We start from the raw sequence: 57,671 nt of genomic DNA on the forward strand, positions 1-57,671 counted from the left end.
CGGTTCTGGCCGATCGGGTGGGGGTGGCGCACTTGATTGAAACGCACAAGACCATGAACGTCGCGTAAGGCGAGCTGCGTGGTACAAAGCCTCATTCGGCGTGAGCCGGGTGGGGCTTTTTTGTGGGTTCTGAAAACCGATGCAAATCACCTGTGGGAGCGGGCTTGCTCGCGAATGCGGTGGGTCAGCTATCCATCTGCTAACTGATACACCGCATTCGCGAGCAAGCCCGCTCCCACATTTTGACGGTATTTCAAGCTGGCTGAAGTGGTGGTCTGACAGATCCGCATAACCCATAAGCCAATAAATATCGACTTGCTGCGTAGGACATTTCTGAATGTTACCGGGCGCCCTAAATGTGTAACCCCACGCCCAAACCTGAGGCAAAGTGCTACGTTCGTGCCCCGAAAAGCCCCGTTTTAGACACCCTCAGAAATAAGATTAAACGCCAGACTTGCCGTGCTAGAAGGGTTTGCGAATAATAGGCCCGCAATTTGCAGCATCAACAGGTTTAATGTCTTTTGTCCTTGCATAAAAAGCAAAGGCTGTCAATGTGCTGGAACCGCTTTCTCAGTGCTTCTGTAAATTGTTGTCGCATTGAGGAAATATCGACTTCCGGCCTGTCGTTAGAATGCCGATCACTCGCTCGTCGTCTCGAGTATTAATTCGGGGCAGGACGCAGCACCGCTATTCGGTTTCACTGAAGTCGCATCGTGGGCCACGGCTCATACTGCTTTTTGCCCTATACCGATGGAGTCCCAAGATGAAGAAACTTGTGCTGTTGGGCGCCCTGGCGCTGTCCGTGCTGTCCATGCAGGCTTTCGCTGATGAGAAGCCCCTGAAGATTGGCATCGAAGCGGCTTACCCGCCGTTTGCCTCGAAGGCGCCGGATGGCAGCATCGTCGGTTTTGACTACGACATCGGCAACGCCCTGTGCGCAGAGATGAAGGTCAAGTGCACCTGGGTCGAGCAAGAGTTCGACGGCCTGATCCCTGCGCTCAAAGTGCGCAAGATCGACGCGATCCTGTCGTCGATGTCGATCACTGAAGACCGCAAAAAATCCGTGGACTTCACCACCCGTTACTACCTGACCCCTGCGCGTCTGGTGATGAAGGAAGGCACCACGCTCAGCGCCAGCCTGGATGAATTGAAAGGCAAGAAGATCGGCGTGCAGCGCGGTTCGATCCATGACCGTTTCGCCAAGGAAGTCCTGGCGCCTAAGGGCGCCACCGTTGTTCCTTACAGCTCGCAGAACGAAATCTACCTGGACGTGGAAGCCGGTCGCCTTGATGGCACCGTGGCTGACGCTACCCTGCTGCAAGACGGCTTCTTGAAAACCCCAGCCGGCAAAGGCTATGCGTTTATCGGCCCAGCCTTTACCGACCCTAAATACTTCGGTGACGGCATCGGTATCGCTGTGCGTAAAGGCGACAAGGCCAATTTGGACAAGATCAACGCTGCTATTGCCGCGATCCGTGCCAACGGCGAATACAAGAAGATCCAAGACAAATACTTCGACTTTGATATTTACGGCGCTGACCCTAAGTAACTCGTCCTAGCTGTCTGTCCAGAATGGCGCAAGCAACAGAATTCCTGCGGTTTGCGCCATTTTTTCATCCCCCTTTTCGAGGACCTGAATCATGTTAAAAGGCTACGGGGCCGTCATCCTCGATGGCGCATGGTTGACGCTTCAGCTCGCCTTGTCGTCCATGGCCTTGGCCATTGTTCTGGGTCTGATCGGGGTCGCGTTACGCCTGTCGCCGGTGCGCTGGTTGGCCTGGCTGGGTGACTTGTACTCCACGGTGATCCGCGGGATCCCCGACCTGGTGCTGATCCTGCTGATTTTCTACGGCGGTCAGGACTTGCTCAACCGCGTCGCGCCGCTGCTCGGCTACGACGACTATATCGACTTGAACCCCTTGGCCGCCGGTATCGGCACCCTGGGTTTCATCTTTGGCGCCTACCTCTCGGAAACCTTCCGTGGCGCCTTCATGGCCATTCCCAAGGGCCAGGCCGAGGCCGGCCTTGCGTATGGCATGAGCAGTTTTCAGGTGTTCTTCCGGGTGATGGTGCCGCAGATGATTCGGCTGGCGATCCCTGGGTTTACCAACAACTGGCTGGTACTGACCAAGGCCACGGCGCTGATTTCGGTGGTGGGCCTGCAAGACATGATGTTTAAGGCCAAGCAGGCGGCAGATGCCACCCGCGAGCCTTTTACCTTCTTCCTCGCAGTGGCGGCGATGTACCTGGTGATCACCAGCGTGTCGTTGTTGGCCCTGCGCTATCTTGAGAAGCGCTACTCGGTAGGCGTAAGGGCGGCTGATCTATGATCTTCGACTACAACGTCATCTGGGACGCCATGCCGCTGTACCTTGGCGGCTTGGCAACCACCCTGAAATTGCTCGCCATCTCGCTGTTCTTCGGCCTGCTCGCCGCCTTGCCCCTGGGCTTGATGCGGGTGTCCAAGCAGCCGGTGGTCAATGGCGTGGCCTGGCTCTACACCTACGTGATTCGCGGCACGCCGATGCTGGTGCAGCTGTTTTTGATCTACTACGGCCTGGCGCAATTTGAAGCCGTACGCGAAAGCTTCGTGTGGCCGCTGCTGTCCAGCGCCACGTTCTGCGCGTGCCTGGCCTTTGCGATCAACACCAGCGCCTACACCGCCGAGATCATTGCCGGTAGCCTCAAGGCCACGCCAAACGGTGAGATCGAAGCGGCCAAGGCCATGGGCATGTCGCGTTACAAGCTGTACCGCCGCATCCTGTTGCCGTCGGCCCTGCGCCGCGCGTTGCCGCAGTACAGCAACGAAGTGATCATGATGTTGCAGACCACCAGTCTGGCGTCCATCGTCACCTTGATCGACATTACCGGTGCCGCGCGCACGGTGAATGCTCAGTTCTACCTGCCGTTCGAAGCCTATATCACCGCCGGTGTGTTCTACCTGTGCCTGACCTTTATCCTGGTACGCCTGTTCAAGTTGGCCGAGCGCCGCTGGCTGAGCTACCTGGCGCCACGGAAGCACTGATATGGAACGTATCGATCACCGTTTGCCCTGGGGGCACCTGGGCAGCGAGCGCCAACTGAGCGTGTTTCGTTTCGGCAGCGGCGAGCGCAAGGCCTACATCCAGGCCAGCCTGCACGCTGATGAATTACCCGGCATGCGCGCGGCCTGGGAGCTGAAAAAGCGTCTCACCGAACTGGAACAGCAAGGTGCGCTCAATGGCGTGATCGAGTTGGTGCCGGTGGCTAACCCGATGGGCCTTGGCCAACTGCTGCAAGGCAGTCACCAAGGCCGTTTCGAAGTTGGCAGCGGCAAGAATTTCAACCGCGATTTCGTCGAGTTGAGCGCGCCGGTTGCCGCGCTGCTCCAAGGCAAGCTGGGCGATGACCCGCACGCCAATGTGCGCATGATCCGCCAGGCCATGAGCGATGCGCTCAATGCATTGCCCGAGCCAAGCAGCCAGTTGCAAGGCATGCAGCGGGTTCTACTGAGCCACGCCTGCAGCGCAGATATCGTCCTCGACCTGCATTGCGACGCCGAAGCGGCGCTGCACATGTACGCACTGCCCCAGCACTGGCCGCAGTGGCGTTCGCTGTCGGCGCATTTGAACGTGAAAGTCGGCCTGCTGGCGGAAGACTCCGGCGGCAGCTCGTTTGACGAGGCCTGTTCGCTGCCGTGGTTGCGCCTGTCCCGGGCGTTCCCTGAGGCGCAGATTCCGTTGGCGTGCCTGGCGACGACCCTGGAACTGGGTGGCCAGGCCGACACCGGCCGCGATGAGGCGATCTTCCACGCCGAAGGCATCCTCGCGTTCCTGGCCGAGCAAGGGTTGATCACAGGCGAATGGCCCGCGCCGCCGTACGAACCCTGCGAAGGCTTGCCCTTCGAAGGCACTGAATTGTTGTTCGCCCCCCATGCCGGCGTGATCAGTTACCTGCGTAAAGCCGGAGACTGGGTGCAGACCGGCGAGCCGATTTTTGAAGTGATTGACCCTCTGGAAGACCGCGTAAGTATCATCTGCGCGGGCACCTCGGGGGTGTTGTTTGCCGTTGAACGGCTACGTTATGCCCAAGCGGGTTTCTGGCTGGCCAAGGTGGCGGGGCGCGAAGCGCTGCGTCACGGGCGCTTGCTCAACGACTGACCACCTGTTTTTGTGAGAACCGACCGCATGTACAAACTTGAAGTCCAAGACCTGCATAAACGCTATGGCAGTCATGAAGTGCTCAAAGGTGTGTCCCTGGCCGCCGCGGCCGGTGATGTGATCAGCATCATCGGTTCCAGTGGTTCGGGCAAAAGTACCTTTTTGCGCTGCATCAACCTGCTCGAGCAACCCCACGCCGGCAAGATTCTGCTCAATAACGAAGAGCTGAAACTGGTGGCCAATAAGGACGGCGCCATGAAGGCCGCCGACCCCAAGCAACTGCAACGCATGCGTTCGCGCCTGTCGATGGTGTTCCAGCATTTCAACCTGTGGTCGCACATGACCGCGCTGGAAAACGTGATGGAAGCGCCGGTGCACGTGCTGGGTATGTCGAAAAAAGACGCGCGTGAAAAAGCCGAGCACTATTTGGCCAAAGTCGGCGTGGGCCATCGCAAGGATGCGTTCCCGGGCCACATGTCCGGCGGTGAGCAGCAGCGCGTGGCGATTGCCCGCGCCCTGGCGATGGAGCCTGAGGTGATGCTGTTCGACGAACCGACCTCGGCGCTCGACCCGGAGCTGGTTGGCGAAGTGCTCAAAGTGATGCAGGACCTGGCCCAGGAAGGCCGCACCATGGTGGTGGTCACCCACGAAATGGGCTTCGCCCGTGAAGTGTCCAACCAACTGGTGTTTTTGCACAAGGGCATCGTTGAAGAGCGCGGCAACCCGCGTGAAGTGCTGGTGAACCCGCAGTCCGAACGGTTGCAGCAGTTCCTGTCCGGCAGTTTGAAATAAGTACCTGTGGGAGGGCGCAAGCCCCCTCCCACATTGGATCTTCATCGTTTTGAGATTTGTGTTGGTTTACGGGCTAGCATTGGCCCTTGTCTTCATTACTGTTACTCGCTTCGGATAGCCCTCCATGACCGCCCACAAAATTGGTTTCCTGATTTGGCCCAGCACAAAAGCACTGACGCTTGCGCTGGCTGAGGAGGCCTTGCGCGTTGCTCAGCGGGTGCATCCGGACGTGGTCTACGAGTTGTCGTTCCTGCTTGCCGAGCCTGCCACCGACGGCGCTTGGCAATTGCCGGGCGAACCATGGGCCGGCAAGCTCGAAGGTTTCCAGAAACTGTTTCTGCTGGCGGATGAACCGCCCACGGTGATCGCCTCCCAGCTGAGCACCGCGCTCAAGCAGTTGGTGCGCGCAGGGTGTGTGATCGGCGGTTTGTCGGCCGGTGTGTACCCGCTGGCTCAATTGGGCTTGCTCGACGGCTATCGCGCCGCCGTGCACTGGCGCTGGCAGGACGATTTTGCCGAGCGTTTCCCCAAGGTGATCGCCACCAGCCATCTGTTTGACTGGGACCGTGATCGTCTGACCGCTTGCGGTGGCATGTCGGTACTCGACCTGTTGCTGGCGGTATTGGCGCGCGATCACGGCGCCGAACTGGCGGGTGCCGTCTCCGAAGAGCTGGTAGTGGAGCGCATCCGCGAAGGTGGCGAGCGCCAGCGTATTCCACTGCAAAACCGCCTGGGTTCCAGCCATCCCAAGCTGACCCAGGCGGTTTTGTTGATGGAAGCCAACATCGAAGAGCCGCTGACCACCGACGAAATCGCCCAGCACGTGTGCGTGTCACGACGACAGCTTGAACGAATATTCAAGCAATACCTCAATCGCGTCCCCAGCCAGTATTACCTTGAGCTACGCCTGAACAAGGCCCGCCAGATGCTCATGCAAACCAGCAAGTCGATCATCCAGATCGGTTTATCGTGTGGGTTCTCCTCGGGGCCGCACTTCTCCAGCGCCTACCGCAACTTCTTTGGCGCGACCCCGCGTGAAGACCGCAACCAGCGGCGCAGCAGCAGCCCGTTTGAACTGTCCTCGGTGCCTTCCGAGCGCGGCTGAGCCTGTTTACTCTTCCCCCTCTTCTTCGGACGCAGTGTCGTCGAACGTTGGCAGGGGCTGTCGAGCTTCGGGTACGCCAAAGTCCACGGCCGTGCGGCGGTAATAATGGCGCAGCTTGGCTATTGTCCCCGGCGAGAAGCGGTTGCCGCTGAAATTGAAGCCGTCAGCCATGTCAGCGTCTAATTCAAACAGGTCGTCAGGAAGCTCGGTTATTCGGTTGTTGCTCACGTTCAGTACCTCGAGCCGTGGCAGGTTGAACACGCCGATGGGGAGCTCGGTAAGGCCGGCGTTTTCGATCATCAAGGTCTCTAACCTGGACATTTTGCTGACGTCGGGGGAAATTCCCAGATCGGTGTTGTGACTCAGGTCCAAGGATTCAAGCGTGTGCAGGTCGCTCAGTTCTGCGGCGCTTTTTTGCGTCAACCGGATAGTGCTTTGCGTCAGGTTGAGCGCTTTGAGTTTCGGTAGCTTGAAGACGCCGGCGGGAATGTCTTGCAACGTATACCGGTGGATAAACAGGCTTTCCAGGTTGGGAAAGTGCTCGAGAAACCCCTCGGGGATCGATGTGGTGTCCGCGCCTATCAGTTCCAGCCTCGAAATAGGGTCGAAATCGACCCTCAGTACCGGCAAATCGCCGAGCAGCGGCACTGCTAATTTCAGTACGTGGAAGTTTTGCGTTGGCACCTGCCCCAAATCCAGGCTGGTTTCCCGTCGCCAGCCTTCCTCCAGCGATGCCTTGAATTGGTCACGAAGGTCTTGTTGGTGCGCGTGTGTCTCTTGGTCCATCGGCGCGCCCGTGAACGGGTGCTGTTCGGGTACGTTTACCGACCATTCTCCCAAGTCTGCTTGCAGGCTCTCGTAGTCTGTTTTTAAACGTACGAGTATTGCCATTGAGTCATCCAGGCCACCGGGTAGCCTGAAAATAAAGTTATTGGCCTTATCGAGGGTGTAGGTGGGATAGAACTCCTGAACCAGCCGACGTTCAGCAGGATGAGCGTCGGCGCCAAAGTGTTCACCGGTTCTCTGGCAATAGCTTTTGATTTGCTCCAGCGTGGCGCGTGAGAGTGGGTTGCCTGACAAATCAAAGGCTCTGGCGGTTTCACCGGGCAGGTTGAAGAGGTCGGCCGGTAGCCTGCTCAAGTAGTTGTGGCTGAGGTCGGCACTCGTCAACTGAGGGCGATTGACCAAGCCTTCGGGAAAGAGCGAAATCTGGGTTCGGCTCAGGTTCAGTGTCTGCAAGTTGGCCATGCGTCTGAGGTCAGGGGAGAGCGACAGTTGAGCGTTGTTAGCGAGGTCCAGGTTTCGAAGCCCGGTCAACGTGGCAAGGCTTGCCCGGTTTTGAGCGGTCAGGTTCAGGTTGCAATTGCGCATCGTCAGGCTGTTGAGATGGGCGAGTCCTATAACCTCTGGGGGGATGGTGTTGAGGGCAATATCGCTGATATCCAGCGTACGCAGGTTGGGGAAGTGAAGCAGAAAGTCGCCTGTGCCTCGGGTGGTGTGGTAGCCCGTCAGTTTCAGGTTGGAGATGTGAATGAAGCGCGTATTCAGTGTCGGGAGCTCGCCGTAGATGGAGTCGAGCTGCAATAGGCGGCCGTCTCTGAAGCCTGGGTCTACTGGGGTTTCATGACGCCAGGCGCGGATCAGTTGGTGCGTCCACATCCAGCGGCTGAGTTGCTGGTCTGCGAGGCTCGCGGGAGTGAGTGGTATTCGGGTGCCAAGAAGGGTTTGCGGGAGGTTGAGGCGCCAGGTCGACAGGTCGTTTTCGAACTGTAAAAACTCGTTCTTTATGGACTGAAGCGTGCGTAGGGGCGTGCCGGACTGCGTTCGCATGAAGTTGAGTACATTGCTCACTTGTGCCGGGTTCAGGCTTGGATAGAGGTCATGTAATAAATCAGCCTCCGGGCTGTTGCCGGGTGGGGCCGGCGCGGCGCCGTAGCCCTCCATGCCACCGGGCAGGCGCATCAGGTTCGGGTCGTAAAAAGGTTTGCGCACAGGATGTTCGGCCAGCAAGGTGCCAAGCGCTTCACGCGTCAGTGTGTGTTGACGCAAGGTTTGCCTCAGCAGCGGGCCTTGGCCGATATGAATGCCCAGTGCATCCCGCTCCGTGTCAGGCAGGGCCTGGAGGACGGCTGTGTAGAAGTCGGTTTCTCCAAGCAGCGTGCCCTTGTCGTCCTCGGGGATGTAATCGCCCTCGGCAGTGCGCACCAGGGTGCGTTTAATCGGTGCCTGGGGGCTGCCGATAGCATCTCGTACCTTGCCAGTACGGCTGAATTCGGTGACGACCAGACGCACCTGCGGCGACCATCCCGGCAGGTTTTCCAGCGAATGCAAGGCGAGCCGATGGGTGTCGCTGCTTTCCATGGCGTGCCTGTACAGCCCTTCATGGGCCCGGCTGATTCGCACTTCATGGGCGGCCCAGCGTGCGCGGTCAATCACCGGTGTGGGCACGCTACCTTGATCAATGTCCAGCAGCTCTTGACCGGTGGCGCTGCGTAATACTTCTTCGGCAGCGCTGGTTGGCAGACCCGGGGTGGCGTCGATGATTTTTTGCAGGCGTGCATTATCGGTTATTTCAGTTTTTCGATAGCGCGAGTCAAACATAGCGGCACGTTTGTCCTGGGCTTGGCGTGCCAAGCGTTTGCGCAATGTGGCGGTGCGCACGTGCATGGGGGGGAGGGGGCCACCGAGTTCTTCTTCGAGCAAGGTTTTGCGCTCTGACTCATCCAGGGTTTCCAGCAGGGTTTTCAGCAGGTCGCCATTACTCATCTGGGCTTCGTGTATTTGCGCCACGGCGGCGTTTTCATGGCCTCCATGCTCCCAGACCGTCTCCCCCTTTGCGTTGAGAAACCGCAAGGTCTTGGACGCGGGCCATAGCCCGGTCTGGCTCAGCAGCCACAGTTGGGTCTGGGGGTCGGCTTTTTGATAAACCAGGGGGGCATCACTGTTCATCTGGTCGATGAAGGCTTGTAACTGCTCATCGATCTTGATGCGCTTGAGTGTGTCGACCAGCAGGGGCGGGGGCGGCTGGTGGTCCATGTGCATTTTGCGCAGGGCGTCATCGTCAGTCCCGCTGATGCGCTGGGCGTGTTTAAGGCCCGCCTCACTGATGCTGTCGGCTGGCGGGCCGAGGCGGCGCAGCAGGGTGGTGTGATCCCACGTCAGCGGGCGATCCAGTGGCGTCAGCCAGGCACCTTTGCCATTGCTGATTATCGGCGCACGGTAGGCGTGCGCACGGGTGGGATGCGCAAGGTAGGCGTTGCCCGACTGTTGTTCGACGCAAAAATGCTGCCCATCGAGTAGCAGGATCTGTTTGTCTTCATGGGCATGCAATCCCTGCGGGTCGGGGCGAGACCCTGTGACCAGTTGAATGTCATGGGCGTAGGGCGCCAGATTTGGCTTCCAAAGCCGGGTTTTGCCGGTGGCGGTGACCGGCAGCAGCGAGTCAATAAAGTCCCACAGCTCCTTCGGGAGCGCCTCTCGCAGCAGGTTCTCGACAAGCGGTACGCCAACCACGAACATGCCCAGTTGCACGGCTTGTTCAAGGATGGACATCAGGTGCCCGAATGCCTGCTTCTTGAGCCCTTCGGCCCAGTCGATGATGCCTTCGAAAACGTCATCGAGCAGTTGATAGGCGGTATAGCCGAGCATCGCCAACCCTAACGGTGGAATGAAGGGGGCGGCGATGAACGCGGCGATCTCAAAAATAGTTTCACCGATTTTTTGCGCAATATCCCAGCGCCGCCAGCGTGCCTTGCTATCGGCGTCGGCGGTGGGTACGGCTGTCACCCGCCCATCATTGAGCAGTTTGTTGAGCTTGTTCTCATACAGATGCTCGTAGAGGTCGCCGGTGATTGTTGTCGCGTAAAATTGCAGGTTGGGTTTGGTCACCGGTTCATCGCGCCAGGTGGGGCGTGGGTCGCCAGCGACCGGCTCGTGCCACACCACCGCTGACAAGCGGTTGTTGAGGTCGGCGAAAAAGTAGCCTCGATGTTCATGGCTGACGAAACGGCTGAAAAACGCCTGGTAGTCGGTGCTGCGTAGCTTGTTGGCCAGGTCCTGCATGAACGCTATGCCGTTGGCGTAATGCTTGAGGGGGGACTGCGGGTCGCCAGGAATATAGGCCACCATCGGGACCGCGCTGCGGTGTAGCTCCAGGTCGGGGGCGAACAGCACGATACCGGTCAGTGGCGCGTTCATCAGGCTCAGGTCGTGGCTGCGTAGCGTCTTGCCGTCGAGCTCACCGGTAAAGCTCTTTAGAAAGTGGCTAAGTGTATAACCGTCCGGGCGCGTCACATCCTTTTTCAGCAGGGCCATCTGCAGGCTGGCTTGCGCCTCGGCTTTCAGGCTCTTGATGACTTTGTTACGCAGCTGAGCCTTGAGAACCGGGTTTTTGAAACCGAAAAAATGTTTCAGATAGCGTTGATATTGCTTGCCGATATCCAGCTTGCGGCACAGCCCAATGAATTGCGCGATGCTGATCTGGTCGCGCAGCTGGGGCAGTGTGTCGAACTTCATTGTGGCGGGCGATTGGATCATGAAGGTCGACTCTGCGGTGTACGCCGTTGTTTTGCTTTCATCTGCGTCGAAGTTGTGCAGTGCCGCCGCCACCAGCGACACGGTCCAGGCGTCGGCGCCCGTCTCGATGGGGAGCAGGGGCAAGGTCCTAAGGCTATACAGGCGCAAATAGGTGGTGCTGACATCGGACTCAACATCAAACTGCTTTTTGAGGGCTTGTTGCAGCAACGGGGCCGCAAATGCTTGCGGCGATTGGAGCGTCGCCAGGGCCGCATCGACCTGGTTTTGCGCCTCCCAACTCGTCTGCACTGCACGTTTGAGGGGCGAGTGTTGCAAGCGATCGGCCTCGCCATACCAATTGGCGAATTCAAGCGAGGTGCTTTTCAAGGCTAGGCGCTTGTCGCATGAGGCGTTTGCAAGCCATTTCGGAAGGTCGGTGTAGGGCCCGTCGGGCACTCTGCTTGCGGCGTCGGTAAGGCCTAGGTTGATCGGGGCTAATGTAAGTGTGTGCACGTGGCTGATCCTTCAGTGAGTGGCGTCACCGCCATCACAGCAAGCTTGAGGGTCGCAAAGGCCACAGATAGTTATGGGGCAAGGAAAATCAGCGGGCCGTGCCTCTGCCTCTCACGTGACGCACCGTTTACACTGCGCCATTGCGACGCAATATGTCGCATTGCCGTAAACCCGCGTAAAACCGGGGTTGGCGCTATAAGAAGTTGTCGCTTGGCGACAAGGTGGCGCTGAAAACTGTCCTTACAATCCCTGCATCGCCCGCCAGTTCCAGGCAGGCGTTCCTCTTCAGGAGACTCCGATGTCCGTTGAGCAAGCCCCGGTGCAACGTGCCGATTTCGACCAGGTCATGGTTCCCAACTACGCACCTGCCGCCTTTATCCCCGTGCGTGGCGCAGGTTCGCGCGTATGGGACCAGGCCGGCCGCGAGCTGATCGACTTTGCCGGCGGCATCGCGGTTAACGTACTGGGCCACGCCCACCCGGCGCTGGTCGGTGCACTGACCGAGCAGGCCAACAAGCTGTGGCACGTTTCCAACGTATTCACCAATGAGCCGGCCCTGCGCCTGGCGCATAAGCTGATCGACGCCACCTTTGCCGAGCGCGTGTTCTTCTGCAACTCCGGCGCCGAAGCCAACGAGGCCGCGTTCAAGCTGGCCCGCCGTGTGGCGTTCGACCGCTTTGGGACTGAGAAGTACGAGATCATCGCCGCGCTGAACAGCTTCCACGGCCGTACCCTGTTCACCGTTAACGTCGGTGGCCAGTCGAAGTACTCCGACGGTTTCGGGCCGAAAATCACGGGCATCACTCACGTGCCGTATAACGACCTGGAGGCGCTGAAAGCCGCCGTGTCGGACAAGACCTGCGCCGTGGTGCTGGAACCGGTCCAAGGCGAAGGCGGCGTGCTGCCGGCCGAACTGGCTTACCTGCAAGGTGCCCGCGAGCTGTGCGACGCCAACAATGCGCTGCTGGTGTTCGACGAAGTGCAAACGGGCATGGGCCGCAGCGGCCACCTGTTTGCCTACCAACACTACGGCGTGGTGCCGGACATCCTCACCAGCGCCAAGAGCCTGGGCGGCGGTTTCCCGATTGCCGCCATGCTCACCCGTGAAGACCTGGCCAAGCACTTGGTGGTCGGCACCCACGGCACCACCTACGGCGGTAACCCGCTGGCGTGCGCGGTGGCCGAAGCTGTCATTGACGTGATCAACACCCCTGAAGTGCTGGCTGGCGTGAACGCCAAGCACGACCTGTTCAAGGCGCGCCTGGAACAGATCGGCGAGAAGTACGGCATCTTTACCCAAGTGCGTGGCATGGGCCTGCTGATCGGTTGCGTGCTCAGCGATGCGTTCAAAGGCAAGGCCAAGGACGTGTTCAACGCGGCCGAGAAAGAAAACCTGATGATCCTGCAAGCCGGCCCCGACGTGGTGCGTTTCGCCCCGAGCCTGGTGGTGGAAGAAGCGGACATCCAGGAAGGCCTGGACCGTTTTGAACGTGCTGTGAAGACGTTGACGCAAGCCTGATACGCCGTTCGGTGCTCAATCGATTGGGCATCGAACCTAAATTTTTGTGCCGGGCCTCTTGATTGGAGCCGTGAAGATCCAATGTGGGAGCGGGCTTGCTCGCGAAAGCGGTGTGTCATTGAACATTTCAGGTGACTGAACCACCGCATTCGCGAGCAAGCCCGCTCCCACACTTGACCTTCGCGGGTTTCAAATTCGTGCCTGGCATTTTTTCCTGTGAGTTTTTCGAGTTAAGGAGTGACACCATGCTGGTGATGCGCCCCGCGCAAATGGCTGATCTGGGCGAGGTACAGCGTCTGGCTGCGGACAGCCCGATTGGTGTCACCTCCTTGCCGGATGATGTGGAACGCCTGCACGACAAGATCGCCGCCAGCGAAGCGTCCTTCGCGGCCGAGGTCAGTTTCAACGGTGAAGAAAGCTATTTCTTCGTGCTCGAAGACACTGAGACCGGCAAGCTCGCCGGCTGCTCGGCCATTGTGGCCTCGGCCGGTTACTCGGAGCCGTTCTACAGCTTTCGTAACGAAACCTTCGTGCACGCCTCCCGCGAGCTGAAGATCCACAACAAGATCCACGTGCTCTCCCAGTGCCACGACCTCACCGGCAACAGCCTGCTCACCAGTTTCTACGTGGAGCCTGCACTGGTCGGTTCGCCGTGGTCGGAACTCAACTCCCGTGGCCGCTTGCTGTTCGTCGCCAGCCACCCCGAGCGCTTTGCCGACTCGGTGGTGACCGAGATCGTCGGCTACAGCGACGAGAACGGGGACTCGCCGTTCTGGGACGCCATTGGCCGCAACTTCTTCGACCTCAACTACGCCGCCGCCGAGCGCCTGTGCGGGCTCAAAAGCCGCACGTTCCTCGCCGAGCTGATGCCGCATTACCCGATCTACGTGCCGCTGCTGCCGGACGAAGCCCAGGAAGCCATGGGCCAGGTGCACCCGCGTGCGCAGATCACCTTCGACATCCTGATGCGTGAAGGCTTTGAAACCGATCATTACATCGACATCTTCGACGGTGGCCCAACGCTGCACGCAAGGGTCTCGGGCATTCGCTCGATTGCCCAGAGCCGCGTGGTGCCGGTGAAGATCGGCGAGATGGTCAAGGGCGCCGGCCGTCAGTACCTGGTGAGCAACGCGCAGTTGCAGGACTACCGCGCCGTGATGCTGGACCTGGACTACGCGCCCGGCAAACCGGTGATCCTGGACCTGGCAACCGCTGAAGCCTTGGGTGTCGGTGAAGGCGCGAGTGTGCGCCTGGTCGCGGTTTAAATACGGCTGTTAAAAGAGAGTTTCGCGGGTGGCTGCAAGGCGGCCCGTTTGAGGAGATAGCATGATCGTTCGTCCCGTACGCAGCAGCGATTTACCGGCCCTGATTGATCTGGCGCGCAGCACCGGCACCGGCCTCACCACCTTGCCGGCCAACGAAGAGCGCTTGACCCACCGGGTCGGTTGGGCGGAAAAAACCTTTCGCGGCGAAGCCGGGCGCGGGGATGCCGACTACCTGTTCGTGCTGGAAAACGACGAAGGCCGTGTGGTGGGCATTTCCGCCATCGCCGGTGCCGTCGGCCTGCGTGAGCCTTGGTATAACTTCCGGGTCGGGCTGACCGTCAGCGCCTCTCAGGAGCTGAATATCTACCGCGAGATTCCGACGCTGTTTTTGGCCAACGACCTCACCGGCAATTCTGAATTGTGCTCGTTGTTCCTGCACGCCGATTACCGCAACGGCCTCAACGGCCGCATGCTGGCCAAGGCGCGCATGCTGTTTATCGCGGAATTCCCGCAGCTGTTCGGCAACAAGATCATTGCCGAGATGCGCGGCGTGTCCAACGAGGCCGGGCGTTCGCCGTTCTGGGAAAGCCTGGGCCGACACTTCTTCAAGATGGAGTTCAGCCAGGCCGACTACCTCACCGGCGTAGGCAACAAGGCGTTTATTGCCGAGCTGATGCCCAAGTTTCCGCTGTACAGCTGCTTCCTGTCTGAAGACGCGCGCCATGTAATCGGCAAGGTTCACCCGGACACCGAACCGGCGCTGAGCATGCTCAAGAGCGAAGGCTTCAGCTACCAGGGCTATGTCGATATTTTCGACGCCGGCCCGGCGGTGGAGTGTGAAACCAGCAAAATCCGTGCGGTGCGCGACAGCCAGTCACTGGTGCTTGCCATCGGCACGCCGGGGGACGACGCCACGCCGTTCCTGATTCATAACCGCAAGCGCGAGGAGTGCCGCATCACGGCCGCTCCGGCCCGGCTGGCGGCAGGCACCTTGGTGGTCGATCCGCAGACCGCCAAACGCCTGCAACTGGTGGTGGGTGATCAAGTGCGTGCTGTTGCGTTGTCTGCTGCTCGGGAGTCGAAATAATGAATTCGCTGTATATCGCAGGTAGCTGGCTGGCTGGCCAGGGTGAACTGTTTGAATCGCGCAACCCGGTCACCCAGCAGGTGCTGTGGGCCGGCAATGGCGCCACCGCCGAACAGGTCGAGTCCGCCGTGCAGGCTGCGCGCCAGGCGTTTCCCGGCTGGGCCCGGCGCCCGCTGGAAGAGCGCATCAGCGTGCTGGAAACCTTCGCCGCCACCTTGAAAAGCCGCGCCGATGAAATCGCCCGTTGCATCGGTGAAGAAACCGGCAAGCCGCTGTGGGAGTCGGCCACCGAAGTCACCAGCATGGCCAACAAGATCGCGATCTCGGTGCAGAGCTACCGCGAACGCACTGGCGAGAAGAGCGGCCCGCTGGGCGACGCCACGGCTGTATTGCGCCACAAACCCCACGGTGTGGTGGCGGTGTTCGGCCCTTACAACTTCCCGGGCCACTTGCCGAACGGGCATATCGTCCCGGCGTTGCTGGCGGGCAATACCGTGCTGTTCAAGCCGAGCGAGCTGACCCCTAAAGTCGCCGAGCTGACCGTGCAGTGCTGGGTCGAAGCCGGCTTGCCGGCGGGCGTGTTGAACCTGCTGCAAGGCGCGCGCGAAACCGGGATTGCGCTGGCCGCCAACCCGGGTATCGACGGGTTGTTCTTCACCGGTTCGAGCCGCACCGGCAACCACCTGCATCAACAGTTCTCCGGGCGGCCGGACAAGATCCTGGCCCTGGAAATGGGCGGCAACAACCCGTTGGTGGTCGACGAAGTGGCCGACGTCGATGCGGCGGTCTACACCATCATCCAGTCGGCGTTTATTTCTGCCGGCCAGCGTTGCACCTGTGCGCGGCGCCTGCTGGTGCCGGAAGGCGCCTGGGGCGATGCGTTGCTGGCGCGCCTGGTGGCGGTCAGCGCGACGATTGAAGTCGGCGCATTTGACCAACAGCCGGCGCCGTTCATGGGCTCGGTGATTTCCCTCGGCGCGGCCAAGGCCTTGATGGACGCCCAGCAATTGATGTTGGCCAATGGCGCCGTGGCGCTGTTGGAAATGACCCAGCCCCAGGATCAGGCCGCGTTGCTGACCCCAGGCATTATCGATGTGACCGGTGTGACCGAGCGCGAAGATCAAGAGCTGTTCGGCCCGCTGTTGCAGGTGATCCGCTACGCTGATTTCGCCGCGGCGATCACCGAGGCCAACAACACCCAGTACGGCTTGGCCGCGGGGTTGTTGTCGGATTCCGAAGCGCGCTACCAGCAGTTCTGGCTGGAAAGCCGTGCCGGTATCGTCAACTGGAACAAACAGCTGACCGGCGCCGCCAGCACCGCGCCGTTCGGTGGGGTAGGGGCCTCGGGCAACCATCGCGCCAGCGCTTATTACGCGGCGGATTATTGCGCGTACCCGGTGGCCTCGCTTGAGACCCCGAGCTTGGTGATTCCAGCAACGCTGACCCCAGGCATTACGCTGAAGTGAAGGTGACACTGATCTAATGTGGGAGCTGGCTTGCCTGCGATGGCAGCACCTCGGTCCAGCTGAAAGACCGAGTCGTCTGCATCGCAGGCAAGCCAGCGCCCACACTTGATCGGGTTACAGATAGAGATCTGCACTCGATGCCTATAAAACAGATGTTCGTGGAGCCTCGCCGATGAAATCCTATGAAGTCAATTTTGACGGTCTAGTGGGGCCGACCCATAACTACGGGGGGTTGTCCTACGGCAACGTCGCGTCCCAGAGCAATAGCCAGCAGTCTTCGAACCCGAAGGAAGCGGCGTTGCAGGGGCTGCAAAAAATGAAAGCGCTGATGGACATGGGCTTTGTGCAAGGCGTGCTGGCGCCGCAGGAACGTCCTGACGTAGCCGCCCTGCGCAATCTCGGCTTCAGCGGCAGCGATGCTCAGGTGATCCAGCAAGCCGCCAAGCAAGCCATGCCATTGCTGGTTGCCAGCTGCTCGGCGTCGAGCATGTGGGTGGCCAACGCCGCCACGGTCAGCCCAAGCGCCGATACGGCCGATGGCCGCGTGCATTTCACTGCCGCCAATCTCAACTGCAAATACCACCGCAGCATCGAGCACCCGACCACCAGCCGCGTGCTGGGGGCGATGTTTGCCGACCAGAAGCACTTTGCCCACCACGCCGCGTTGCCGGCAGTGGCGCAGTTCGGCGACGAAGGCGCGGCCAACCACACGCGTTTCTGCCGTGACTATGGCGAGGCCGGCGTCGAGTTCTTCGTGTTCGGCCGCAGTGCGTTCGACACCCGTTACCCGGCGCCGCAGAAATACCCGGCGCGCCAGACCCTTGAAGCGTCCCAGGCCGTTGCACGTCTGCACGGCCTGAAGGACGACGGCGTGGTCTACGCCCAGCAGAACCCGTCGGTGATCGATGCCGGCGTGTTCCACAACGACGTGATCGCCGTGGGCAACGGCGAGGTGCTGTTTTATCACGAGGACGCGTTCCTCAATACCGAGCAGATGTTGGGCGAGCTGCAAGGTAAGTTGGGCAAGTTGGGCGGCAACTTCCAGTCGGTGTGCGTACCACGCGCCCAGGTCAGTGTTGAGGACGCCGTGCGTTCCTACCTGTTCAACAGCCAGTTGCTGACCCGCGTTGACGGCTCAATGCTGCTGATCGTGCCGGAAGAGTGCCGCGCCAACGAGCGCGTCTGGCGCTACCTGCAAGGCCTGACGGCCTCCGGTGGGTTGATCCGCGAAGTGAAAGTCTTCGACCTTAAGCAAAGCATGCAGAACGGCGGTGGCCCAGCGTGCCTGCGTTTGCGCGTGGCCTTGAACGAAACCGAGCTGGCGGCAGTGAACCCAGGCGTTATCATGACCGCGCCGTTGTACGAAACGCTGACCCAATGGGTCGACAAGCACTACCGCGACAGCCTGCGTGAAACCGACCTGGCTGACCCGCAATTGCTGCTTGAGTGCCGGACGGCACTGGATGAACTGACGCAAATCCTTAAACTGGGCTCGGTCTATCCTTTCCAGATCAATTAATTCCGCACGGCTGAGAACTATTTATGACCACCGACACCCTGAAACTGATCCTTGAAGACACCGACGGCACCCAGTTGGAAACCTCCTGCACCCGCGTCGCCGTGGTGTGGCAGGGCAAAGAAATCTGGATCCAGCACGACGGCCGTGGCCAACTGCTGATCGGCGTGGACGTGGAAGAGGGCGACGCCGAATACGCCAACCTGCTGGTGCGCCCATTGGCCACCAACCTGATGAGCCTGCAACTGGAAATGGAACCGGCCGACGTTGAAGGTGATGACGACGATCACGTCCACGGCCCTGGCTGCAACCACTAAGGAAGCTGCTGATGCTCGCCCTCGGCAAACTGCTTGAACTGACCCTCGCCGGTCGCGAACCGGCGCAAAAAATTCAACTGACTGTCGACGGCGTGCAGATGCGCTGGCTCAGCGAGGGCGCGCTCGAAGTGCGCCCGCCTGAAGCGAAGGACAACGGCGGCGACCTGCTGCTGTCGTCCGGCATCCATGGCAACGAAACCGCGCCGATCGAACTGCTCGACCGCCTGTTGCATGGCATTGCCCGTGGGGAGATCAAACCCCGCCATCGAATTCTGTTCCTGTTCGGCAACCCGGAGGCCATGCGCCGCGGTGAGCGTTACCTCGAATTGGACGTCAACCGGCTGTTCAACGGCCGCCATGAACAAAACATCGGCCCGGAGGCCATGCGCGCCGCCGAGCTTGAGCAACTGGCCCGCACCTTCTTCAGCTTGCCTGGCCGTTCGCGTCTGCATTACGACCTGCATACCGCTATTCGGGGTTCGAAGATCGAGCAGTTCGCGCTTTACCCGTGGAAGGAAGGCCGCCAGCACTCACGCCACGAACTGGCGCGCTTGTGCGCCGCCGGCATGCAAGCGGTGCTGTTGCAGAATAAAACCTCGATCACCTTCACCGCGTTTACCTGCGAGCAGCTTGACGCCGAAGCCTTCACGCTGGAGCTGGGCAAGGCGCGGCCGTTCGGGCAGAACCAGGGGGTGAATGTTTCGCGCCTGGAAACCCGGCTCAAGCAGATCATTGAGGGCGCCGAGCCCGAGACCGAGAGCCTGGATGGCTTGCAGCTGTTCGCCGTGTCGCGCGAAGTGATCAAGCACAGTGATGCTTTCCTGCTGCACTTGCCGGCGGACGTGGAAAACTTTTCGGCATTGGAAAAGGGTTATCTGCTGGCCGAAGACGTGGCCAAGACCCGTTGGGTGATCGAGGAGGAGGGCGCACGCATCATCTTCCCCAACCCGAAGGTGAAAAATGGCTTGCGGGCAGGGATATTGATTGTGCCGACCACGGATGCTGGCCTGGCATAAATCTCAAGGCTTGGTCGGATCCAACTGTGGGGGCGGGCTTGTGTGGGAGCTGGCTTGCCTGCGATAGCATCACCGCGGTGTGACTGACACACCGAGGTGATGCTATCGCGGGCAAGCCCGACTCCCACACAAGCCCCTCCCACATTTGTTTTGCGGTGTTGCTTAAACCGCTACAGCGCGCGGTTCACTGCGACGGATAGCGCGGACCTTGTGCAGCGTATCGGCGCAGGTGCGTGCAGCTTCCTGGCCCTTGTGCACAAAGTGCTCGTAGAAGAACGTGGTGTGCTCGCTGCCGGCGTGGAAGTGATGCGGGGTCAGGGACACCGAGAACACCGGCACTTCAGTTTCCAGCTGCACCTGCATCAGGCCGCTGACCACCGATTGGGCGACGAATTCGTGGCGGTAGATGCCACCGTCCACCACCAGCGCGGCGGCAACGATACCGGCGTAACGGCCGGTCTTGGCCAGCAGCTTGGCGTGCAGGGGCAATTCAAAGGCGCCGCCGACTTCAAAGAAATCGATGTCCGATTCCTGGTAGCCCTGGGCGATCATTTCGGCGAGGAAGCCTTTACGCGATTGGTCGACAATATCCTTGTGCCAGCAGGCCTGGCTAAACGCGACACGTTCGCCGTGATGGTTTTTGCTTTTGCTGTCGATTGCGGTGGGTTGCATGTTCTGACTCCTGTTTAAGAAAAAAACAGGGCGTTATGAATCGAATGGGATTTAAGGGTACGAAGCGCTGCGTCATGCAAGCATGAACCCGGCGCGCGGCCCTTAGGTGCCAATCCCGTTCTCTCTTCATCCGGACTATGACCGTCGGCCCCGGGATCACACCGGGTCTGCTGACCTTGTCGCCGTCCTGCGTGAGCAGTTCGAGGCGCCAAGCGCTCGCGGGCTATGCCCATTGCGTGCAATTACCGCCGGTGGGGAATTGCACCCCGCCCTGAGAACGTTGCCGCCAGAACCCTGGCGGCGCAGAGTTTTTAACATGGTTTTTCAAAAACTGCACGATCGCCGCATCGATAACCTATATCGGTTTGTTTGGTGGGTATTCGATTGACGCTACGTGGGGCTTGATATTGCGTGGCTTTGCCCGCAGTAATCATTCATAAAAGGTACTTACCTAACCCGTTAGAGGCGCGTTTCATGTCTGTGATCGACCTGCGTAGCGACACCGTGACCCAACCCACCCCCGGCATGCTTGACGCGATGGCCAGTGCCGTCAGCGGCGACGATGTTTATGGCGAAGATCCCAGCGTTAATCGCCTGGAGGCCGAGTTGGCCGAGCGCCTGGGGTTCGAAGCAGCGTTGTTCGTGCCCACCGGCACCATGAGCAATCTGCTCGCGTTGATGGCTCACTGCGAGCGCGGCGAGGAATACATCGTCGGGCAGCAGGCTCACACTTACAAATATGAAGGCGGTGGCGCGGCCGTGCTCGGTTCGATCCAGCCGCAACCGCTGGAAGTGCAGGACGACGGTTCCCTTGACTTGGACCACGTGCTGGCGGCGATTAAACCCGATGACTTCCACTTCGCCCGCACCCGCTTGCTCGCGCTGGAAAACACCCTGCAGGGCAAAGTGCTGCCGCTGGAGTACTTGGTGAAGGCGCGTGCGTTTACGCGCGAGCATGGCCTGGCGTTGCATCTCGATGGTGCGCGTATTTATAACGCGGCGGTCAAGCTGGGCGTGGATGCGCGGGACATTGCCCAGCATTTCGATTCCGTATCGGTCTGCTTGTCCAAAGGCCTGGGCGCGCCGATTGGCTCGGTGTTGTGCGGCGCCACGGCATTGATCGCCAAGGCACGCCGCCTGCGCAAGATGGTCGGCGGCGGTATGCGCCAGGCCGGTTCGCTGGCGGCTGCGGGGCTGTATGCCTTGGATCACCAGGTACAGCGCCTGGCCGATGACCACGCCAACGCCCAGTGGCTGGGCGATGAACTGCGCCAGGCCGGTTACGCGGTAGAGCCGGTGCAGACCAACATGGTCTACGTGGATATCGGGGATCGGGCACAGGCCTTGAAGGCGTTTGCCGCCGAGCGCGGGATCACGTTGAGCGCTGCCTCGCGCCTGCGCATGGTTACTCACTTGGACGTCAGCCGGGCGCAGATCGAGCAAGTGCTGGCGACATTCGTCGAGTTTTCCCGAAAATGACAGTGCAGACCGTCTAATTGACTGTTTCTATCACATAAACACGCTGTACCACGGGCAAAGGGCCGATATAATGCGGCCCTTTGCCGTCGCTCCGTCTGATGACGTTTAGCACTGGCCTTTGGCCGCAGCCTCCGTGGAAGAACCTAATGAAAAGCGCAGAAATCCGTGAAGCCTTCCTTCGCTTCTTCGAAGAGCAAGGTCACACCCGTGTCGCCTCCAGCTCCTTGATCCCAGGCAATGACCCAACCCTGCTGTTCACTAACGCGGGGATGAACCAGTTCAAGGACTGCTTCCTGGGCCAGGAAAAGCGCGCCTACACCCGCGCCACCAGCAGCCAGAAGTGCGTCCGCGCCGGCGGCAAGAACAGTGACCTGGAAAACGTCGGTTACACCGCGCGCCACCACACCTTCTTCGAAATGCTGGGTAACTTCAGCTTCGGTGACTATTTCAAGAAAGATGCAATTACCTTCGCCTGGACCTTCCTCACCGGCGTGTTGAAGCTGCCCAAGGAAAAGCTCTGGGTCACCGTCTACGCGACGGACGACGAAGCGTATGACATCTGGACCAAAGAAATCGGCGTGCCCGTCGAGCGCATGATTCGCATCGGCGACAACAAGGGTGCGCCTTACGCGTCCGATAACTTCTGGACCATGGGCGATACCGGCCCGTGCGGCCCTTGCACCGAGATTTTCTACGATCACGGCGCCGACATCTGGGGCGGCCCACCCGGCTCGCCGGAAGAAGACGGCGACCGTTACATCGAAATCTGGAACAACGTGTTCATGCAGTTCAACCGCACCGCCGATGGCGTGTTGCATCCGCTGCCAGCCCCGTCGGTTGACACCGGCATGGGCCTGGAGCGGATCAGTGCGGTGATGCAGCACGTTCATTCCAACTACGAGATCGACCTGTTCACCAACCTGCTCAGCGCTTCGGCCGCCGCCATTGGTTGCGCCAACGACAACCAGTCTTCGCTCAAGGTTGTGTCGGACCACATCCGTTCGTGCGGCTTTCTGATCGCTGACGGTGTATTGCCGTCGAACGAAGGTCGCGGCTATGTGTTGCGCCGTATTATCCGTCGCGCCTGCCGTCACGGTAACAAGCTGGGCGCCACCGGTAGCTTCTTCTACAAAATCGTTGCCGCGCTGGTGGCCGAGATGGGCGATGCCTTCCCGGAACTCAAGCAGCAGCAGGCCAACATCGAGCGCGTGCTCAAGGCTGAAGAAGAGCAGTTCTCCAAGACCCTCGAACACGGCTTGAAGATTCTCGAGCAGGACCTGGCCGAGCTCAAAGGCAGCGTGGTGCCGGGTGACGTGGTGTTCAAGCTGTATGACACCTACGGTTTCCCGATGGACCTGACCGCCGACATCGCCCGCGAGCGCGAGTTGACCGTCGATGAGGCAGGTTTTGAGCGTGAGATGCAAGCCCAGCGTGTACGCGCCCGTTCCGCCAGCTCCTTTGGCTTGGACTACAACACCTTGGTCAAGGTGGATGTGGCCACACAGTTCACTGGCTATCAGGCCACCGTTGGCTCGGCCAAAATTGTTGCCATCTATAAAGACGGCAAATCGGTCGATGTGTTGAACGAGGGCGAAGAGGCGGTAGTGGTTCTGGACCAGACGCCGTTCTACGCCGAATCTGGTGGCCAGGTGGGTGACTGTGGCTTCTTGAGCTCGACGTCCGGTCGCTTTGAGGTGCGCGATACCACCAAGACCGGCGGTGCGTTCCTGCACCACGGCGTGTTGGTATTGGGCAACCTGACGGTCGGCGCGCCGGTAGACACTCAGGTCGATGCCGACGTGCGGCATGCAACTGCTTTGAACCATTCTGCCACTCACTTGCTGCACGCCGCGTTGCGTCAGGTATTGGGTGAGCACGTGCAGCAGAAGGGTTCGTTGGTCGACAGCCAGCGCCTGCGTTTTGACTTCAGCCACTTTGAAGCGATCAAGCCTGAGCAGATCAAGGCGCTGGAAGACATCGTCAACGCTGAGATTCGCAAGAACTCCCCGGTGGAAACCGAAGAAACCGATATTGAAACCGCCAAGAACAAAGGCGCCATGGCGCTGTTCGGCGAGAAGTACGGCGACGAAGTGCGTGTACTGAGCATGGGCGGCAGCTTCTCGGTGGAGCTGTGTGGTGGTATCCATGCCAACCGTACCGGCGACATTGGCCTGCTGAAAATCATCAGCGAAGGCGGTGTGGCCTCCGGTGTGCGTCGTATTGAAGCGGTCACCGGTGCTGCGGCCCTGGCCTACCTCAATGCGGCTGAAGAACAACTCAAGGAAGCGGCCGGCCTGGTCAAGGGCAGCCGCGACAATCTGATCGACAAACTGTCCGCCGTACTGGAGCGCAACCGTGCGCTGGAGAAACAGCTGGAGCAGTTGCAAGCCAAGGCTGCCAGCGCGGCAGGCGACGATTTGTCGGCTCAAGCACTGGACGTCAAGGGCGTAAAAGTCCTCGCGGTGCGCCTGGACGGTCAGGACGGCAAGGCGCTGTTGGCCTTGGTCGATCAGTTGAAGAACAAGCTCGGCCGCGCAGTGATCCTGCTCGGCGGTGTCCATGAGGAAAAGGTCGTTCTGGTTGCCGGTGTAACCAAAGACCTGACTGGCCAACTCAAGGCCGGTGATTTGATGAAGCAAGCCGCTGCGGCAGTGGGCGGGAAGGGCGGAGGTCGTCCGGACATGGCGCAAGGCGGTGGTGTAGACGCCGGAGCCCTGGACGCGGCGCTGGCCCTGACTGTGCCGTTTGTCGAGGCTGGCATTTAAGGCGCTGTTAATGAGCCCATGGTCTCTTCATGGGCTCGCTTAGGTGCTGGAAGATTTGTTTATTGGGCGCCCCTTTACGGGCTAAGGCGGCTTAGAAATGGCTTTGATCGTACAGAAATTCGGAGGCACCTCGGTCGGCTCTGTCGAAAGAATCGAGCAGGTCGCCGACAAGGTTAAGAAATTCCGCGATGCCGGAGACGACCTGGTGGTGGTGCTGTCGGCCATGAGCGGCGAGACCAATCGCCTGATCGATCTGGCCAAGGCAATCAGTGGTGACCAACAGCCGCTGCCGCGTGAGCTGGATGTGATTGTGTCCACCGGTGAGCAGGTGACCATCGCTTTGCTGGCCATGGCGTTGAATAAACGTGGTGTGCCGGCAGTGTCCTACACTGGCAGTCAGGTGCGCATTCTGACCGACAGCGCACATACCAAAGCGCGCATCCTGCAGATTGACGATCAGAAAATCCGTACTGATCTGAAAGCAGGCCGCGTGGTAGTTGTAGCGGGCTTCCAGGGTGTGGACGAGCACGGCAACATCACCACGCTCGGGCGTGGTGGTTCGGACACCACCGGCGTCGCGCTGGCGGCAGCTCTGAAGGCTGATGAATGCCAGATCTATACCGATGTGGACGGCGTGTACACCACCGACCCGCGTGTGGTGTCCGTGGCCCAGCGCCTGGACAAGATCACCTTTGAAGAGATGCTGGAAATGGCCAGCCTCGGTTCCAAGGTATTGCAGATCCGCGCGGTGGAGTTCGCCGGCAAGTACAACGTTCCGCTGCGCGTATTGCACAGCTTCAAAGAGGGGCCGGGCACCCTCATTACTATTGATGAAGAGGAATCCATGGAACAGCCGATCATTTCCGGCATCGCTTTCAACCGCGATGAAGCCAAGCTGACGATCCGTGGCGTGCCGGATACTCCGGGCGTGGCCTTCAAGATTCTCGGGCCTATCAGCGACGCGAATGTTGAGGTCGACATGATCGTGCAGAACGTTTCGCACGATAACACCACCGATTTCACCTTCACCGTGCACCGCAACGAGTACGATGCGGCTCACAAGATCCTGGAGAACACCGCGAGCCAGATTGGCGCCCGTGAAGTGATCGGCGATATCAAGATTGCCAAGGTGTCGATCGTGGGGGTGGGCATGCGTTCCCATGCCGGTGTTGCCAGCCGTATGTTCGGTGCCCTGGCCAAGGAAAGCATCAACATCCAGATGATCTCCACTTCGGAAATCAAAGTCTCGGTGGTCATCGAAGAGAAGTACCTGGAACTGGCTGTACGCTCACTGCATACCGCTTTTGAGCTGGACGCTCCGGCCCGACCGGGCGAGTGATGCAATGCCAGGAAGGCGCGGCTTACCGCGCCTTTCATTTTTTTGTCGAGTGCGTGTCTTTTTGGTGCGCTCGACAATACTTAGGCGGTAGGGCTATGACCTTTGGGTTGTAGGTCGAAGGCCTTTTTTTTGCAGACTGTTGTTCCTGAACTGAAATGCGTGAGGAGAAAGGTATGCTGATTCTGACTCGTCGTTGCGCAGAAAGCCTGATTATCGGTGATGGCGAAATCACCGTGACCGTGCTCGGCGTTAAAGGCAATCAAGTACGTATCGGGGTTAACGCTCCGAAAGAGGTAGCGGTTCACCGCGAGGAAATCTACCTGCGGATCAAGAAAGAGAAGGACGAAGAACCAAGCCTTTAATTTTTATCGTTTTTTATGTTTGCAAACGGGGATGAACGTGGTTAATATACGCCCCGTGTTGCGGAGAGCTGGCCGAGTGGCCGAAGGCGCTCCCCTGCTAAGGGAGTACACCTCAAAAGGGTGTCGGGGGTTCGAATCCCCCGTTCTCCGCCATTATTTGCTTAGTACGTTGCAATCTGGTTTTTTCGGTAAGTTGTTGAAATTACTCGAAAAAATAGCTTTACATAGAGATTGAACGGCCTATAATGCGCGGCAACAAATGCACTCGTAGCTCAGCTGGATAGAGTACTCGGCTACGAACCGAGCGGTCACAGGTTCGAATCCTGTCGAGTGCACCATTTAAGAGTCAGTTGCAGTGATGCGGGTGACTCGGCTTCAACCAGTTGTGATCTGGTCTAAAAACACAATATGCACTCGTAGCTCAGCTGGATAGAGTACTCGGCTACGAACCGAGCGGTCACAGGTTCGAATCCTGTCGAGTGCACCATACAAACAAAAAGCCCGCCCAGTGCGGGCTTTTTGCCGTCTGGGGTTTGGGTAGGCTTTCATCTTTTTCTCCTGCGCCATGTGTTTTCCCTTCAGCCTGCGTCGTCGCACTTCTAGATGCAGCCAATGCTTACCTTTGGCTCGCAAGCGCTTGTTCTTTCCAGTTTTTTAACGTTTAAAACGGACGCAAGGTGTATCATTGCGCCCGTCAGCCCCGCCGGGGCTTGTGGAATACCTCCATGGACTTACCCAGTAGTTGCTCAGTACCCCGTTTTTCCAATCATGAATTGACTGATTGATCCTTCCGGCGTGCCCCGCTGCTGGGAGTGGAGTTCGCCTATGACCGAAGTAGAAGTAAAGAAAACACAAGACAGCCTGCAGGATCGTTTGGCTCAAGTTATCGAGCTGCTGCAGCGTCAGCGCGTGGTCGAAGACCTTACGCACCGCCAGGAAGGTCCGCACCACGACCGCGTTGAAAACCTGGTTCACCGGCAAAACCTCGTCGAGTTGCAGCGCAAGCTCGATGACCTGCACTCCGCCGACGTCGCCTATATCCTCGAAGCCTTGCCGCTGGACGATCGACTGACCCTCTGGCAGCTGGTCAAGGCTGATCGCGACGGCGATATTCTCCTCGAAGTATCCGACTCGGTCCGTGAAACCCTGATCGCCGACATGGACGATCACGAGCTTCTGGCTGCGGCCAGGGAGATGGACGCCGACGAGCTGGCCGACCTTGCCCCTGAGCTGCCCCGCGATGTTGTCCATGAGCTGATGGAAGCTCTCGACAGCCAGCAACGCGAGCGCGTGCGCTCGGCGTTGTCCTACGACGAGGATCAGGTCGGTGCGTTGATGGACTTCGAGATGGTCACCATCCGCGAAGACGTCAGCCTGGAAGTGGTGCTGCGTTACCTGCGCCGCCTCAAAGAATTGCCCGGCCATACCGACAAATTGTTCGTGGTCGACTACGAAGGCATTCTTAAAGGCGTGCTGCCGATCAAGCGTCTGCTGGTGAATGATCCGGACAAGAAAGTTGCGGATCTGATGGCCAGCGATACCGTGAGTTTTCACCCGGATGAAGACGCCTATGAGGCTGCGCAGGCGTTTGAGCGTTATGACTTAATCTCCGCCCCGGTGGTCGACAAGAACGGTAAGCTGATCGGCCGTTTGACCATCGATGAAATGGTCGACTTGATTCGTGAAGAGAGTGAAACCGAAGTCCTCAACATGGCGGGTTTGCGTGAAGAGGAGGATATTTTTGCCTCGGTCTGGCGTTCTCTGCATAACCGTTGGGCTTGGCTGGCGGTCAATCTGATCACCGCCTTTATCGCCTCACGTGTGATCGGGCTGTTTGAGGGCTCTATCGAGAAACTGGTGGCCCTTGCGGCGCTGATGCCGATTGTGGCTGGTATCGGTGGCAACTCCGGTAATCAGACTATCACCATGATCGTGCGCGCAATGGCGCTGGATCAGGTGAGTACCGCCAACTCCTCGCGCCTGCTGCGCAAAGAATTGGCCGTGGGCTTGATCAACGGTTTGGTGTGGGGTGGCGTGATCGGTGTGGTGGCCTATTTGCTGTATGGCAGTTGGTCGCTGGGCGTCGTGATGACGGCCGCCATGACGCTCAACCTGCTATTGGCGGCACTGATGGGGGTGCTGATCCCCATGACCCTGGCGCGCCTTGGGCGTGACCCGGCAATGGGCGCCAGTGTGATGATCACCGCGATGACCGACAGTGGTGGGTTCTTTATCTTCCTGGGCCTGGCGACGATCTTCCTGCTCTGATCCCTTCCCGCGGGAGCAAATCTGCTCCCGCATTGCTTTTTCTACTCAAAGCTTTTTCTACTCAAATTCCAGGCAAAAAAAAGCCAGCACGTGGCTGGCTTGGGCTTTCAGTTGCAGATCAATTGGCTTCTGCGGCCGCCTCAACGTCGTGCGCAATAAGCGAGACGAGAGCATTTTGCTGGCGGTGGGATAGCTGACGAAAACGCTGCAGCAGTTCGCGTTCGTGCAGTGACAGCTCAGGGCTGTCCAGGCGCATGCTCAACTCTTCGCCCAACGCACCTTCCTGAATGAGGCTTTGTTCCAGGCGCGCGATGATTTCGGAGTTCATGCTGCGGTGATGATTGCGAGCCACCTCGGCAATGCGTTCCCGCATTCCGTCTGGCAGACGTACGACGAACTTGTCAGCCGTACGGCTGGAATAAATTGCCTGTTTCAATGGGCGCATATATTTAACCGGTTAGTTCAGGGGAGCGGTTTTTGGAATTGGCCGCAAGATGAGTGTTAAGACAAGGCTCACGACCAAAGTTCAACCCGAATTGCAAAGAGGTCGCATCATGCCTCAGATTTGACAGTTCCTTGGCGTCAATTCTGTGACAAATATTGAACTGCCTAAAGGCTTTATGCCAGCACTCATTTGCATTTTTGCGGACTGGTTTGAAAACTTTTCAACGAGTGATTCCGCGAGGGAACTTCTCGTAAGTCCAAGCCACGACAGGCTTTAAGGCCGCACATCCTATAGCAATATGGCCTTTTGCCCTTGCCTTTATGACTAAGGCTTAGACTAGTGGCAATTTGCCGATTTACTAGCGCAATGCGACATAAGGTAGGGGGGAGGTGACGCGAGGCGAGTGTTAGCGCAACACGGGATCAAATTTGATGCGGCGACCGACGATGAGCGTGAGAACCCACAAGCTTGCAAACACGCCGGTCGCAACGAGGGCCGTGGTTTCGCCGTCTTGCGAGGAGGTGCTCAGGCCAAATACACCGGCAACCAGGGTCAGGCACAGGAATAACCAAGCGGGCTTTGTCATGAATGGTTCCTTAGAAAACCCAATGTTCAGATGCAGGAGTAGCCTGGGTGTCCTGGGTCACACGAATCGGCGACTGAACAGTGGGGGTCATCACCGCTAACTGCGGGCGCTGTTGCAGGTGATGCGGCACTGGCTGGTTGATTTGGGCGACGTCGTCATGGGTCGATTGAAAGTGGAACGTAACCAGTGCGGCAAGGGCCACAGCGTTGAGGGTTAACAATAGGGCGCTGTTCATTTGTTGTTCTCCGCGTGGCTGGGCCGAAAGGTTGTGTATGATCAGTATTGCAGGTCTCGTGCCAATATTTTATCCCAATAAAAACAATGAGTTATATGTGATTCTGCGTGTTCATGCGTTGCAATTTGCAATGCTGGCATATTGGGGGAGTGCAAATTGCACGATGGCGCCAAGTCCCTGTCTTTACGGGTCGAAACCGCAATTGTCTGTACAAGGATCGGCCTACACTCAAAAAGCCAACGGACGACATGACAAAACCGACCTCGGCCGTTAACATGCACGCCGTCCGTCGCTGCGCGTTTGTCCCGATGGCTGTCATTTGTCCCAGTAGCTCAATTGGATAGAGCATCCCCCTCCTAAGGGGAAGGTTGGCCGTTCGAACCGGCCCTGGGACACCACATTCAACGCTTAAAAGCCCCGCTCAGATTGCTCTGGCGGGGCTTTTTTGTGGGTGCTCGTCAAACACCGGTCGAACCTTGCCGGCGATCGGCGTTCACAGCAGGTGCGCGATGTATTTATCGCCTTCTGTGTACCTTGCACGTGGGCAGGCAACGTCTGAGCTATTAAGCAAAATTATTCCCCGGATACCGACTTATCACCTGTCCGGACCCGGCAACCCCGGACTATCATGCCGATAGCCCTGTCACCCACTGCAAGGAGCCGCTCGGAACGCCGATGCGCCAGATCTGGAAATCTTTTCGAGCCCTTTATTTCGCCTCCTTGATGATGCTGATCGGCTCCGGCCTGCTCAGTACCTACCTTGCCTTGCGCCTGGCGGCCGACCATGTCGACAGCCTGTGGGTGGGTGCGCTGATGGCGGCCAACTACTTCGGCCTGGTGCTGGGCGGCAAGATCGGGCACCGCCTGATCGCCCGGGTCGGGCATATCCGCGCCTATGCCACCTGTGCCGGGATTGTCGGTGCGGCGGTATTGGGTCATGGCCTGATCGACTGGCTCCCGGCCTGGATTGTGCTGCGGATGATCGTAGGCTTGGGGATGATGTGCCAGTACATGGTCATCGAAAGCTGGCTCAATGAGCAGGCGGACGCCAAGCAGCGTGGCGTAGTGTTCAGCGGCTATATGATCGCGTCCTACCTCGGGCTGGTGTTGGGTCAGTTGATTCTGGTGATGCATCCCCAGCTTGGCCTTGAGCTGTTGATGCTGGTCGCACTGTGCTTTGCCCTGTGCCTGGTGCCGGTGGCCATGACTCGACGCATTCACCCGGCGCCCCTGCACCCTGCACCGATGGAACCGCGTTTCTTCATCAAGCGTGTGCCGCAGTCGTTAAGTACCGTCTTGGGCGCGGGCGTAATCGTGGGTTCGTTCTACGGTTTGGCACCGCTTTACGCCTCCCAGCAAGGCCTGACGACGGAGCAGGTCGGTTTGTTTATGGGTTGCTGCATTTTCGCCGGCTTGCTGGTGCAGTGGCCGTTGGGCTGGCTGTCGGATCGTTATGATCGGGCATTGCTGATTCGTTGCTTCGCCGGGTGCCTGGCCGTGGCGGCATTGCCGTTGGCGATCATGACGCGGGTGCCGTTGGAAGTGCTTTTTGTCGCGGGGTTTCTGTGTTCGTTGGTGCAGTTCTGCCTGTACCCATTGGCGGTGGCGTTTTCCAACGACCATGTGGAAGGTGATCGCCGTGTGTCACTGACCGCCATGTTGCTGGTGACTTACGGCATTGGCGCGAGTGCCGGGCCGCTGTTGGCGGGTGTGGCGATGAAGCTGTTCGGCAGCCATATGCTGTATGCCTTTTTCAGCCTGTGTGCAGTGATTCTGGTGTGGCGTATTCGGCCGAAGGCAGTGACCAACCTGCATCAGGTAGAAGATGCGCCGCTGCATCACGTGGCGATGCCCGACAGCATGTCCAGCTCGCCGTTGGTGGCGTGCCTTGACCCGCGAGTGGACGAGGCTGTGGTGCAAGAGCAAATGCAGACCGTTGTGCCAGAGCCTGAAGTCGATCCGCAACCACCGGAGGATGAGCCGGCTTTCGAGGGGCCGCCGCAGCCTCTGGGGCCTGACGAACATCCGCACGACTTGAGCAGGGCGCGCCCCTGAACGCAAAAAAACGGGCAGATCCATCAGGATCTGCCCGTTTTTTTGACGCGACCTTTAATGCTTAAAGGTCGTCGTCTTTGTCAAAGCGTCGCGCTTCACGCTGCAGTTGGTACACAAATCGTTCCACTTGACGCTGCACCAAGCCGCTCATGTTGTGGAAGCGTACACCGGCGAACGTGGTGTTGATCTTATCTTCGAAGTGCAGGTAACGCAGTTCGACAGAGGTGGTCATGCTGCCGAAGGGCAGGGCGGCGATAAAGCGGTCGTAGACCTGGCCCAATTGCAGGCGCTCGGAGATGTCGCCTTCAAAGCGAAGCTTGCAACCGGTGGCGGAGATATCCAGCAGTTTGCCGCTGACAGGCGCTTTGAGCTTTTCGCCGCCCAGCTCGATATTGACCAGTTGCGCGAGTTTCAACGCGGCGCGAAAGGCATTGCGGCGCTGATGGTAGACCACCTCGTCAGGCATGCTGCCAGTGTAGACGCGGTGGCCACCTTTTTCGCTGATGGTCAGCGTGCCGTTGCTTTCCCAGGCGACTCGCACGCCATCGTGAAAGCCTTCGATGCGAAAGGGCTCGCCATTTTCGAGGTAGCGCTCACCGTCACGCGGGATCATTTCGTCCAGGGCCAGCGTCTTGCTGTCCCGGTCAATGTCTACCAAGTAGCTTTGGAAGCGCTGGCTGCGCTCGTGGAACGTGATGATCAGCGGGTCATGGCTTTCTTGCAGCATGCGCAATGTGCTGGCGATTTCCAGGGGCGTGGTGAGCACCTTGGGTGGCTGCGGAGCATCTTCCGCATTAAGGGCGTTGAACACGGTTCTTCCATCTCCAGACAAAATACGACTACACGCAAGAACCGGCATTTTGCCAGTATGTGGCTCGCCTTGGATAGGGCGCGCTGTAAACCGGCGTCAGGCTTGGCTGCGGGTGCTTGGCTTGACCAGGCGTGAGGTGGAACCTTGGGCGTTGTACAGCGCCGGAGGCTCTCCGCCGTGAAGTATGCGTAACTGGTTGGCGGTCGTAGCCTGCTGCAACTGGATTGACTGACCGTTGAGCAGGTTGGCTTCCTGGCACTCGGCGAGTAATTGATTGAGGGCGGTGCTCTGCGACAGCAACTGATCACCCACCGAGGAGTGGCTGGCCAACTGCGCGAGGCCGTCGTGATCAGCTGGCAGGCCCAGGCTGATGAGGATCTCGCTGCGCTTTTTGCCATGCTGTTCCAGCAGCACGATCAGCGACTGTTTACGCGCCAGGATTTCTTCCAGCAAGCGCATGTCCCGGCCGTACAGGGCCAGGGACTCTTCTTTTAGCAGCTCGAGCAACTGTTGCGTCGGCGCCAGATCATCAATGATCAGTTGAAGCAAATGTTCGTCGTGGTGCATGGCTGGCCTTGGGGTTTAAGCGTCCAAAAGCCCTGCGCAGGCCTTTGCCTAGCGCTCGGCTTCGAAGTTAAGCAGCTTGCTGGCTACACGGTTGCTGTCGACTTTATAGCTGCCATCGGCGATAGCCTGTTTCAACTCGGCCACGCGGGCTTTGTTGACAACCGGTTGGTCGCGCAGCGAGTCAGTGACCTTCTGCAACTGTTGAGCCTCATTGCTCAGGTGTACGGATTCCCCGCTTTGGCTGGCGCCGGCCTGCTCTGCCTTCGCGGCAGGGGCTGGCTGGGCCTTGGCTTCTACGCTGTCCTTGGCACCGCTGGTACGCGTGTTGCCGGGCAACGCCGGGGTGTTATTCAAACGACTGAAATCGATGACCATGTTAAAAAAACCTCTGGGTATTTGGACGCTTGCCATGTTTTCGGCCATACCCGGACAAACTTTAGGCTCGATTGACAATAAACCTGCACGTGCGGACGTCTAGCGCACAGTGTAGGAAAAGCAGGCGTCCTATGCCAGTGAACTATAAAGCAACCTCAACTTGACCTGGCGCCGTCACTTGCGCCTTGATCACACGGTTGGAGTTGAGGTTTTTGACTCTGATCTGTTCGCTCATGCCGCCGTTGGACAGCGCTTCACCCGGCATCTTTACGCTCAACCCGCCACTGCTGGCGGAAATGACCACCTGATCGCCTTTGCGAATCACCTCGGCCTGCTCCAGATGGACCAGTGTGATGACTTGGTCAGTGACCATTGGTCGGGTAAGTCTCTGCCCAAGGGCCTGGTCGAGCGAGGTGAGGTAGCCCTGATTGATCAGGCTTATATCCCGCTCACGCATGGCCACGTCGTCGTAACCGATGATGCTGGTGCGTTTTAACGGTCGCGTCACCACCACCACATCGCGGAACAGTTTGACCTGCGCCGGTACGAATACGGTCCAGGGCGAAGCGCCTTCGCAGCGCACTTTTACCGTCACGCGGCCGATCGGCTGGGCAGGGCTTTCCAGGGTGGCTGTCAATTCCTTGTCGCACATTGGCATGCGCAAACGCGGGTCCAACTGGCTCACCTGAATTTCATAACGCCCAGGCGTCTGAGTGGTTGCCAGATAATCTTCTACAGTGAACTCAAGAAAGCCTTGGGTGACGCCGATAAGGAGATCAGGCAAGGTGACATTATCTGCACGGGCCGTGACGCCCGAGCCGAAGGCAAGCAATGCCAGGCAGACGCAGAGTAATCTGCGGTGCCGTGGAAGGTGTCGGGAAACTGTCGTTTTAAGGTTCATAAACCAATAAATAGCAAAGCTCGTGCCGTTTAGTGTTGGGTACGCTTCGTACCTCTAGGTTTTAGCGTAGGAGTCTGGGCATGGCAGGAGTAATGGATTCAGTAAACCAGCGCACACAGCTGGTAGGGCAGAATCGCCTGGAGTTGTTGCTTTTTCGTCTGGACGGCAAGCAGCTGTACGGCATCAATGTGTTTAAAGTGCGGGAGGTGCTGCAGTGCCCCAAGCTGACCATCATGCCCAAGTCCAGCCCGGTGGTTTGCGGCGTGGCCAACATCCGTGGCGCGACCATTCCGATTCTTGATTTGGCGCTGGCCACCAGTTCCGCTGGTTTGCAGGATCGCCAGAACCCATTTGTGATCATCACTGAGTACAACACCAAGACCCAGGGTTTCCTGGTGCGCTCGGTGGAACGTATCGTCAATATGAACTGGGAAGAGATCCATCCGCCGCCCAAGGGCACCGGGCGCGATCACTACCTCACGGCGGTGACGCGGGTCGATAACCAGTTGGTGGAGATCATCGACGTGGAGAAAATCCTCGCCGAGGTGGCGCCGACTTCGGAATCGATCTCGGTGGGTGTGGTGGACGCCGAAACCGCACACAAGGCGATCTCTCTGCGTGTGCTGACAGTGGACGACTCCTCGGTGGCGCGTAAACAGGTGAGCCGTTGCCTGCAAACCGTCGGCGTGGAAGTGGTGGCCCTCAATGATGGCCGTCAGGCCTTGGACTATCTGCGCAAGCTGGTCGATGAGGGCAAGAAGCCTGAAGAAGAATTCTTGATGATGATCTCCGACATTGAAATGCCGGAAATGGACGGTTACACGCTCACGGCCGAGATACGCAACGATCCACGCATGCAAAAATTGCATATCATCCTGCATACTTCGTTGTCGGGTGTATTCAATCAGGCAATGGTCAAGAAAGTCGGTGCTGATGACTTTTTGGCCAAATTCCGCCCTGATGACCTGGCATCCCGGGTAGTCGACCGGATCAAGGCAGCAGATCACGGCTAGGGGCTTTTTCCCTGGCGGACTTACGATTTTAGAGGCGGTATCAGTGTCTACAGGTAATTTGGATTTTGAACAGTTCCGGGTCTTCCTGGAAAAAGCCTGTGGCATATTGCTCGGTGAAAACAAGCAGTACCTGGTATCCAGCCGTCTCAACAAAATGATGGAGCAGCAGGGTATCAAGTCCCTGGGCGAGTTGGTGCAGCGGATCCAGACCCAGCCGCGCAGCGGGCTAAAGGAAATGGTGGTCGATGCCATGACCACCAACGAAACCTTATGGTTTCGAGATACCTACCCCTTTGAGGTGCTCAAGAGCAAAGTGCTGCCGGAGGCCATCAAGGCCAGCCCCGGTCAGCGCCTGCGTATCTGGTCGGCCGCTTGTTCGTCGGGGCAGGAACCGTACTCGATCTCGATGTCCATCGACGAGTTCGAACGCACGAACATGGGCCAGTTGAAGGCCGGGGCGCAAATTGTCGCCACGGACTTGTCCGGCACCATGCTCACCAACTGCAAGACCGGCGAGTACGACAGCCTGGCCTTGGGTCGTGGTTTGTCCCCGGAACGCCTGCAACGTTTCTTCGACCCGAAAGGGGCTGGGCGTTGGGCGGTAAAGGCGCCGATCAAGAGCCGAGTGGAGTTTCGCTCGTTCAACTTGCTCGACAGCTATGCCAGCCTGGGCAAGTTCGATATGGTGTTTTGCCGTAACGTACTGATTTACTTCTCCGCCGAAGTGAAGAAAGACATCCTGTTGCGTATCCATGGCACGCTCAAGCGCGGTGGTTACTTGTTCCTCGGTGCGTCCGAGGCGCTGAACGGTTTGCCGGATCATTATCAGATGGTGCAATGCAGCCCAGGTATCATTTACCAGGCCAAATGATCGGCTTCGAGCATAAAAAAAACGGGAGGCCCCGCAAGGCCTCCCGTTTTTTATGCGCGCAACGATTCGACGGCGCCGCGTCAGCTGTCGTCAGGGCCGGGGTGTCATGCGGATATTACCCAAGGACAGGCGGTGATTCCCGTTGGGTACCGTAGCGTTGAAAATACCTAGCCGCACATCGCCTGTGGTGGTGGCGGTAAACGTCCCGGTTCCGGTTTGCGGCTGGGCTTGAGTGATGTTTTGTACCGTGGCGCCGATTGGGGTGCCGTTCATCGTCAAGTACAGGGTCGAGCCATCGCTGGTGGCTGAGTTTCCCATCACGACAAAGCTGCAATCATACGTTCGCCCTGCGATCACAGGCACGGGGCGAGTGATGATGTGGGCGCTGGTGGCCCGGCTGTTGGGTACGTCAACGACTAAGCTTGAATTGGCCACGTGCAGCAAACCGCCCACATAAGGCCCTTGAGGTACCCATCCTTGGAATGTGCCATCGCTGAAGTCCCATACCGTAGTTGGGGTTGGCACGATGATGGGGAGCGAGTTGATGCGCACTCTTGAGGTCTCCGCGAAGTAGGGCTGGCTGTTACGCTCCATGTGCATCTGCAGAAACACAACGGTCCCTGCGCTGGCTTCAACAATGGGTTTAGCGATCAGGAGTTCGAGATTGGGGGCGTCTCGACCAATTTGAAAGCTTTGGTTGTGCCTGCCGCCGAGGACGGTGCTACTCAGGGTTAAAAAGATCATGTCCGCGCGTTCGACGGGGAAATCAAGTGTCACCCTGGCGACGTTGCCGACAATGAGGTTGGTGTTCAGGTTCGCGATGGGGGTCGCTGAATCTTGTTCGATGAATTTTGGCGCCGGGATGCTCAACATTTTAACCTCTGCATTACGCGTGGTGGGTGTCCTCCATAAGGCATTCGAGGTAGCACGCATCACAACTGTCAGAAATGACAGTGCAGACAAACGGTCTGCCACATTCAGCAGTCTCGGTTTCCTCCTTCCACCGTTTGCGCCCCTTGTAAAAGCGGCAACTACCATTGCCGCTTTACTGGCGCCACGCGGAACGCCGTTGCCGCTTTTCTGGCATTGCCGCCGGCAAACATCCCGCAAACCCTTGAATTACGGGGTTTGAGTGAATTGGCATGCGCCTTGCTATAACCCAGATACGAAAAGCAGGTCAGCCTAAAGGTTTCCGCCATGAGCATCAGCTTCGATAAAGCGCTCGGTATCCACGAACAAGCCCTGGGCTTCCGCGCCCAGCGTGCCGAAGTCCTGGCCAACAACATTGCCAACGCCGACACCCCGAACTACAAGGCTCGGGATTTGGACTTCTCCGCTGTGCTCGCCGCACAGCAAGACAAGACCAAAAATGGCACCTTCGCCTTGAACATGACCAACAGCCGTCATATCGAAGCGCAAGGCCTGGGCAATGGTGACGAGTCGCTGCTGTATCGCACGCCGATGCAGCCATCGATCGACCAGAACACCGTCGATGCCCAACTGGAGCAGTCGGCCTACGCCGAGAACTCGGTGAACTTTCAGGCCAGCTTCACCCTGCTCAACAGCAAATTCAAAGGGCTGATGTCAGCCCTGCGTGGAGAGTAAGCCATGTCCTTAGCCAGTGTTTTCAATATTGCCGGCAGTGGCATGAGCGCGCAGACCACGCGCCTGAACACCGTCGCCAGTAACATCGCCAACGCCGAGACCGTGTCGTCGAGCATTGACCAGACCTACCGCGCCCGTCACCCGGTGTTCGCCACCATGTTCCAAGGCGGCCAGAGCGGCGGCAGCGATTCGCTGTTCCAGAACCAGGATGCCGCAGGCCAAGGCGTGCAGGTGCTCGGCGTGGTCGAGGACCAGAGCAACCTGGAAGCGCGCTATGAGCCTAATCACCCCGCCGCGAACGAAAAGGGTTACGTCTACTACCCCAACGTCAACGTGGTCGAGGAGATGGCCGACATGATCTCCGCCAGCCGCTCGTTCCAGACCAACGCGGAAATGATGAACACCGCCAAAACCATGATGCAAAAGGTCCTGACCCTGGGTCAGTGATAAGGGGCGCCAAATAATGGCCATCGTTGATACGACTAACAACACGGCAGTCCAGGACCTTTTCAATTCCAAGGTCAAGACAGCGACGGATAACAACAGCATCAATAATGCCTCCAAAGCGGCGACGGGCAATCAGTCGCTGGGCAAGGACGCATTCCTGCAACTGCTGGTGACTCAGCTCAAAAACCAGAACCCGCTGTCGCCTCAGGACAACGGCGCGTTTGTGGCGCAACTGGCGCAGTTCAGCAGCCTGGAAGGCATCAACACCCTGAACGACTCGGTGAATGCGATCTCCAGCAACTTCAGCTCCTCGCAAGCGCTGCAGGCGTCATCGCTGGTAGGGCGTTCGATCATCACCCAGACCGATAAGGCCTCGGTGGATACCAGCAAGAGCATGACCGGCTCGGTGGCGGTGACGGCGGCGACGGGCAACGTCTCCGTGAAGATCACCGACAAAGACGGCAATGTAGTGCGCACCCTCGACATGGGCGCCCAGAGCGCCGGTAATTCCAGCTTTATCTGGGATGGCAAGAACGACAAGGGTGAGGTCGCGCCTGCCGGGACTTATACCTTTGCGGCCACCACCAAGAATGACAAGGGCGACTCGGTTGCCCTGGCAACGGCGTTGCCGGCAACCGTCACCAGCGTGACGTTGAGCAAGACCGGCGGCGAAATGCTGCTGAACCTCGCAGGCGGCATGGGCAGCGTCAAGCTGTCGCAAATTCAGACTATCGGTACATAGAGCCGGCTAAATACGGCAGAAGGAGAGAAACATGTCTTTTAACATCGGCCTTAGCGGCCTCTATGCGGCCAACAAACAACTGGACGTGACCGGCAACAACATCGCCAACGTCGCGACCACGGGCTTCAAATCCTCGCGTGCCGAATTCACGGATATCTATGCGGCGTCCAAGCTGGGCACCGGCCAGAACAGCATCGGCAACGGTGTGAACCTGGCGGCGGTATCCCAGCAGTTCACCCAGGGTGACGTAAACAACAGCGGCGGCATCCTGGACATGGCGATCCAGGGTGGTGGCTTCTTTGTCCAGAAGGGCAACGATGGTTCGCTGGAGTACACCCGTAGCGGTGCCTTCCGTGCCGACAAAGACGGCTACATCACCAACAATACCGGTACCTCGCGCCTGCAAGGTTACGCTGCGGACGAAAACGGCAAGATCAACAAGGGCGGCCTGACCGATCTGCAACTGAACCTGTCGAACCTGCCCCCGAAGGCCTCCACCAAAGTGGACTCCACCAGTAACCTGAACTCCTCGGAGCCGGTGATCGACCAAGTAGCTAAGCCGTTCAGTCCGACTGACACCAGCACCTTCACCACTCAGTACAGCACCACCTTGTACGACTCCCAAGGCAACGCGCACCCGATGGTGCAGTACTTGGTTAAAACAGATGGCAACAAGTGGAACGCCTATACCCTGATTGATGGTCGCAACCCAGATGGCAGCGCACCGACAGGCGCCACCGCGCCTGTGCCGTCTACGTTGACCTTTGATGGTTCTGGCAAGCTCACAAGTATTGTGGGCCCTGCGGTGTCCGGCACCACCCTGACTATTACCGGTTGGGTCCCAGGTACAGTGACTAACGGCGTGTGGACGAAAAACGGTGCGGATGCCAACCCTGCAGGGATCGCCATCAACATGGCCAGCATCACCCAGTACAACTCGGCCACCTACCGCAACCCGCCGACCACCGACGGTTATGCTACCGGCCAGATCACCGGCCTGAAAATCGATGGCAACGGCGTAATGTTCGCAACGTTCAGCAACCAGCAGAGCAAGGCTATTGGCCAGATCTCCCTGGCCAGCTTCAACAACGAACAGGGCCTGCAACCCGCTGGCGGCACTACCTGGAAAGAAACCTTCGCTTCGGGCCAGCCGGGCTTTGACGCCCCGCAATCCGGCACCTTGGGTTCGATCTTTGCCAACTCCTTGGAGAACTCCAACGTCAACCTGACCAACGAGCTGGTTGACCTGATCAAGGCCCAAAGCAACTATCAGGCGAACGCCAAGACTATATCCACCCAGAGCACCATCATGCAGACCATCATTCAGATGACCTGATGCGGTTGGCCTGACGCGCAAGCGCAACGAAAGCCCCTCGATCGAGGGGCTTTTTTTGCGTGCAATTTGGCATCGCGGAGTCTTCCCGCCGCCCACCCGATCAAGAGACGACATGCCTGTGTTGGAACCGACTACGCCGTTCCTTCCACATAGCTAGCAAACGGTGTTGGGCCTAATTACTACAAGGTGAAGTCGGTATGTGGAATTCGTCGATGGCCGGTAACGCGGCCGAGGGTGTGCGTGAGGTGGGTGCGGCTTGGGGAGCCGATCGTTCAGAAAACAAAGTGGATTACGCCGATACCAGCAAGGAGGCAGTCAGCGCGCTTCTCAAAGCACTTGATGAAGCTCAGAAAACCTCCAAGAACCAGACTGTGCAGCACCTGCGTGACAAGTTGAATGAAAAGAGAGCGGAGCTGGGAGACGAAAAGTTCAAGGCGATCCTGGAGCAGCTGTGGAAGGACGCTGCTCAAAATATACTCATGCTGTTGAAGGCCCTGTTTCCGGAGCTGTTTGCGAGTGAGCCATCTCCCACTCTCTCTCCACGGCCATCGCCGGGTGGTGGCGGTGGTGGGGGCGGCGGCGGCGGTAGGGTTAATCCGAGTGATTTTGGCTCAAGGGAGTCCATGAGTAACAAGCCTTTTACGGCGGGGGCTCGTTACACTGACTACAAGCCTGACAAGAGCAATCCCGGAAAAAAACCTGGCATGGGTAGAGAGGCCGGCAACATCTGGAGTGGTTTCAAGCAGGCGTCTGATGGTAATTGCGTCACTGTTTCGGCGATAAAAGCCGCAATGATGAAGTTCGGTCAAAAAGCCACCGATGTTTTCCGTGACGTTAGAGCGGCAGGTGACGGGTGGAACGTTCAAATGCGAGATGGGAAAACCTATCATTTGAGTCGAGGTGAATTGAAAGAGGCGGCAGAGCAGGCCCGGTTCGCGGGGGATGACCCAGCAATGATTACCGAGGCTAACTTCATGTACGCCGTCAGTGCCAAGCGGGCTCAAACGGATGGCAATAATAGAGGGGGCCGGGGTGAAAATGATCATAAAGCCCAAAATAGCTTTCAAGATGCATTGTTAAGCTTGAACGACGGCGAACATGATCACGAAGGGCTGGATCGTTTAGGGCTCAGCGGTCTGTACAGGCAGACTACGAGCGACGAGCTCGCCAGCGGCGCGTTAGGTATTGTGAACTACGGTCATCATTCAATGGCGGTGATTGGAGGGAGTATAGAGCTTTGGGGTGGCCGAGGTGGACGGCCTGGTAAGGAGGATAACGGGGAGGCGTACGCATTTATATAGTGTGACAGGCGGGCAGGAATAGGCGCTGCACTAAAGCAAAAAAGCCCGTTAACCTTCCGGTTAACGGGCTTTTCAGCAACCACTCAGCTTATTGACAAAAGCGTTATGTATAGGGGTGTATACATCAATTTTTCTCCCTAAACACAAGGGTTTTGCAGGTTTTCTGCCGCGCCTAAATCAAAAAACGTATACATTTACGCTTTTTTTCGCCCCGTGTAGCCGAGAATGTATACGAAAAAACGGCGCGTTTCAGCCATCGGATTTTTTTCTTCCCGAGTCATTTTATCTCGATTTTGGGGTGCAATTATTCTTTGTGGCAGACACTCCGTACGCTACTCAATCGCCTTGATGGTCGTAAGGATCCGTTTAAGTTTCTCCGGGTCGTCGAAGTAGGCCATATCATTGATCACCACGGTACGCACTTGGGGCACCGATGCGATTATGGTGCGTTCAATCTCATCAACGATTGGCATGATCAGAGGAAGGTCGATTAGAAATCTAGCCTTTAGCTGTGCATCGGTGCTGCATCCGGCATGCATACCTTCAAACAGTGCTAGACGTTTTTCCCTGTCGGGGTCGGGGTCGGGAAAACCGCTGTAATCACCTGCAAAGAAACGCCGGCTGCTCTCAATACACTCCTCCAGTATCGAATCCATCAAGGTTTGCTTGGTTAGCCCCATTTGAGGGTGCATATGCTTAAGCGAAGCACTAGGGCTCGCCTTGGACATAACACTAGGCTGAATTCGCTTGTTTAGATATTGGGCCACCACGTTCAGTGTGAACGGGAGTACCCGGCCGGTATGGACATAGGGCTCGGTAAGCTTCTCTAGCATTTCAGGAATGATGAGCGAGGCAGCGTAATCGTGAGCTTTGATGTCAAGAAAAAGGCGTACGTCAGATACCTTTTTTATCAGTTCCGAAAACCCTTCTTTACCCAGAAACTTAAAATAATTTTCCGAGTAGCCAAAAAGGTCGACATTACCTAAAGCTAACTGGAATTCCGGGGGAACCGAAGATAGGCGCTTGTACAGATCGTTCAGGTTTTGCCCCGTCAGAAATTTTATGCCAGATTCCTCCAGCTTCTGAGTAAGAATTGCCTCAAAGCTGGTGGCATCCAAGACGGGCAGCGTCCTGAAAAATTTCGACATCACGACTGGATAGCTAGCCAAGCTAAGATTCAGGTCAACGCCAGTAAACTGCTTCACCGTCAGCACCTCTAGTGCTCGTGCTACGTGCTCAAGTGACTGCTGCTCGTTATAGGCTTTGAACGTAGAGTATTTTTCCTTAAGCCCCTGAATTATCCTGAGTACATTGCCGGACTCAACTTCCTTTTTGCTTTCAATTTTGAACGATGAGAGCAGCGTGGCGGCGGGTTCGAAGTAACCGCCGCTAGTGTAAAGGTGATATTCGAACGCCCCAGGCGAAGGCATCAATTCTTCTTCAGAGATGGTAAACATCAAAAACTTTGTTATTTCCTCCATCACCTCTGGTCGCGACATCTTTTTCTGAAGCTTTTTGCATTGGATCAGCCCGGCCACATCGCCTTGGTGGTACAGAAGGCAATCCCTTCCACGCTCACCCACGCCCTTCATCAATACAACTTGGTCGAAGCTCGCATAGTCATTGCGCTGAATCCTTGCCTCTATCAGCGAGTACACCAACATCTCGAATTCACGATCCCCGAGTTCGTTCAGCGGCAACATCGCTAGTCCAGTGCCCACAGCATGTGGTTTGTAACCGTGGGCAACCTCGTCATTGATCTGGCTTTGAGATACTGAAATCATGCTCAATCCTCATGTGGGATACAGTCCCAATAGTCATCGATGCGTGACAATTAATAATGTCTTTTTCGACACGATCAGGAAGCATTACCAATCTGGGGATATATGGGGCTCACTGCCAATACCGATGTACAGTTGATTTGGCCAACCCTAGCGTGTGCGCGATCTCTGCCTGACTCATCCCCGAGGCTTTAAGCTCTCTGACTGCCGCAGCATTCTTGGAATTCCTAGGCTTGCCTGGAGGCCGCTTCTTCAATTCGTTGCCGACAAATTGGCTTCGAAAAAGCTCTTCTCCCCCCTCTGCTCTGAACAAAGCTAACTGAGCTTTGGCTCGCTCTATGGTGGCATCCGCAGGTTCGTCATTCTGGATGGATACGCAGAGGGCCAACAGGGCGACAGGATCGAACTGCAGAGAATTTGAAAGCTCAATCAGCTTTTCAAGCGTGATGCTGTGTCTTCCTTGCTCAAGGTTGCCGATACTGGATTTTGCAATGACATCTGCCAATTCCCCGTAGTCGACGTCTCGAATAGTCCGGATTGCTCTGATCGCCCCGGCAATCTCATTCTTGAGCGACATGATTTGTCCCAAAAGCGAGGATAAAGCCATAACGTCGGAGTTCCGATAAACCCATTCCGATGTTAGTATTGGAACTTCTGGGCGCTGCCTTCTTAGGGCAATGGCGCGTAGTCATAGCTTTCAGGCAGATAGCACGCGGTTTAGCGGAACTCAGCGCCGAACATATCACATGTATTGTCAGAGGTTTTTTGATTGGAACTCGAAGATACCCAAGCAGCCGCCGAGCTCCTGTCCAGCAATGGACAGCATCGATCTGGTTCTACGGAAAGCCAAGAGAGCTTGATTCAGCAGGTACAGAGCCGCTTTCCAAGCAAAGGCTTTTGTATCGTTCAGCAGTGGACGATCGTGCGCGCAATAGCGAGCGACGCGGATCTCACCAAAATACATGTTCATGGCCACCTGCCGCTTTTTGTTTTCGCCGAAAAAGTCATCCTAGACAGCCGACGACGTTTCGATTACGGAAACTGGGTTCGTAGCACCATGGCCATTTCATTTCAGGACGGATTTCTCTTCGAAACCAAAAACACGGTGTACGTTTTGATGGGGGATGGCGACGAGAAGTCGGCCAGTCTCGCCGCGATACTGTCTCTTTATCGATGATGTCAGCTGCAACTGCGGTCTGAAGATCCACGGGAATGTGAAATGTTTAGAAGTCATGAAACCGTTGCCGAGGGCACTCCTAATATCTTTGGGGACGGGTATTCGAATTGGCGAATGTTTGAACGCCACTTGGCTCATCCTTGGTATCACGTCGTCCTTGAAGAACGCTTGGATGGCAAGGCATGGCCACGCACCATGATGATTAGTGACGTCGATATGCTAGAAGAAATACTTTCCCAACAAACCAGTGAGTTTGTCATTACGCAGATTCAGGTTGTCACGCCTGGTTGGATGAACAAGGCCGGCAAATGGGTTATGGAGGGGCTTACGGGGTTGCTAGTGGGGTATGACTCCACGGGACGGCGAGTTTGTCTTCACAACATAGATGACGAAAAGTCATATACCGATGCGCCTGGACAACTGATCGATGCCCACTCCCTGAAAAGAGTGCGAGTAATTTTTTGATTTGATCTCGTAATGTGCATTTGCAGCGATGAAAGGATCGCGTAGCTCCCACTAGTGGAGGCTCATTTGTTTAGAGCGACTCGGGGAGATCATGAGGGCATACCTTATGAGGAGGTGCTTCTTTCTGAAGCCATCGGCCTTTCTTCCATACGTGCTCCTTTTTTGGCTTGGCTTGGTCGAGGCACCTCAGCCACGTCAGATCTTTAAATGGATGGAAACCTAATATGCTCGAAACGAGCGATGCAGGCCGTCATGGCCGCCACCTGACTGACTTTCAACTCAAAAGGATTATTTGCGCCCAACAGTGGCATTACGATTCACCGATCACTGGTTACCTTTCCGACGCGCTATTTGTGGGCAATACGTGCATTGCAATAGTATTTGATCACTCAAGGAAAGGGCCCCGCGAGCGGTTCAAGGATGGACACATGATTCGAACCTCCCACATTCTATCCGTTCATAAAGAAGGCCGGTTCTGGATTCTGACGACGCTGAACAGCTTGTACGTCGTGGCCAGTTTCAAGTGTCAGATCGGCAGGCCGACGTTCAAGCGACTGGATGCCTTTGGACGCCTGAAGGGATGCGTCAGATAGACGATGCGGAGACGGTATTTTGATCTTCACGGATAGGGCTAGGGTGCATGGGAGATGATGATCGCTGGACTGCGATCCAAGCAGAGAACAATTTCGATGAGGTGGTCGAGCAGCTTATAATTACGCACAAGCCGGTTTTTATCGACGGTGAGCGTAGTCGCGCGATATTAATCTCCATGGAAGAATGGGATTCCATCCAAGAGAAACTCATCTCGCTCCCCGCCTGACCCCTAACTCCAGGCAGCTGAGAAACGCACACACTACAAGAAAATTTAGCTACAGTGTGATACTAGCGGAGCTGATTTTTCCTAGCTTCTAGCGAGTCAACCACACAAGGATGGTAGCCGTGCCAACAACTGCGTATTCGACGTACTTTCGTTGTGAACTTGATGTGGAGCAATTGCTAGCGAAAATGGGGAAGGGGGCATCTCCTGTTCCATTGCATCAATTAGACGGTCTAGACCCTCTTTGGCGAGAGTGGATAAAGAAGGATATTCGATGTCCATCATGTGGCGTCGCTGGAGCTACCTTGATTAGTGGGGCTGTAGCTAAACGCTCCGGTAAGGCCTTGCGCCAAGCTCACTTTCGATTTCAACCCGGGGAACAGAATAATGGGCATCTCCGTTACTGTGATTTTGAACTCGCCGACCGTGAAAGTAAGGGAGTGGAAAGTCTGGTTGCATTGGGCGGGCCGAGAAACAGAGAAACACGGTATATAAGGTATTTGGTTTGTATTGGTATAGAACAAGGCATGTTCTCTCAAGCAGACATTCGAGCCATGAGGCAATGGTTTTTTGAAAATAAGCAAAAAAGCCGGTTTGTTGTAACTTGTGCCGAGGAGAATATTGACTATATTGCTTCTATGCCCTCATCTAGAGCGCCTGCATTAAGTGAGTTTTCCCCACCCTATGGTGAAATACCGTCCTTTAATTGGCGTCATGCTGCTATAAGTAGATTTATTAGAGATAATGGGTCATTGCTTACTCAGCTTGACAGTCTCAAAACTAGCTCTCAAGTAGCCAGTCGTGCTAAGGAACTGATAACTCGTTATAGACAATCTGAAATGTTTGATGTGTCTATTCTCCAACCGTATTACAGCTCTACTATAGAGTTGGCCGTATTTTTCGCCCGTGAGTGTCCCGAGTTCGGACTGCAGAATAAATATCACGCTATTCGATGGGGTGTGAGCTCTAACGCATTGTTGGCGTTCTGCGCGCTTTTGCTTTATGTCACACAATGGGAGTTTGAGTCCGCGATTGCTCTGATGGGAGCAATTATGCAGTCCCCTGAACCGAAGGATCTCTTGGCAGGAAATATAATTGGTTTGAATCCTTTTCATGATTATGCAGCTTGGAAGTTAATTCGAGATGCTAGTGTTATGTCGATAAAGTGGTCTGTGCTACCAACGTACAAAGAAGGTATTGATGCAGCGGAAGCGACGTTGCGTGAGGAGCACAGGCTCTGGAAATTAGCTCGAATATAGGTGTGGTCACTTTGCTTTATAGATCGCTTGGTTTTGGTGGGCGAGTTAAGAAGATTTATAACTAATATGAGCATGGAGGCTATATGCGCATAACGAAATTGTTGGTGGAGAATTTTAAGAGCTTCAAAGAGCGGTTTGAAGTTGAGTTTACTGAAGGGCTAAATATTGTTGTTGGTGATAATGAGGCTGGAAAGTCTACAATACTAGAAGCTATAAATCTCGCATTGACCGGTTTTTACATCAATCGTCCACTGAGGGGGGAGTTAAATCAGTATCTTTTTAATGAGACCTCGGTCAGAAATTATCTTGATAGTCTAAAAGGTGGCGCGCCGGAATCACCGCCACAAATCCTTATCGAGCTATACCTCACGGATGAGGAGCCTATGCTATCGGGTGATTTCAATAGGGATCGAATTGCTTCGTCAGGGATTCATGTCTCAATAGAGTTTAACGAAGAGTATCGTGCGGAGTACGAGGCGCTTATCGCTGCTGGCGAGCTTAAAACTCTTCCAATTGAGTATTATCATGTAATTTGGAAGAGTTTTTCCAGGGAGTTGATTACAGCTAGAAGTATACCTATAAAGTGTGCGTATATAGATTCTACATCGGCGCGGTATCAAAATGGCTCTGATGTCTATATAGGTAGAATTGTCAAGGATTTGCTATCCCCCGAGGAGATCGTAAGTGTATCGCAATCGCATAGGCAGATGAAAGAAACCTTTATGGGAGCGCCAGCGATTGATGCGATAAATAAAAAAATAACGGTTGCTAGTAAGATTACCGACAAGGAAATCAAAATTTCAGTCGAGCTTTCCTCCAAGAATGCTTGGGAAAGTGGATTGATGACTTATCTGAATGAAATTCCTTTTCACTTTATTGGGAAGGGAGAACAGAGCATTGTTAAGACTAATCTTGCTCTGGCTCATGAGAAGGCGAAAGAAGCAAGTGTTGTGCTTATTGAAGAACCGGAAAATCATCTTTCACATTCAAAACTCAATCAGCTTATAAATACGATAAAAGTTAGTTGTATTAAGAAGCAGGTGATTGTTACAACGCATAGCAGCTTTGTGGCGAATAAATTGGGCTTGAACTCCTTGATATTATTGGATAATAAAAAAACATTACGGCTGAATAAGTTGTCGCTTGGTACTTGGTCTTTTTTTGAAAAGATTTCGGGTTATGATACTTTGAGACTTGTTCTCTGCAAAAAAGCGATATTGGTGGAGGGTGATTCAGATGAGTTGGTGGTTCAAAAGGCATATAAGGACATCCATGGAGCACTACCCATCGAGAATTGCGTTGAAGTAATTTCCGTTGGTATTTCATTTTTACGCTTTTTAGAGATAGCAGAAAAGCTAGAAAAACAAGTGAGCGTTGTGACTGATAATGATGGTGATGTCCCTGCGCTTCTGAAGAAGTATAGCGAGTATTTGGGGGCTAAGAAGAAGCCTTATATTGATATATGCTATGATAGTGTTGTGGATGTAGGCGCGCTAATGATTGGCGGGAAGCCATTTAATTATAATACTCTTGAGCCAAAACTTATTAAGTCTAACGGGTTGGCAAAAATGAATTTGGTGCTAGGGACTGCCTATCTCGATGATCAAGGGTTGCAAGTCCATATGAGGGCAAATAAAACAGAGTGTGCTCTTAAAGTGTTTGACTCAAAGCTCGAAATTGCCTACCCAGATTATATCTTGGACTCAATAAAATGAATCGATTAGTGATCGCTTCAGCAGGGTCGGGAAAAACTAATCTGATAGTGAAAAGTGCAGTCGACGATGCAAAAGCTGGTAAGCGCGTTTTAATCACAACATTCACCGAAGCATGTGAGCACGAGATTCGTTCGAAAATTATCCAGCTTAATGGATGTGTCCCAGCCAGTGTTGATATTATTACGTGGTTTTCCTTTTTGATAAGGCATGGTGTAAAGCCTTTTCAGGGCTGTCTTTTTGATTTTGATACCAAAGGCATGCTTTTGGTAAGTGGAAGATCAGGGTTGAAGTTTCAAGGTAAAATGTTCCCTGTATATTGGGGAGAGGATGATTTTGAAAAGTTTTATTTTACCGAAGATAAAAGAATATATTCTGATAAGCTGGCCCAGCTTGTAGTAAGGTTGCAAGAAGCTTCAAAGGGGTTGGTTTTTGAACGGATTCGCCGTTGCTATGAAAAAATTTATATAGATGAAGTGCAAGACCTGGCCGGCTACGATCTTGAGGTATTGGATTTACTTTTTAAAATAGATTCTGACGTGCTATTGGTCGGGGATCCAAGGCAGGCGACCTATGCTACTAATAACTCTAGAAAGAATAAGAAGTATGTGAAATCAGCTATTGTTAATTTTTTTCTTGATGAAAGGCTTGGTATAGATATTGACGATACCTCTCTTCAGGTTAATCATCGGTGTGCCCCCGCCATTTGCGATTACTCCAACAAACTTTTCCCAAACATGAATCCTGCGACCTCTGGAAATCGAGATGTTACGGGGCACGATGGGGTTTTTTTAGTGGTTAAAGAAAAGTTGGGGCAATACCTTGAATCTTTTCAACCGGTTCAATTGCGTGACAGCATCAAAACAGAGACTGACTCGAATTATAAGTCTATGAATTTTGGAAAGTCTAAAGGGCTGACCCTAGGTCGTGTACTTATTTATCCATCCGCACCGATGGTGAAATGGATGTGCAATAATGACGCAGAGTTAACACAAGCTGCCCGGAGCAAATTTTACGTCGCTCTAACTCGAGCCAAAAATAGTGTTGGTATTGTAGTGTCAAAAACAGAAGTTAAGAAAATCACAGATTTAGATGTATATGAGTAAGGCCATTTCGATTGCTTGCCTCGTAAAATTCAGCGTCTCGTTACCTTTCAAGTGACTAAGGCCTGAATACAACTCATCAAATATTATCCATGAGGCACGTCATGTCTAAACTCGCCGAATTCCGCCAGCTCGAAAAAAAACCTCGCCGAACGGCTCCAAGCTCTCGAGGTGCTGAAAGGTGATGCTGGCCTCAAGAAAGAAATCGAATTTGAAGCCAAGCTGCGCGCTCTGCTTTTTGACGGCGCGTTGCTCCGATTAAAACAGAAGCTTTTTGAAGTAAAAAATTATGACTAAGCAATAATTATGGCTGAGCCATAATTCTGAATAATCCAGTTTTTCTCCACTTCCCCACCGTTGTTGAGCTGATCGTCCTACATCGTGATGCGCCGCTATGTTGACGAAACAAACCGAGAGGCTACCGAGCCAATGGAAGCTCATCCCTCCGAATCAAGAGCCCTAGAACCATTGGCAGATGACATGATCGCATAGCGACTTGCGGATTAGAGTTTTCAGCTCGGCGCGGTAGAAGGCTTGCAGCAGTTCTTCGCACTGCACCGTGCTTGAGTCCGGGCGCACAAAAGACCCATCGTGGCCTTACCCCGCAATGTGGGGCTTCATCCCGAAGTGCCGCTTATTGTCTTTTTTAGTCTGATGCATCTCCGGATCGGGCTTGCCTTTTAGGTACTTGACCGAGGGCGGCCCGGCGATCAGGGGGGCATCCGGTGCAGACTCACTGGCGAACACACCTTCCCGTCAACGAGGCTACCGAATTTCTTTTGGCTTGGCATATGGCAGAGGCCGGTCGAGGTCATCCAGGTTGAGGCCTCCCCGTACTGCGTTGTGGCTCCACCGCACAAATTGCTCCAAGAGAGCGTTGTTTTCACGAGTTAAGCGTTCGACCCGAGTCTCCAGGAGCTTGATGCGCTCCAGAGCCTTATTTGTCTCAACTGCGCTTCGAGAAACGCTTACTCCGGTGTCATCCTTTGCGCGCTCCTTAGCGTGATCCCAGGCCGATTTGATGCGTGGGTGCCGGAGCATTGCCGCCTTGGTGTACTTGTGCCCAATCTCGACCTCTAACATGGCAAGGTAGCGATCCCAAGTCAGTTTTCCGACCCAGCCATCCAGCAGTCGTACCGCCTTGTCGATACCGGAATCGTTTAGTTTTGGCGCACCCATTTAGAAAAAACCCATATCTAGTAACAGTTTCTCATCTGCGTCGGAATCTACATCCGCACTCGCCACGAATGGCGCAGGCGAATGGACGTCTTGGTTAATAATCCTGACAGCCTGGGCTAAGCCGGCCTTCGACTGCGAATTCTCGGGAGGAGGTAACGTGATGAATGCCCCGTCTGGTATGGCCGGATCATTCAGCTTGTTGAGAACAAGCTGCCAGCGTTCGAGCTTCGGAATGTGCAGATTAAGCCAGCGAGAGGCCCCAGGCTCACCTCGTTCATGAGCGCTCTTTGCATCTCTTACAGCTTTTTCATGCAGCTTAAACTGGAACTCAGCTTCGTCATGATGACGTTTGTCGCCCTTCGTAAATGTGTGCTCTCCACAGTTCACGCAGTCCTTGTCCTTCGGGCAGGGGGTGAGTGCATGGTCATGACGGCAAATGCCGTAGCGGGTACGGTGAGTCGCTCCTAGCTCAATTTTAAGGGCCTGCTCGCGGGTGAGCCCATGAGCAATGGCTATCGAGTCCACTTTGGCTTCGAGATGACCTTCAATGACGAGAGGGCGCTCATTGGCCCCGAGCTTGAGATAAGCCTCAATGAATGCCTCTTGAGGCAGGTGGTCATACCATTCGTTCTGTTTGACGCTCTTGCGCCCAGACCAAAATGCAATGAGCGATTCGCTCAAGTGCTTGCTCTGGGCGAGAGTATTCAACAAGTGGCGAAAATCGTGTGTGGTGATCGCGATGGGGCTGCCATCTGAGTTCACCTTGCCGTTTCGGCTGAAAATCGTAACCCCGCCAGGATTGGCCCCTAGCTGGTTATTGAATTGATTCGTCGACAGCGGCGAAGGCACATGTAGTAAAGGCTCGGCGTTGGGCCGGAGGATGTTTTCAGGCAGTACCCATAGTGCCTCGTGCCACTTTAGGCCGGTATGGCCATCCAAGATTGGAAAAGCGTCTGGAAGCTTTGCCAGAACGAAGTTTTCAAGCGATTCAAATTCGTAGAGCGCAACCCAGCGAGCCTGCTGTGATTCTGGCCCCATTCGTGATTTATCAGTGGTGCGATCCTCACGTTTTACCAAGGCATATCTAGGCGCGTGAGAGCCTTGAATCGGGGTTGTCTTGCCCAAAATGATAGCGGCCTCGTAAAGCGTTATCGGCTGGTTACGCAGGTGTTCCGTCCCAGGCGGGAGATAGAGTTTCGCTGGGTTTGCGGTATACCAACCCGCAGCCTTTCTGGCGGGGGCGCCAAGATCCACCAGATAATTGACTGTCTTTTCTACGACCGCCTCGAACTCATCGGAGGCAGCAAATTTCGTCATTGCTCCTGCCCCTTTGGCGGGTGCCCAGGCAATGCCCATGATAGGGCCTTCTTTGGTGTCTGCTGATCGGATGCAATCAACTGGAAGGCTCAGAATTTCGGCCGACCTGCTTGGGGCGTACATCGCAAGAGAGACAAATGCGGTTGTCAGCTTGTCCGACACATGGTTACTGGTGTGATGAATCTCCGCCAATGCCAGTATTGATTCGAGAGGAGGGAGTCTGGCGACCGCTTTTTCAGATTCTTTTGTCGCAACCCTGTCATTCCTTACAGGTGCCTTGTAACCAATCGGACTCTTCCACTCCAAAAGATTTGGAGTGAGGCGAGCAGGATTTACCACTTCAGTCACAATCCGTTCGAGAACCCTTGCCGTCGCCCAAGCATCCGTAAATCTGGCTTTCAACAAGTCAGCAGCCTTATCGAGCACTATCGGCGTAAGTTGCGTGATGCACGGTCTGCGCTTGCAATCAATTAACGCCTGTTCAATCGCCTGTAGTGCGTATAAGTGCCTTTTGAATTCGGCTAAGCGCAATCGACGCATGACCTCACTAAATGTGGATTTCGCGAATGGTAAAAAATCGACCTCGAATGGAATCTGGACGGTTGATTTGTTGCCAGATTCGTCCCGCAGAGATTTGAAATGTGCAATTTTCTTCGTTTTGCCCTGGGCTCTTCCGATAATGAAGGTCGAGATATCCCAGCTGTTATCTTCCCAAATAACATTGATGAAAGGAAAATTAGCCTTAGCGTGTGAAATGAACGAATCCAGGTTTTCCTGAGCGGTCAGCTCATCTCTACCAACGAAGTGTACGATTTCGCCCATTTAAATTGCTTCTTCCGATGTGTCGCGGATGGTAATGATCTGCTGGATTGCCGACATTGCACTGTGATTGATTTGGCGGATCCTCGGCTCTGTTTCGAGCTCTTGATCTTCCACCAGAGAAGCCATCAAAGCCTCCCAAGGCGCGCTCAGCAAAGGCTCGAAATGAGCACATCCCGCCAGACACGCAACTGGGGCGTTCTGGTGGCATTCAGCGCGCGTGCCGCAAGCGCCCACGGGCATCCCCATGAGCCTCATGAAATCGCTGATTACGGCATCAGGGTCGCCTGCCCTAGTGGCCTCATGGAGGCCGGAAATCGCCTTCCCCTGGAACGCCCTTGCGAAGTAGCTCATTTCCTTGCCAAGAGCCTCTCGGATAGGATTCTGAAGCTCTGGCATAGACGCCCTGTAGTACTGAATGCAGGAGGTGCTTCGATGCGTGAGCAGGCGAGCCACCTCATAATCTGATGCCCCCTGAGCCAGAGCTCTGGTAGCTAGGGTGTACCTGAAGCGGTAAGGTGTAATCGCGATCTTCGTACCAAGGCGCTCGGAGTAGGTATTCAGCTTTCGGATGATCGAGCTCATGCGCTGCCCCAGCGCGTTGGAGGAAGGCTCGGTGAATAACGGATCATCGGTGCCCGCATCATCTGCCGATGGATATGCATCTAGGTAGTTGATCAGGCATTCTGCTAGAACCGTAGGGGCTCGACGTACCCAGTACTCCTGAGACGTGGTCATTTCTCCCTTCGCCAACGGAACCCTGAGAGTCACCTCCATACCATTTCTGTCATGGATGATGACGTCTTTCTTTTTCATCCTGTGAGCTTGGGCGGGCCTGACGCCAGTGCCAATGAAGAACCAGCAGATTGTGTAGTCGGCTTGGTCGATGGCTCCACTGGAAAATGCCCTATTAAGTTGATGGTGGATGTTGTGGATCTCTTGCTCGGTGAGCGCGCCTCTTTCAGGATCATTGGTGAGCAACCCGAAGTATGCGCCGGTGCCTTGTTCTTCCCACTTAAACGGGTGCTCTAAAAAATCATAGACCTGAGCTGACAGGCCGGGCATGCCCAAGGCTGATATTCGGCGTAACAAAGGGATTACGAAAGGTCGGTAGTTCGCTGAGATCTCGTTAAGGCGATTGATCTCCGAAATGTCAATTTGAGTTTTACTAGCCATTTCTGGCAGTTGAAACCAATTACTCACCGCACTCAAAATAGTGGTGTTATATGAAAGGCTGTGTGTGGATAGCGTGTTTTTGATCGCCCGATACATGCTTTCATGCAGCGTGTTTCCAAGCGAAAGAATATCGAAGTTCAGAGAGCGAAGATTCCCGTCGCGATCAACAACCTTGAGAAGCCGACCTATGCTGAGCTCGATAATCCGGCCATCGAGTAATACAACTTTGTCGGTCTTCGCATTAGAATTCGGTTCGTCTTTATGGACAGCGTTAATTGTGACGGTCATTTCGAATCACCTTTATTTTTTTCACGCAACTCGTTAGCCAGGCTTTCAGCGATCTTGTCCGATTTTTCCCGGATGTGCCGGCTGGAGTAACGTGCTTCCATGGAAGACTTTTTCGACCAACCATTCAGACGGTTCCTCATCTGCTTCTCTTCGCCCGCTTGCATCCGTTTCTCAGGCGGAAGGCTATCTATCTTCCTGCTTAAACGATCATTCCAAGTACGCCGAAGAGCGTGCGGAGCCACGCTGGCGGGCAGATTATTTTTGCGGCGAAGCTCCCTGAAAGCGAGATTGATTGCCCCTAAGGACAAATGGTCGCCATCGGCGGTGGTGAAGAGATAGCCATGTTTCCTCGCCCTAGCTGGAATTTGGCTCCAGTACTTCATGACGAAGTCGTGAAAGTCGTATGCGGTTTGCTCAGATATGGGCAGCGTCCGCGCAACGGTCTTCGATACTCGGGCACGTACACGGCGTGCTGCATGATTGATGTCATCGACTCGTATGTATCGAAGCTCACTGCGCCTGATCGCGGTCTCAGAGAAAATTCGGTACATCAAGTGATTCCGATACTGATGAAAATCAGATTGAAATGGGTTGGTTTCGGATCCTGGCTCAAACGCGGCGTCCAGGGCATCCATCACGTCTTCAGAAAGCCCCTCTGGGGCGTCACCTTCCTCGGCGGTCTTCGCCCTGGGCTCTTGGGCTCGCAAGGCAGCTATGGCCTTTTCACGCGCTTTGGCGAGGTCTTTGCGGGGCTTATCTGATGCCTTTGGGCTGATTCGCTCGTGATTGAATTCTAGAAAGTTCGCCACAGTCCGGATGCGGTAACCACCTTCCGTTGCAGAAATCATTGTTCTATGTACGCTCGGAGTACCCCCACTACGCACCTGCTCCAATCGCACAATCATGCGTGGTCGAGCATCCAGCGACTCCTCAACGATCTGGTCTTGGGCACCGCGATCAAGACGAAGGAAGAATGCTAGATCCTCACACTGTTCAATCGATAGAAACGTCTCTGATCGAAGGATCTGGTCGAAATCGAGTTTCCGGGAAATTGCCCACAGGTAGGCCATACCCAATGAGCGGAGCACTTTCTCAATTGTGGTTACGGCAAGACCTACATCTCGATATCTGAGCGTTACATAGATATTGGGAAGGAAGAGGGGGCGACCTTCCTGATCAACGAGCACAGCCATGGGCAGGTCGTCGGATGCAGTGAAAGATCTGATGGAGTAACTGACCAATGTATACGCTTCCGACCTGTGAGCTAGATAGGCCGGCGAGTATAGGGATGGGTATACGGCAGGTAAACCCTCCAACCCCTTGTTTTTCTTGGGGTTGGAGGGTATTACTTTTTAGGATGTATACGTTTTAAAACTTATGATTGCTATTGGCAAGCTTCGCAATCCGGCTCGTCAATCGCGCAAGCCTTTGGCACCGGAGCTGGGCCGGCAGGTGCTGCGAGTACCGAGTCATCACCGTGGTTGCCGCTGGAAACAGCGTTCAGCTTACCGGTGTTGATGGTCGACTTTTCGGTGCTGGTCGCGGCCAGGGCACGGAGGTAGTAAGTGGTTTTCAGGCCACGGTACCACGCCATGCGGTAGGTCACGTCGAGCTTCTTGCCCGAAGCGCCGGCGATGTACAGGTTCAGCGACTGAGCCTGGTCGATCCACTTCTGACGACGGCTGGCGGCGTCAACGATCCACTTGGTATCCACTTCGAAGGCCGTCGCGTAGAGCTCTTTGAGTTCTTGCGGGATGCGCTCGATCTGCTGCACCGAACCGTCGTAGTACTTCAGGTCGTTGATCATGACCGAGTCCCACAGGCCGCGGGCTTTGAGGTCGCGAACCAGGTACGGGTTGATCACGGTGAATTCGCCCGACAGGTTCGATTTCACATACAGGTTCTGGTAGGTCGGTTCGATCGACTGCGATACGCCAGTGATGTTGGCGATGGTCGCGGTCGGTGCGATGGCCATGATGTTGGAGTTACGAATGCCTTTCTGCACACGGGCACGTACCGGCGCCCAGTCCAGGGATTCGTTCAGGTCAACGTCGATGTACTTCTGACCACGTTGCTCGATCAGGATCTGTTGCGAATCCAGCGGCAGGATGCCTTTGGACCACAGCGAACCCTGGAACGTCTCGTACGCACCGCGCTCGTCGGCCAGGTCGCAGGAAGCCTGGATCGCGTAGTAGCTGACCGCTTCCATGGACTTGTCGGCGAACTCGACTGCAGCGTCCGAACCGTAAGGAATGTGCTGCAGGTACAGCGCGTCCTGGAAGCCCATGATGCCAAGGCCGACAGGGCGGTGCTTGAAGTTGGAGTTCTGCGCCTGTGGCACCGAGTAGTAGTTGATGTCGATGACGTTATCGAGCATACGAACCGCGGTGTTCACGGTGCGTGCAAGCTTCACGGTGTCCAGCTTGCCGTTGACGATGTGGTTCGGCAGGTTGATCGAGCCCAGGTTGCAAACGGCGATCTCGTCCTTGTTGGTGTTCAAGGTGATCTCGGTGCACAGGTTCGAGCTGTGGACCACGCCCACGTGCTGCTGCGGGCTGCGCAGGTTGCACGGGTCTTTGAAGGTCAACCATGGGTGGCCGGTTTCGAACAGCATGGACAGCATTTTGCGCCACAGGTCTTTGGCCTGGATGGTCTTGAACAGCTTGATCTTGCCCGGGTACTGGGACAGGGCTTCGTAGTACTCGTAACGCTCTTCGAAGGCCTTGCCGGTCAGGTCGTGCAGGTCCGGTACTTCGGATGGCGAGAACAGGGTCCACGGGCCGTCATCGAAGACGCGCTTCATGAACAGGTCAGGGATCCAGTTGGCAGTGTTCATGTCGTGGGTCCGGCGACGGTCATCACCGGTGTTCTTGCGCAGCTCGATGAACTCTTCAATGTCCATGTGCCAGGTTTCCAGGTAGGCACACACAGCGCCTTTACGCTTGCCACCCTGGTTAACCGCAACGGCGGTGTCGTTCACTACCTTGAGGAACGGCACGACGCCTTGGGACTTGCCGTTGGTGCCCTTGATGTACGAACCCAGTGCACGCACCGGGGTCCAGTCGTTACCCAGGCCGCCAGCGAATTTGGACAACATGGCGTTGTCGTGGATCGCGTGGTAGATGCCCGACAGGTCATCCGGCACAGTGGTCA

The 57,671-nt window shown here is 56.0% G+C and carries 49 protein-coding genes, 4 tRNA genes, 2 pseudogenes and 1 riboswitch (1 of these 56 running past the window's edge); of the genes and pseudogenes, 37 read left to right on the plus strand and 18 right to left on the minus strand.

Going from position 1 to position 57,671, the window contains the following annotated elements:
* The first annotated feature begins 763 nt into the window (after positions 1-763).
* The 6 genes from E0F99_RS14645 (at position 764) to E0F99_RS14670 (ending at position 6,036) form a co-directional block, all read left to right on the plus strand.
* Positions 764-1,549, plus strand: a complete 786-nt coding sequence (locus E0F99_RS14645; RefSeq protein ID WP_083357145.1) for an ABC transporter substrate-binding protein — start codon at positions 764-766, stop codon at positions 1,547-1,549.
* Between the two features lie 91 nt (positions 1,550-1,640).
* Positions 1,641-2,330, plus strand: a complete 690-nt coding sequence (locus E0F99_RS14650) for an ABC transporter permease (RefSeq protein ID WP_053257623.1) — start codon at positions 1,641-1,643, stop codon at positions 2,328-2,330.
* Entirely contained in the window at positions 2,327-3,025 is a 699-nt protein-coding gene (locus E0F99_RS14655) for an ABC transporter permease (RefSeq protein WP_083357146.1), read from the plus strand. Before E0F99_RS14650 ends, E0F99_RS14655 begins: the two co-directional genes overlap by 4 nt.
* 1 nt (position 3,026) lies before the next feature.
* Positions 3,027-4,139 (plus strand): succinylglutamate desuccinylase/aspartoacylase family protein, encoded by a 1,113-nt coding sequence (locus tag E0F99_RS14660; RefSeq protein WP_083357147.1) that lies wholly within the window; start codon positions 3,027-3,029, stop codon positions 4,137-4,139.
* A gap of 27 nt (positions 4,140-4,166) precedes the next feature.
* Positions 4,167-4,931: an ABC transporter ATP-binding protein gene (locus tag E0F99_RS14665; protein WP_003214336.1), complete on the plus strand. Its 765-nt coding sequence runs from the start codon at positions 4,167-4,169 to the stop codon at positions 4,929-4,931.
* Between the two features lie 124 nt (positions 4,932-5,055).
* Positions 5,056-6,036, plus strand: a complete 981-nt coding sequence (locus E0F99_RS14670) for a GlxA family transcriptional regulator (protein WP_057975155.1) — start codon at positions 5,056-5,058, stop codon at positions 6,034-6,036.
* A 6-nt stretch (positions 6,037-6,042) separates the two neighbouring features.
* Here E0F99_RS14670 and E0F99_RS14675 read toward each other — a convergent pair whose 3' ends face one another.
* Entirely contained in the window at positions 6,043-10,938 is a 4,896-nt protein-coding gene (locus E0F99_RS14675) for a leucine-rich repeat domain-containing protein (RefSeq protein ID WP_242626909.1), read from the minus strand.
* Between the two features lie 424 nt (positions 10,939-11,362).
* Between E0F99_RS14675 and E0F99_RS14680 the strand changes: the two genes are divergently transcribed.
* The 7 genes from E0F99_RS14680 to astE all read left to right on the plus strand — a co-directional run bounded on the left by E0F99_RS14680 (position 11,363) and on the right by astE (position 19,250).
* On the plus strand, positions 11,363-12,583 hold the full coding sequence (locus tag E0F99_RS14680) for an aspartate aminotransferase family protein (RefSeq protein WP_083357149.1): 1,221 nt from the start codon (positions 11,363-11,365) through the stop codon (positions 12,581-12,583).
* 245 nt (positions 12,584-12,828) lie between these two features.
* Positions 12,829-13,848 (plus strand): arginine/ornithine succinyltransferase subunit alpha, encoded by a 1,020-nt coding sequence (gene aruF, locus E0F99_RS14685; RefSeq protein ID WP_083357150.1) that lies wholly within the window; start codon positions 12,829-12,831, stop codon positions 13,846-13,848.
* A gap of 61 nt (positions 13,849-13,909) precedes the next feature.
* Entirely contained in the window at positions 13,910-14,935 is a 1,026-nt protein-coding gene (gene astA / locus E0F99_RS14690; protein ID WP_083357151.1) for an arginine N-succinyltransferase, read from the plus strand.
* The gene (astD, locus tag E0F99_RS14695) at positions 14,932-16,401 is read left to right on the plus strand and encodes a succinylglutamate-semialdehyde dehydrogenase (RefSeq protein WP_162276205.1); all 1,470 of its coding nucleotides are present in this window, start codon (positions 14,932-14,934) and stop codon (positions 16,399-16,401) included. The genes astA and astD overlap by 4 nt, the downstream gene beginning before the upstream one ends.
* Positions 16,402-16,573: 172 nt before the next feature.
* On the plus strand, positions 16,574-17,920 hold the full coding sequence (astB, locus tag E0F99_RS14700; protein WP_083357153.1) for an N-succinylarginine dihydrolase: 1,347 nt from the start codon (positions 16,574-16,576) through the stop codon (positions 17,918-17,920).
* 23 nt (positions 17,921-17,943) lie between these two features.
* The gene (locus E0F99_RS14705) at positions 17,944-18,234 is read left to right on the plus strand and encodes a topoisomerase II (protein WP_083357154.1); all 291 of its coding nucleotides are present in this window, start codon (positions 17,944-17,946) and stop codon (positions 18,232-18,234) included.
* Positions 18,235-18,245: 11 nt separating this feature from the next.
* A complete protein-coding gene (astE, locus tag E0F99_RS14710; RefSeq protein WP_083357155.1) occupies positions 18,246-19,250 on the plus strand; it encodes a succinylglutamate desuccinylase in 1,005 nt (334 codons plus the stop codon).
* 162 nt (positions 19,251-19,412) lie between these two features.
* Here astE and E0F99_RS14715 read toward each other — a convergent pair whose 3' ends face one another.
* Positions 19,413-19,922 (minus strand): 6,7-dimethyl-8-ribityllumazine synthase, encoded by a 510-nt coding sequence (locus E0F99_RS14715; protein ID WP_130908803.1) that lies wholly within the window; start codon positions 19,920-19,922, stop codon positions 19,413-19,415.
* A 113-nt stretch (positions 19,923-20,035) separates the two neighbouring features.
* Positions 20,036-20,205, minus strand: a riboswitch (FMN riboswitch).
* Between the two features lie 191 nt (positions 20,206-20,396).
* Here E0F99_RS14715 and ltaE point away from each other — a divergent pair.
* The 8 genes from ltaE to mgtE all read left to right on the plus strand — a co-directional run bounded on the left by ltaE (position 20,397) and on the right by mgtE (position 28,135).
* On the plus strand, positions 20,397-21,401 hold the full coding sequence (ltaE, locus tag E0F99_RS14720; RefSeq protein ID WP_083357156.1) for a low-specificity L-threonine aldolase: 1,005 nt from the start codon (positions 20,397-20,399) through the stop codon (positions 21,399-21,401).
* 146 nt (positions 21,402-21,547) lie between these two features.
* On the plus strand, positions 21,548-24,166 hold the full coding sequence (gene alaS / locus E0F99_RS14725; protein WP_083357157.1) for an alanine--tRNA ligase: 2,619 nt from the start codon (positions 21,548-21,550) through the stop codon (positions 24,164-24,166).
* 97 nt (positions 24,167-24,263) lie between these two features.
* The gene (locus E0F99_RS14730) at positions 24,264-25,505 is read left to right on the plus strand and encodes an aspartate kinase (RefSeq protein ID WP_083357158.1); all 1,242 of its coding nucleotides are present in this window, start codon (positions 24,264-24,266) and stop codon (positions 25,503-25,505) included.
* Between the two features lie 173 nt (positions 25,506-25,678).
* On the plus strand, positions 25,679-25,867 hold the full coding sequence (csrA, locus tag E0F99_RS14735) for a carbon storage regulator CsrA (RefSeq protein WP_003175645.1): 189 nt from the start codon (positions 25,679-25,681) through the stop codon (positions 25,865-25,867).
* Positions 25,868-25,929: 62 nt separating this feature from the next.
* A tRNA-Ser gene (locus tag E0F99_RS14740) sits at positions 25,930-26,020 on the plus strand.
* A gap of 108 nt (positions 26,021-26,128) precedes the next feature.
* Positions 26,129-26,205 (plus strand) — tRNA-Arg (locus E0F99_RS14745).
* A 72-nt stretch (positions 26,206-26,277) separates the two neighbouring features.
* Positions 26,278-26,354 (plus strand) — tRNA-Arg (locus tag E0F99_RS14750).
* A gap of 338 nt (positions 26,355-26,692) precedes the next feature.
* Positions 26,693-28,135: a magnesium transporter gene (mgtE, locus tag E0F99_RS14755; protein ID WP_083357159.1), complete on the plus strand. Its 1,443-nt coding sequence runs from the start codon at positions 26,693-26,695 to the stop codon at positions 28,133-28,135.
* A 118-nt stretch (positions 28,136-28,253) separates the two neighbouring features.
* Here mgtE and E0F99_RS14760 read toward each other — a convergent pair whose 3' ends face one another.
* The 3 genes from E0F99_RS14760 to E0F99_RS14770 all read right to left on the minus strand — a co-directional run bounded on the left by E0F99_RS14760 (position 28,254) and on the right by E0F99_RS14770 (position 29,401).
* Positions 28,254-28,580: an Arc family DNA-binding protein gene (locus E0F99_RS14760; protein ID WP_003193592.1), complete on the minus strand. Its 327-nt coding sequence runs from the start codon at positions 28,578-28,580 to the stop codon at positions 28,254-28,256.
* A gap of 406 nt (positions 28,581-28,986) precedes the next feature.
* Positions 28,987-29,166, minus strand: coding sequence for a PA3371 family protein (locus tag E0F99_RS14765; RefSeq protein ID WP_083357160.1), 180 nt, complete (start codon positions 29,164-29,166; stop codon positions 28,987-28,989).
* Between the two features lie 10 nt (positions 29,167-29,176).
* Positions 29,177-29,401: a hypothetical protein gene (locus tag E0F99_RS14770; RefSeq protein WP_083357161.1), complete on the minus strand. Its 225-nt coding sequence runs from the start codon at positions 29,399-29,401 to the stop codon at positions 29,177-29,179.
* Between the two features lie 321 nt (positions 29,402-29,722).
* On the opposite strand from E0F99_RS14770, the gene E0F99_RS14775 reads away from it, so the two are divergent.
* Together E0F99_RS14775 and E0F99_RS14780 are read left to right on the plus strand one after the other, a co-directional pair.
* Positions 29,723-29,799, plus strand: a tRNA-Arg gene (locus tag E0F99_RS14775).
* Positions 29,800-30,076: 277 nt separating this feature from the next.
* A complete protein-coding gene (locus E0F99_RS14780; protein ID WP_083357162.1) occupies positions 30,077-31,456 on the plus strand; it encodes an MFS transporter in 1,380 nt (459 codons plus the stop codon).
* Positions 31,457-31,517: 61 nt separating this feature from the next.
* Here the strand turns inward: E0F99_RS14780 and E0F99_RS14785 are convergent, their stop codons facing one another.
* From E0F99_RS14785 to flgA, 4 genes are all read right to left on the minus strand, one after another.
* Positions 31,518-32,267, minus strand: coding sequence for a flagellar brake protein (locus E0F99_RS14785; protein ID WP_083357163.1), 750 nt, complete (start codon positions 32,265-32,267; stop codon positions 31,518-31,520).
* Between the two features lie 96 nt (positions 32,268-32,363).
* The gene (locus E0F99_RS14790; RefSeq protein ID WP_083357164.1) at positions 32,364-32,834 is read right to left on the minus strand and encodes a flagella synthesis protein FlgN; all 471 of its coding nucleotides are present in this window, start codon (positions 32,832-32,834) and stop codon (positions 32,364-32,366) included.
* A gap of 48 nt (positions 32,835-32,882) precedes the next feature.
* Positions 32,883-33,209 carry a flagellar biosynthesis anti-sigma factor FlgM gene (gene flgM / locus E0F99_RS14795; protein ID WP_083357165.1) on the minus strand — a complete coding sequence of 109 codons (327 nt, stop codon included), beginning with the start codon at positions 33,207-33,209 and terminating at the stop codon, positions 32,883-32,885.
* Positions 33,210-33,351: 142 nt separating this feature from the next.
* Positions 33,352-34,110, minus strand: a complete 759-nt coding sequence (gene flgA / locus E0F99_RS14800) for a flagellar basal body P-ring formation chaperone FlgA (protein ID WP_083357166.1) — start codon at positions 34,108-34,110, stop codon at positions 33,352-33,354.
* 80 nt (positions 34,111-34,190) lie between these two features.
* On the opposite strand from flgA, the gene E0F99_RS14805 reads away from it, so the two are divergent.
* Both E0F99_RS14805 and cheR read left to right on the plus strand, forming a co-directional pair.
* Positions 34,191-35,123 carry a chemotaxis protein CheV gene (locus E0F99_RS14805; protein ID WP_064453778.1) on the plus strand — a complete coding sequence of 311 codons (933 nt, stop codon included), beginning with the start codon at positions 34,191-34,193 and terminating at the stop codon, positions 35,121-35,123.
* A 43-nt stretch (positions 35,124-35,166) separates the two neighbouring features.
* Positions 35,167-35,994, plus strand: a complete 828-nt coding sequence (gene cheR / locus E0F99_RS14810; RefSeq protein ID WP_083357167.1) for a protein-glutamate O-methyltransferase CheR — start codon at positions 35,167-35,169, stop codon at positions 35,992-35,994.
* A gap of 90 nt (positions 35,995-36,084) precedes the next feature.
* On the opposite strand, the gene E0F99_RS14815 is transcribed toward cheR, so the two are convergent.
* Positions 36,085-36,867, minus strand: a complete 783-nt coding sequence (locus E0F99_RS14815) for a carbohydrate binding domain-containing protein (RefSeq protein ID WP_083357168.1) — start codon at positions 36,865-36,867, stop codon at positions 36,085-36,087.
* 324 nt (positions 36,868-37,191) lie between these two features.
* On the opposite strand from E0F99_RS14815, the gene flgB reads away from it, so the two are divergent.
* From flgB to E0F99_RS14840, 5 genes are all read left to right on the plus strand, one after another.
* Positions 37,192-37,599 (plus strand): flagellar basal body rod protein FlgB, encoded by a 408-nt coding sequence (gene flgB / locus E0F99_RS14820; RefSeq protein ID WP_003214246.1) that lies wholly within the window; start codon positions 37,192-37,194, stop codon positions 37,597-37,599.
* 3 nt (positions 37,600-37,602) lie between these two features.
* Entirely contained in the window at positions 37,603-38,046 is a 444-nt protein-coding gene (flgC, locus tag E0F99_RS14825) for a flagellar basal body rod protein FlgC (protein WP_016973698.1), read from the plus strand.
* A gap of 16 nt (positions 38,047-38,062) precedes the next feature.
* Positions 38,063-38,788, plus strand: coding sequence for a flagellar hook assembly protein FlgD (gene flgD, locus E0F99_RS14830; protein WP_083357169.1), 726 nt, complete (start codon positions 38,063-38,065; stop codon positions 38,786-38,788).
* A 31-nt stretch (positions 38,789-38,819) separates the two neighbouring features.
* Positions 38,820-40,124 (plus strand): flagellar hook protein FlgE, encoded by a 1,305-nt coding sequence (gene flgE, locus E0F99_RS14835; protein WP_083357170.1) that lies wholly within the window; start codon positions 38,820-38,822, stop codon positions 40,122-40,124.
* 197 nt (positions 40,125-40,321) lie between these two features.
* Positions 40,322-41,425 carry a hypothetical protein gene (locus E0F99_RS14840; protein ID WP_083357171.1) on the plus strand — a complete coding sequence of 368 codons (1,104 nt, stop codon included), beginning with the start codon at positions 40,322-40,324 and terminating at the stop codon, positions 41,423-41,425.
* A 332-nt stretch (positions 41,426-41,757) separates the two neighbouring features.
* Here E0F99_RS14840 and E0F99_RS14845 read toward each other — a convergent pair whose 3' ends face one another.
* Together E0F99_RS14845 and E0F99_RS14850 are read right to left on the minus strand one after the other, a co-directional pair.
* On the minus strand, positions 41,758-43,209 hold the full coding sequence (locus E0F99_RS14845; protein ID WP_083357172.1) for a hypothetical protein: 1,452 nt from the start codon (positions 43,207-43,209) through the stop codon (positions 41,758-41,760).
* 109 nt (positions 43,210-43,318) lie between these two features.
* Positions 43,319-43,783 (minus strand): helix-turn-helix domain-containing protein, encoded by a 465-nt coding sequence (locus E0F99_RS14850; protein WP_083360374.1) that lies wholly within the window; start codon positions 43,781-43,783, stop codon positions 43,319-43,321.
* Between the two features lie 192 nt (positions 43,784-43,975).
* Between E0F99_RS14850 and E0F99_RS14855 the strand changes: the two genes are divergently transcribed.
* From E0F99_RS14855 to E0F99_RS14890, 7 genes and pseudogenes are all read left to right on the plus strand, one after another.
* Positions 43,976-44,383, plus strand: coding sequence for a DUF6957 family protein (locus E0F99_RS14855; protein WP_083357173.1), 408 nt, complete (start codon positions 43,976-43,978; stop codon positions 44,381-44,383).
* Positions 44,384-44,497: 114 nt separating this feature from the next.
* Positions 44,498-44,848, plus strand: coding sequence for a hypothetical protein (locus tag E0F99_RS14860; RefSeq protein ID WP_165447616.1), 351 nt, complete (start codon positions 44,498-44,500; stop codon positions 44,846-44,848).
* 640 nt (positions 44,849-45,488) lie between these two features.
* Complete coding sequence (locus E0F99_RS14870) at positions 45,489-45,668, plus strand: type II toxin-antitoxin system Phd/YefM family antitoxin (protein ID WP_083357176.1); 180 nt, start codon at positions 45,489-45,491, stop codon at positions 45,666-45,668.
* A gap of 119 nt (positions 45,669-45,787) precedes the next feature.
* Positions 45,788-46,924 (plus strand): hypothetical protein, encoded by a 1,137-nt coding sequence (locus E0F99_RS14875; protein WP_130908804.1) that lies wholly within the window; start codon positions 45,788-45,790, stop codon positions 46,922-46,924.
* Between the two features lie 83 nt (positions 46,925-47,007).
* Entirely contained in the window at positions 47,008-48,639 is a 1,632-nt protein-coding gene (locus E0F99_RS14880) for an ATP-dependent nuclease (protein ID WP_083357178.1), read from the plus strand.
* A complete protein-coding gene (locus E0F99_RS14885) occupies positions 48,636-49,742 on the plus strand; it encodes a UvrD-helicase domain-containing protein (protein WP_083357179.1) in 1,107 nt (368 codons plus the stop codon). Before E0F99_RS14880 ends, E0F99_RS14885 begins: the two co-directional genes overlap by 4 nt.
* Before the next feature lie 101 nt (positions 49,743-49,843).
* Positions 49,844-49,976, plus strand: a pseudogene (locus tag E0F99_RS14890) (transcriptional regulator); the annotation flags it as partial.
* 369 nt (positions 49,977-50,345) lie between these two features.
* Here E0F99_RS14890 and E0F99_RS14895 read toward each other — a convergent pair.
* The 6 genes and pseudogenes from E0F99_RS14895 to E0F99_RS14920 form a co-directional block, all read right to left on the minus strand.
* Positions 50,346-50,462: pseudogene (locus E0F99_RS14895) on the minus strand (IS5/IS1182 family transposase); the annotation flags it as partial.
* A gap of 42 nt (positions 50,463-50,504) precedes the next feature.
* Positions 50,505-50,918, minus strand: coding sequence for a hypothetical protein (locus E0F99_RS14900; protein WP_083357180.1), 414 nt, complete (start codon positions 50,916-50,918; stop codon positions 50,505-50,507).
* A complete protein-coding gene (locus E0F99_RS14905) occupies positions 50,919-53,057 on the minus strand; it encodes a hypothetical protein (RefSeq protein ID WP_173667109.1) in 2,139 nt (712 codons plus the stop codon). It abuts the gene before it with no gap.
* Entirely contained in the window at positions 53,058-54,518 is a 1,461-nt protein-coding gene (locus E0F99_RS14910) for a site-specific integrase (protein WP_083357181.1), read from the minus strand.
* Entirely contained in the window at positions 54,515-55,711 is a 1,197-nt protein-coding gene (locus E0F99_RS14915) for a tyrosine-type recombinase/integrase (protein ID WP_165447617.1), read from the minus strand. The genes E0F99_RS14910 and E0F99_RS14915 overlap by 4 nt, the downstream gene beginning before the upstream one ends.
* A gap of 191 nt (positions 55,712-55,902) precedes the next feature.
* Positions 55,903-57,671 carry the 3' portion of a ribonucleoside-diphosphate reductase subunit alpha gene (locus tag E0F99_RS14920; protein WP_083357182.1) on the minus strand. Its footprint extends 1,126 nt past the window's final position, so the window shows 1,769 of its 2,895 coding nt (coding positions 1,127-2,895); its start codon lies beyond the right edge, outside the window; the stop codon is at positions 55,903-55,905.

The organism is Pseudomonas antarctica, assembly GCF_900624995.1.
GTDB lineage: Bacteria > Pseudomonadota > Gammaproteobacteria > Pseudomonadales > Pseudomonadaceae > Aquipseudomonas > Aquipseudomonas antarctica.

What these genes read in the sequence shown, in the direction of transcription:
- E0F99_RS14645 (WP_083357145.1), top strand. Translation starts at nt 764, where the DNA reads ATGAAGAAACTTGTGCTGTTGGGCGCCCTGGCGCTGTCCGTGCTGTCC.
- E0F99_RS14650 (WP_053257623.1), top strand. Translation starts at nt 1,641, where the DNA reads ATGTTAAAAGGCTACGGGGCCGTCATCCTCGATGGCGCATGGTTGACG.
- E0F99_RS14655 (WP_083357146.1), top strand. Translation starts at nt 2,327, where the DNA reads ATGATCTTCGACTACAACGTCATCTGGGACGCCATGCCGCTGTACCTT.
- E0F99_RS14660 (WP_083357147.1), top strand. Translation starts at nt 3,027, where the DNA reads ATGGAACGTATCGATCACCGTTTGCCCTGGGGGCACCTGGGCAGCGAG.
- E0F99_RS14665 (WP_003214336.1), top strand. Translation starts at nt 4,167, where the DNA reads ATGTACAAACTTGAAGTCCAAGACCTGCATAAACGCTATGGCAGTCAT.
- E0F99_RS14670 (WP_057975155.1), top strand. Translation starts at nt 5,056, where the DNA reads ATGACCGCCCACAAAATTGGTTTCCTGATTTGGCCCAGCACAAAAGCA.
- E0F99_RS14680 (WP_083357149.1), top strand. Translation starts at nt 11,363, where the DNA reads ATGTCCGTTGAGCAAGCCCCGGTGCAACGTGCCGATTTCGACCAGGTC.
- aruF (WP_083357150.1), top strand. Translation starts at nt 12,829, where the DNA reads ATGCTGGTGATGCGCCCCGCGCAAATGGCTGATCTGGGCGAGGTACAG.
- astA (WP_083357151.1), top strand. Translation starts at nt 13,910, where the DNA reads ATGATCGTTCGTCCCGTACGCAGCAGCGATTTACCGGCCCTGATTGAT.
- astB (WP_083357153.1), top strand. Translation starts at nt 16,574, where the DNA reads ATGAAATCCTATGAAGTCAATTTTGACGGTCTAGTGGGGCCGACCCAT.
- E0F99_RS14705 (WP_083357154.1), top strand. Translation starts at nt 17,944, where the DNA reads ATGACCACCGACACCCTGAAACTGATCCTTGAAGACACCGACGGCACC.
- astE (WP_083357155.1), top strand. Translation starts at nt 18,246, where the DNA reads ATGCTCGCCCTCGGCAAACTGCTTGAACTGACCCTCGCCGGTCGCGAA.
- E0F99_RS14715 (WP_130908803.1), bottom strand. Translation starts at nt 19,922, where the DNA reads ATGCAACCCACCGCAATCGACAGCAAAAGCAAAAACCATCACGGCGAA.
- ltaE (WP_083357156.1), top strand. Translation starts at nt 20,397, where the DNA reads ATGTCTGTGATCGACCTGCGTAGCGACACCGTGACCCAACCCACCCCC.
- alaS (WP_083357157.1), top strand. Translation starts at nt 21,548, where the DNA reads ATGAAAAGCGCAGAAATCCGTGAAGCCTTCCTTCGCTTCTTCGAAGAG.
- E0F99_RS14730 (WP_083357158.1), top strand. Translation starts at nt 24,264, where the DNA reads ATGGCTTTGATCGTACAGAAATTCGGAGGCACCTCGGTCGGCTCTGTC.
- csrA (WP_003175645.1), top strand. Translation starts at nt 25,679, where the DNA reads ATGCTGATTCTGACTCGTCGTTGCGCAGAAAGCCTGATTATCGGTGAT.
- mgtE (WP_083357159.1), top strand. Translation starts at nt 26,693, where the DNA reads ATGACCGAAGTAGAAGTAAAGAAAACACAAGACAGCCTGCAGGATCGT.
- E0F99_RS14760 (WP_003193592.1), bottom strand. Translation starts at nt 28,580, where the DNA reads ATGCGCCCATTGAAACAGGCAATTTATTCCAGCCGTACGGCTGACAAG.
- E0F99_RS14765 (WP_083357160.1), bottom strand. Translation starts at nt 29,166, where the DNA reads ATGACAAAGCCCGCTTGGTTATTCCTGTGCCTGACCCTGGTTGCCGGT.
- E0F99_RS14770 (WP_083357161.1), bottom strand. Translation starts at nt 29,401, where the DNA reads ATGAACAGCGCCCTATTGTTAACCCTCAACGCTGTGGCCCTTGCCGCA.
- E0F99_RS14780 (WP_083357162.1), top strand. Translation starts at nt 30,077, where the DNA reads ATGCGCCAGATCTGGAAATCTTTTCGAGCCCTTTATTTCGCCTCCTTG.
- E0F99_RS14790 (WP_083357164.1), bottom strand. Translation starts at nt 32,834, where the DNA reads ATGCACCACGACGAACATTTGCTTCAACTGATCATTGATGATCTGGCG.
- flgM (WP_083357165.1), bottom strand. Translation starts at nt 33,209, where the DNA reads ATGGTCATCGATTTCAGTCGTTTGAATAACACCCCGGCGTTGCCCGGC.
- flgA (WP_083357166.1), bottom strand. Translation starts at nt 34,110, where the DNA reads ATGAACCTTAAAACGACAGTTTCCCGACACCTTCCACGGCACCGCAGA.
- E0F99_RS14805 (WP_064453778.1), top strand. Translation starts at nt 34,191, where the DNA reads ATGGCAGGAGTAATGGATTCAGTAAACCAGCGCACACAGCTGGTAGGG.
- E0F99_RS14815 (WP_083357168.1), bottom strand. Translation starts at nt 36,867, where the DNA reads ATGTTGAGCATCCCGGCGCCAAAATTCATCGAACAAGATTCAGCGACC.
- flgB (WP_003214246.1), top strand. Translation starts at nt 37,192, where the DNA reads ATGAGCATCAGCTTCGATAAAGCGCTCGGTATCCACGAACAAGCCCTG.
- flgC (WP_016973698.1), top strand. Translation starts at nt 37,603, where the DNA reads ATGTCCTTAGCCAGTGTTTTCAATATTGCCGGCAGTGGCATGAGCGCG.
- flgD (WP_083357169.1), top strand. Translation starts at nt 38,063, where the DNA reads ATGGCCATCGTTGATACGACTAACAACACGGCAGTCCAGGACCTTTTC.
- flgE (WP_083357170.1), top strand. Translation starts at nt 38,820, where the DNA reads ATGTCTTTTAACATCGGCCTTAGCGGCCTCTATGCGGCCAACAAACAA.
- E0F99_RS14840 (WP_083357171.1), top strand. Translation starts at nt 40,322, where the DNA reads ATGTGGAATTCGTCGATGGCCGGTAACGCGGCCGAGGGTGTGCGTGAG.
- E0F99_RS14845 (WP_083357172.1), bottom strand. Translation starts at nt 43,209, where the DNA reads ATGATTTCAGTATCTCAAAGCCAGATCAATGACGAGGTTGCCCACGGT.
- E0F99_RS14850 (WP_083360374.1), bottom strand. Translation starts at nt 43,783, where the DNA reads ATGTCGCTCAAGAATGAGATTGCCGGGGCGATCAGAGCAATCCGGACT.
- E0F99_RS14860 (WP_165447616.1), top strand. Translation starts at nt 44,498, where the DNA reads ATGTTTGAACGCCACTTGGCTCATCCTTGGTATCACGTCGTCCTTGAA.
- E0F99_RS14870 (WP_083357176.1), top strand. Translation starts at nt 45,489, where the DNA reads ATGGGAGATGATGATCGCTGGACTGCGATCCAAGCAGAGAACAATTTC.
- E0F99_RS14880 (WP_083357178.1), top strand. Translation starts at nt 47,008, where the DNA reads ATGCGCATAACGAAATTGTTGGTGGAGAATTTTAAGAGCTTCAAAGAG.
- E0F99_RS14885 (WP_083357179.1), top strand. Translation starts at nt 48,636, where the DNA reads ATGAATCGATTAGTGATCGCTTCAGCAGGGTCGGGAAAAACTAATCTG.
- E0F99_RS14900 (WP_083357180.1), bottom strand. Translation starts at nt 50,918, where the DNA reads ATGGGTGCGCCAAAACTAAACGATTCCGGTATCGACAAGGCGGTACGA.
- E0F99_RS14905 (WP_173667109.1), bottom strand. Translation starts at nt 53,057, where the DNA reads ATGGGCGAAATCGTACACTTCGTTGGTAGAGATGAGCTGACCGCTCAG.
- E0F99_RS14910 (WP_083357181.1), bottom strand. Translation starts at nt 54,518, where the DNA reads ATGACCGTCACAATTAACGCTGTCCATAAAGACGAACCGAATTCTAAT.
- E0F99_RS14915 (WP_165447617.1), bottom strand. Translation starts at nt 55,711, where the DNA reads ATGGCTGTGCTCGTTGATCAGGAAGGTCGCCCCCTCTTCCTTCCCAAT.